The organism is Aminicella lysinilytica, assembly GCF_004362975.1.
Classification (GTDB): Bacteria; Bacillota; Clostridia; order Peptostreptococcales; family Anaerovoracaceae; genus Aminicella; species Aminicella lysinilytica.
In genome coordinates this window covers 1-51453 of sequence record NZ_SNXO01000015.1, presented here as the reverse complement: position 1 = coordinate 51453, position 51453 = coordinate 1, and the positions used below count along the sequence as shown (strand labels likewise).

The 51453-nt window shown below is 36.8% G+C and carries 45 protein-coding genes and 1 pseudogene; 1 reads left to right on the top strand and 45 read right to left on the bottom strand.

Annotation, left to right across the window (positions count from 1 at the left end; all coding sequences use genetic code 11):
- Nucleotides 1-177: 177 nt before the first annotated feature.
- The 12 genes and pseudogenes from EV211_RS10975 to xerA form a co-directional block, all read right to left on the bottom strand.
- The gene (locus tag EV211_RS10975; protein WP_279222019.1) at nt 178-312 is read right to left on the bottom strand and encodes a hypothetical protein; all 135 of its coding nucleotides are present in this window, start codon (nt 310-312) and stop codon (nt 178-180) included.
- 135 nt (nt 313-447) lie between these two features.
- On the bottom strand, nt 448-1188 hold the full coding sequence (locus EV211_RS05330; protein ID WP_133528390.1) for a DUF6994 family protein: 741 nt from the start codon (nt 1186-1188) through the stop codon (nt 448-450).
- A gap of 32 nt (nt 1189-1220) precedes the next feature.
- Complete coding sequence (locus EV211_RS05325; protein ID WP_133528389.1) at nt 1221-1430, bottom strand: DUF7675 family protein; 210 nt, start codon at nt 1428-1430, stop codon at nt 1221-1223.
- Between the two features lie 23 nt (nt 1431-1453).
- Nucleotides 1454-1816, bottom strand: coding sequence for a hypothetical protein (locus EV211_RS05320; RefSeq protein ID WP_133528388.1), 363 nt, complete (start codon nt 1814-1816; stop codon nt 1454-1456).
- 51 nt (nt 1817-1867) lie between these two features.
- A complete protein-coding gene (locus EV211_RS05315) occupies nt 1868-2176 on the bottom strand; it encodes a hypothetical protein (protein WP_133528387.1) in 309 nt (102 codons plus the stop codon).
- 3 nt (nt 2177-2179) lie between these two features.
- Nucleotides 2180-3157 carry a helix-turn-helix transcriptional regulator gene (locus EV211_RS05310; RefSeq protein ID WP_133528386.1) on the bottom strand — a complete coding sequence of 326 codons (978 nt, stop codon included), beginning with the start codon at nt 3155-3157 and terminating at the stop codon, nt 2180-2182.
- A gap of 39 nt (nt 3158-3196) precedes the next feature.
- Nucleotides 3197-4225, bottom strand: coding sequence for a 5-methylcytosine-specific restriction endonuclease system specificity protein McrC (mcrC, locus tag EV211_RS05305; RefSeq protein ID WP_133528385.1), 1029 nt, complete (start codon nt 4223-4225; stop codon nt 3197-3199).
- Nucleotides 4225-6702 carry an AAA family ATPase gene (locus EV211_RS05300; protein ID WP_133528384.1) on the bottom strand — a complete coding sequence of 826 codons (2478 nt, stop codon included), beginning with the start codon at nt 6700-6702 and terminating at the stop codon, nt 4225-4227. Before EV211_RS05300 ends, mcrC begins: the two co-directional genes overlap by 1 nt.
- Nucleotides 6703-6723: 21 nt before the next feature.
- Nucleotides 6724-9774: pseudogene (locus EV211_RS05295) on the bottom strand (type I restriction endonuclease subunit R); the annotation flags it as partial.
- 2 nt (nt 9775-9776) lie between these two features.
- Entirely contained in the window at nt 9777-10148 is a 372-nt protein-coding gene (locus tag EV211_RS05290) for a hypothetical protein (protein ID WP_133528382.1), read from the bottom strand.
- A 65-nt stretch (nt 10149-10213) separates the two neighbouring features.
- Nucleotides 10214-11401: a restriction endonuclease subunit S gene (locus EV211_RS05285; protein WP_133528381.1), complete on the bottom strand. Its 1188-nt coding sequence runs from the start codon at nt 11399-11401 to the stop codon at nt 10214-10216.
- A gap of 13 nt (nt 11402-11414) precedes the next feature.
- Nucleotides 11415-12395, bottom strand: a complete 981-nt coding sequence (gene xerA, locus EV211_RS05280) for a site-specific tyrosine recombinase/integron integrase (protein WP_133528380.1) — start codon at nt 12393-12395, stop codon at nt 11415-11417.
- Nucleotides 12396-12566: 171 nt separating this feature from the next.
- Here xerA and EV211_RS05275 point away from each other — a divergent pair, with 171 nt between their 5' ends.
- Nucleotides 12567-13214, top strand: a complete 648-nt coding sequence (locus EV211_RS05275) for a restriction endonuclease subunit S (RefSeq protein WP_243108547.1) — start codon at nt 12567-12569, stop codon at nt 13212-13214.
- Here EV211_RS05275 and EV211_RS05270 read toward each other — a convergent pair.
- The 33 genes from EV211_RS05270 to EV211_RS05115 form a co-directional block, all read right to left on the bottom strand.
- Nucleotides 13211-13786: a restriction endonuclease subunit S gene (locus EV211_RS05270; RefSeq protein WP_133528379.1), complete on the bottom strand. Its 576-nt coding sequence runs from the start codon at nt 13784-13786 to the stop codon at nt 13211-13213. The two genes, EV211_RS05275 and EV211_RS05270, sit on opposite strands and share 4 nt — an antisense overlap.
- Nucleotides 13776-15281 (bottom strand): type I restriction-modification system subunit M, encoded by a 1506-nt coding sequence (locus tag EV211_RS05265; RefSeq protein ID WP_133528378.1) that lies wholly within the window; start codon nt 15279-15281, stop codon nt 13776-13778. Before EV211_RS05265 ends, EV211_RS05270 begins: the two co-directional genes overlap by 11 nt.
- Nucleotides 15282-15300: 19 nt before the next feature.
- Nucleotides 15301-15507 (bottom strand): helix-turn-helix domain-containing protein, encoded by a 207-nt coding sequence (locus EV211_RS05260; RefSeq protein WP_133528377.1) that lies wholly within the window; start codon nt 15505-15507, stop codon nt 15301-15303.
- Nucleotides 15508-15673: 166 nt separating this feature from the next.
- A complete protein-coding gene (locus EV211_RS05255) occupies nt 15674-16177 on the bottom strand; it encodes a hypothetical protein (RefSeq protein WP_133528376.1) in 504 nt (167 codons plus the stop codon).
- A gap of 2 nt (nt 16178-16179) precedes the next feature.
- Nucleotides 16180-17904, bottom strand: a complete 1725-nt coding sequence (locus tag EV211_RS05250; RefSeq protein WP_133528375.1) for an N-6 DNA methylase — start codon at nt 17902-17904, stop codon at nt 16180-16182.
- A 181-nt stretch (nt 17905-18085) separates the two neighbouring features.
- On the bottom strand, nt 18086-19819 hold the full coding sequence (locus EV211_RS05245; RefSeq protein ID WP_133528374.1) for a lysozyme family protein: 1734 nt from the start codon (nt 19817-19819) through the stop codon (nt 18086-18088).
- 12 nt (nt 19820-19831) lie between these two features.
- Nucleotides 19832-20326, bottom strand: coding sequence for a hypothetical protein (locus EV211_RS05240; RefSeq protein ID WP_133528373.1), 495 nt, complete (start codon nt 20324-20326; stop codon nt 19832-19834).
- Nucleotides 20327-20338: 12 nt separating this feature from the next.
- Nucleotides 20339-21103 carry a class B sortase gene (gene srtB / locus EV211_RS05235; protein WP_133528372.1) on the bottom strand — a complete coding sequence of 255 codons (765 nt, stop codon included), beginning with the start codon at nt 21101-21103 and terminating at the stop codon, nt 20339-20341.
- A 30-nt stretch (nt 21104-21133) separates the two neighbouring features.
- On the bottom strand, nt 21134-23467 hold the full coding sequence (locus EV211_RS05230) for a VirB4-like conjugal transfer ATPase, CD1110 family (protein WP_133528371.1): 2334 nt from the start codon (nt 23465-23467) through the stop codon (nt 21134-21136).
- The gene (locus tag EV211_RS05225) at nt 23460-23825 is read right to left on the bottom strand and encodes a PrgI family protein (RefSeq protein WP_073110005.1); all 366 of its coding nucleotides are present in this window, start codon (nt 23823-23825) and stop codon (nt 23460-23462) included. The genes EV211_RS05230 and EV211_RS05225 overlap by 8 nt, the downstream gene beginning before the upstream one ends.
- Nucleotides 23826-23854: 29 nt before the next feature.
- Nucleotides 23855-24691, bottom strand: coding sequence for a hypothetical protein (locus EV211_RS05220; protein ID WP_133528370.1), 837 nt, complete (start codon nt 24689-24691; stop codon nt 23855-23857).
- A 74-nt stretch (nt 24692-24765) separates the two neighbouring features.
- Entirely contained in the window at nt 24766-25134 is a 369-nt protein-coding gene (locus tag EV211_RS05215; protein ID WP_073109998.1) for a glutamyl-tRNA amidotransferase, read from the bottom strand.
- A 16-nt stretch (nt 25135-25150) separates the two neighbouring features.
- The gene (locus EV211_RS05210; protein ID WP_133528369.1) at nt 25151-26944 is read right to left on the bottom strand and encodes a VirD4-like conjugal transfer protein, CD1115 family; all 1794 of its coding nucleotides are present in this window, start codon (nt 26942-26944) and stop codon (nt 25151-25153) included.
- A complete protein-coding gene (locus EV211_RS05205; protein ID WP_133528368.1) occupies nt 26931-27128 on the bottom strand; it encodes a hypothetical protein in 198 nt (65 codons plus the stop codon). The genes EV211_RS05210 and EV211_RS05205 overlap by 14 nt, the downstream gene beginning before the upstream one ends.
- 9 nt (nt 27129-27137) lie before the next feature.
- Nucleotides 27138-28019 (bottom strand): ArdC-like ssDNA-binding domain-containing protein, encoded by an 882-nt coding sequence (locus EV211_RS05200; RefSeq protein WP_133528367.1) that lies wholly within the window; start codon nt 28017-28019, stop codon nt 27138-27140.
- 5 nt (nt 28020-28024) lie between these two features.
- A complete protein-coding gene (locus tag EV211_RS05195) occupies nt 28025-28828 on the bottom strand; it encodes a PcfB family protein (protein WP_133528366.1) in 804 nt (267 codons plus the stop codon).
- The gene (locus EV211_RS05190) at nt 28812-30176 is read right to left on the bottom strand and encodes a relaxase/mobilization nuclease domain-containing protein (RefSeq protein ID WP_133528365.1); all 1365 of its coding nucleotides are present in this window, start codon (nt 30174-30176) and stop codon (nt 28812-28814) included. The genes EV211_RS05195 and EV211_RS05190 overlap by 17 nt, the downstream gene beginning before the upstream one ends.
- Nucleotides 30167-30508, bottom strand: coding sequence for a plasmid mobilization protein (locus EV211_RS05185; protein WP_133528364.1), 342 nt, complete (start codon nt 30506-30508; stop codon nt 30167-30169). The genes EV211_RS05190 and EV211_RS05185 overlap by 10 nt, the downstream gene beginning before the upstream one ends.
- Before the next feature lie 133 nt (nt 30509-30641).
- On the bottom strand, nt 30642-31247 hold the full coding sequence (locus EV211_RS05180) for a DUF3846 domain-containing protein (protein WP_133528363.1): 606 nt from the start codon (nt 31245-31247) through the stop codon (nt 30642-30644).
- A complete protein-coding gene (locus EV211_RS05175) occupies nt 31244-32209 on the bottom strand; it encodes a DUF3991 and toprim domain-containing protein (RefSeq protein WP_133528362.1) in 966 nt (321 codons plus the stop codon). The genes EV211_RS05180 and EV211_RS05175 overlap by 4 nt, the downstream gene beginning before the upstream one ends.
- Nucleotides 32210-32221: 12 nt before the next feature.
- The gene (locus EV211_RS05170; RefSeq protein WP_133528361.1) at nt 32222-33172 is read right to left on the bottom strand and encodes a DUF5688 family protein; all 951 of its coding nucleotides are present in this window, start codon (nt 33170-33172) and stop codon (nt 32222-32224) included.
- A 12-nt stretch (nt 33173-33184) separates the two neighbouring features.
- Nucleotides 33185-33331 (bottom strand): hypothetical protein, encoded by a 147-nt coding sequence (locus tag EV211_RS10690; protein ID WP_166635377.1) that lies wholly within the window; start codon nt 33329-33331, stop codon nt 33185-33187.
- On the bottom strand, nt 33312-40583 hold the full coding sequence (locus EV211_RS11195) for a helicase-related protein (protein ID WP_133528360.1): 7272 nt from the start codon (nt 40581-40583) through the stop codon (nt 33312-33314). Before EV211_RS11195 ends, EV211_RS10690 begins: the two co-directional genes overlap by 20 nt.
- A gap of 14 nt (nt 40584-40597) precedes the next feature.
- Nucleotides 40598-40828 (bottom strand): hypothetical protein, encoded by a 231-nt coding sequence (locus EV211_RS05160; RefSeq protein ID WP_133528359.1) that lies wholly within the window; start codon nt 40826-40828, stop codon nt 40598-40600.
- Nucleotides 40829-40843: 15 nt separating this feature from the next.
- Nucleotides 40844-41161, bottom strand: a complete 318-nt coding sequence (locus tag EV211_RS05155) for a hypothetical protein (protein ID WP_133528358.1) — start codon at nt 41159-41161, stop codon at nt 40844-40846.
- 145 nt (nt 41162-41306) lie between these two features.
- Entirely contained in the window at nt 41307-45548 is a 4242-nt protein-coding gene (locus EV211_RS05150; RefSeq protein WP_133528357.1) for a SpaA isopeptide-forming pilin-related protein, read from the bottom strand.
- 79 nt (nt 45549-45627) lie between these two features.
- Nucleotides 45628-46308 carry a hypothetical protein gene (locus EV211_RS05145; protein WP_133528356.1) on the bottom strand — a complete coding sequence of 227 codons (681 nt, stop codon included), beginning with the start codon at nt 46306-46308 and terminating at the stop codon, nt 45628-45630.
- A 238-nt stretch (nt 46309-46546) separates the two neighbouring features.
- Complete coding sequence (locus tag EV211_RS05140; RefSeq protein ID WP_133528355.1) at nt 46547-47494, bottom strand: ParB/RepB/Spo0J family partition protein; 948 nt, start codon at nt 47492-47494, stop codon at nt 46547-46549.
- Nucleotides 47451-48275, bottom strand: coding sequence for a ParA family protein (locus tag EV211_RS05135; RefSeq protein ID WP_133528354.1), 825 nt, complete (start codon nt 48273-48275; stop codon nt 47451-47453). Before EV211_RS05135 ends, EV211_RS05140 begins: the two co-directional genes overlap by 44 nt.
- A gap of 520 nt (nt 48276-48795) precedes the next feature.
- Nucleotides 48796-48975 (bottom strand): hypothetical protein, encoded by a 180-nt coding sequence (locus EV211_RS05130; RefSeq protein ID WP_133528353.1) that lies wholly within the window; start codon nt 48973-48975, stop codon nt 48796-48798.
- The gene (locus tag EV211_RS05125; RefSeq protein ID WP_133528352.1) at nt 48976-50388 is read right to left on the bottom strand and encodes a zinc-ribbon domain-containing protein; all 1413 of its coding nucleotides are present in this window, start codon (nt 50386-50388) and stop codon (nt 48976-48978) included.
- Between the two features lie 137 nt (nt 50389-50525).
- Nucleotides 50526-51035 (bottom strand): helix-turn-helix domain-containing protein, encoded by a 510-nt coding sequence (locus EV211_RS05120; protein WP_133528351.1) that lies wholly within the window; start codon nt 51033-51035, stop codon nt 50526-50528.
- Between the two features lie 289 nt (nt 51036-51324).
- Nucleotides 51325-51453, bottom strand: a 129-nt coding sequence (locus EV211_RS05115; RefSeq protein WP_133528350.1) for an amino acid--tRNA ligase-related protein, incomplete at its 5' end; no start/stop codon positions are given.

Here is a 51453-nt window from a genome sequence, read left to right as displayed (position 1 = left end):
GTATGAGCTTCACATTGATTTTATTGGCCATTATTGTTGGCCTCCCTTCTGTATATTTGAGTTATCACTCATGTATATTGTACAGAAGTTCTGTAGAAAAGTGGAGCTAATGTGCGTATTGATGTCAAGTAGGGCTATCAACTATACAGGTGGGGCTATAAAGAGTATCACTGGTGCTTATGACGCGAAATATTCAGCAATATCAAGTGCTTTTGCAATATTGAAAGTAGTAGGTGAATTCCCATAATCTAGATAATACTGCTCTGCATATTTTAATATTTTCTTCATCAGTTCAGGATTTTTACTTCTCATTCTGCACCTCTTTTTCTATGTGAAACGCTTTGTTTCTGATAAGTATATTATACTTGATAATTGGATAAACGCAATATAAAAATGGGCAGAAAAATAGAGGTGTCGCTATCGAGCAACACCTCATCTCATTTCAATTCATAAGATTTGCTTTCCCATTCGTTCTGTACGTTTCTTTATTGCATTCACACAGCCCTTAATGTAATCACCATAATTATTGGTGTACGCAGCAAAAAGAGCTTCATAATATGCCTTTGTATTATCCAGATTAGGATGACACGTAATAACTTCATAAGTATTATCATTAAAACTCGACAAATCAAATACCTCGTTTTTTTCAGAAACAAAGTCCTCTAACTTAAAGAATTTTATGTATCCAGAGAAGTCACCAAATTGTAAAAGCCAATCTCTATTTCCTTCTAAAACATTTTTAGAAGCTTGTACTTTGTTTTCGCCTTTATACCACGAGGCTAATTCATATAAAAAATAATCTATTCTTTCCTTGAACCTATAACTTCGTATTTCATTAATCGATTTACTTTGTTCATTTACCTTATACCTATTCGTAGGAAAAATCAAATGACCACCAATACTTCTTGTATTATACCAAAAGTCGAAGATTGTTAAATCATCAATTCCCTTTTGTTTTGCATTATAATCTGATGGACCAATATAATCCACGCTAATCTTATATACTCTTCCATTTACACATTGATGTATGGTATTGGTCTCTTTGTCATATTGAAACTTAAATTTCCAATCCTTATTTGTCAAATTTATTGTTGTAACAATATCCGTCTTTATTGCCTCTAATTCATCTATATCATTCTTCATTGCGTCAAACAATTCTTTGTTCTTTATATAGAAATAATTTTTCATTTTCATCACCTGCATTTTTAACCAATAAAATTCTATTGTCTATCCGAAAAGAAATCTCTCCAATATGGATTTTCTTCATCAAATATTTGTTTTTCTTCCGCAGAGAGTTTGTCAGGATAATCTCTGAACATATTATAGACTTTCTTCTTGTCAAAACTAAAAAGCCATTCCCCTTCTCTGTCAGGAGTATCAATCCAAAATATCTTATCTGTTTTGCTATTCTTATAAAACTTATGTACCATACCCCTTAGCTCCTTCGATAACTTTAAACAAATAACCTCTCTCTGTAAATCTTTTGCATACGCTTGTTCTGAATACCATCACAAAATCTTTTGATAATTATTTCATTTTCATCCAGTATATCATCGACATATAAAGGTTCATCATCTGCCACTTCTCTGTCAATAACATTTGCATAAATCTCCAACTGTTCTGGATATTTGCACAAAACATAAGAATAATACGATGAAAAGTCCAAATAGCTTAATATCAAGGTAATATTGGCAAAATCGGCGACTGTCATCTTATCTTTTCCGATTAGCTTTCTACGGTACTTTTCTCCACATAATCTAAAAAACTTTTGTTGCTGAGATTTTGCAATTTTTGTTAATTTACATTTTCGTCTCATTTATCTTATGCCTCGTGGAAGCCCCTCACCTCCTTGAATCAAATGGTTATCTTATATTTCAACTTTCTTAAGTCTGTTATGATTCGATACATATACCTCTGGAAAACAGCTTCTTGGATATTTTTCTTCTATAACAGTGATGATTACAGCTCCACCTGCGGTCAGTTCCTGTCTAATGATTTCATATTCTCTAGCATTGATAAAAGTATCTAAGCCATAATATGAGAAAAAACATTCTGTGGCAAATGCAAAACTATTAAATTCGTCTTCGTTCTTTGCTGCTTTTTTAAATTCTTTTTCGGTAATGAAAAGCTGTCTACCATCATTCAATTCTTGGTTTACCAGAAATTCTACATTCATATTTTATTCCTCTATACACTTACTTTCATCAAGTATCATCTGTCTATATTCTTCTTTTACTTCTGCTGGTTCTAATATCTGTACCTTGCCACCGAATCCGAAAACCCATCCATAGAATGTTTGGCTTGCCGAAATGGTAGTAATCAATCTAAATGATTCCATATCATATGCAAGGGTTGTTACATCTTCTCCGAAGCGGTCAATCATCGTTTTCATCAAGCTGTTATCACATCGCAGCGTAACTTCCACCTGCTCTCCGTCATACATAAAGAATACCTGCTTTGTATATTCTGCCACATCGAAATCTTTAGGAGCTGGAACTCCATCTTTATATAAGATTTCAGGTGTCGCTGCAATTCTGTCTACCCTAAAGGTTACAATCTTATCTTTCTTCTTTGAATGACCGACCACATAATAGTAATCGCCACACCAGACAAGACTGTATGGACTGATAATATACACTTCTCCTTTATTTCTCAAAACCTTTTTCTTAAGTCCCGAATATTCGTAATACTGGAAGGAGATTTGCTTATTGTTATTGATTGCCTCGTTAATATCGTCAACAATATAATAAATCAGTTCATTATCAGGCTTCACTCGTTCAGCAAAATAATTGTTCCTTTTTAACTTGTAAACCTGTCCCTCATTGGTCAGTGTATGTATTTTTGAAATCAGTTCCTTTGATTTCTTATGTGTTATCAGCTTGGAAGATTCTACTGCATCAATCAATATCTTTAGTTCTGCAAGTTCAAAATCTCTATCTCCTATAAAATATCTTGTTTGCGTAGAACGGACTGAAACAACATCAATTCCAAACTGCTGCAGTGCAGCTACATCTTTTGAAATAGTGGTTCTATATGTAGATATGCCATACTCATCATTCAATATCTCTATAAGCTGCTTTGTAGAAAGCTGATGTTCTTCATCAGTTCTTTCTTGCAAAATCTTCAAGAGATAAAGTATTCTTGGTTTTGTTTCCATATGCCATCCTTTCTTCGTTTTCCACAAATAATCTATTTTTTATTCCGCTGGGAAATACTTATTTACAATTTCATCAAGTTGTATTTTTATATCCTTAAAATCCTTGTCTAAATCAAGGGTAGTTGCACCAATCTTATTCCTAGCCATTGTATAACTGCTGTCAGGATATACTCTGCCATCTGTTTTAGCATAAACCAACAATCCTGATACATCGCCAGTGTTATCAACATCATAATTCTTCACATAGGTATATATCTGATACAAATTAGCCGAATGAAGTGTATGCTTGTCATAATATGTCTGCATAGAGCGGCTGTAATATTTTGCATCAATAATCAGTGTTTTTATGCCATTGGAAAGCATTGTGTCACTTTGCATTATTGGCAAAAATTCGTCGGATTCATCATCTAAGTTCCACTGTATTTGCATTGCCGATACTCTAAGCTCAGGGTGTTCTTTCTTGTAATATTCCAAGATGAACTTCTCATACAATCTACTCATTCGTTGCTCATCCAAAAAATCCATAAGTTTAACATTTCCTGATGTAGTTGTCTGCAACAATCCTTTTATTATCAAGTAGCAGATAGAAATCAACATCTGATATGTTTGATTATTCTTATTGTATTGAAGCTTCCAATTTATATTATGTACATCAAGTATATCTACTTCACCAAAATAAATTAGTAGTTTCTTCAATGCCTGCTTTTTCTTCTTGCTAAGAGAAGACCTTACCAGTAGATACATAGTAGTTTTAATGATTCTGTTTGGATAAGAATTAACAGAAAAATCATCATAACTACATATGAGTTTGCGTTGAATCGTTGTTTGCTGCTTTATCGAAGAAGAAATATCTATTTTCCCCTTTATCGCAGACATAGACTCTGTGTATGTAAGATATTCTCTATTTAATCCTCTTTTTAACTGAGAAGAAACTCCTTTTATTAGGATTTCTGCACATAACTCTCCCGCCTTATCAAATTCTTCTGTAAGAACTTTTTTATATCCATTTTCATTTAATACTTGAAACGCATACGAGAGCATATAATATATATTATGGATGCGTATCATTAAATTGTTCTCCTTAAAGTTTCAGACCAATCCTTTACTTTAGTAGGTTCGTCAAACCAGTATTCTTGAATCAATGGAATAATCTCATATTCAACAACTGATTTAAGCCATTCATCAGTAATTTCATTCTCAGTACAGAAATAGCTGTGTCCAATTCTAAATCCATCTCCAAGAGATTCATCATCGGATATGGCTTTATTCAGATTTTCAATTTGTGAAATAAGTTTCTCAAATTTCTCATTGTTCTTTTCTGCAACATAGCGTTTGAATCCTTCTGATGAAAATGCTGGTGCAAAATTAAAAAATGCAAATCTTCTTCTCAGGGCATAATCCATAAGTGCTAGACTTCTATCTGCGGTGTTCATCATACCAATGATTCTTATATTTTTAGGCACTGTAAACCATTCATTCTTATACAATAGTTTTATTTTCTCGCCACGCTTATCCTTTTCAATAAGCATCATTAGCTCACCTAATATCTTACTTAAATTTCCTCTGTTAATTTCATCAATTATAAAGAAATATGGATGTTCATCATCTTCCTCTGCTGTTTTACAGAATTCATAGAATGTGCCATTTTCTAACTTAAAGCCAGCCTTGTCTGGTCGATAACCTTGTATAAAATCCTCATATGAATAGCTTTGATGAAACTGTATCATCGAAACTCGACTTGTATTCTTTTCGCCCATAATAGAATAGGCTAACCGTTTTGCTGCAAATGTTTTTCCAACTCCTGGTGCGCCTTGCAGTATTACATTATATTTTGTCTCAATCAAGCCTACTAATGTATTGTACACCTCTTCTTCCATAAAAACTTCATCAAGAAATTCATTCTTATCATACGGTGGATATTTCACATCTTTTTCTTCTGTGATTTCTTCTGTTTCATCTATAAACAAGTTAAGAATTTCATTTACCGTATCCGCATAGGAAGTGATATTGGTTAAAGTTTTCATAGCTGCCTGATTAGGTAGTTCCCACTCACCAATCTTTTCCCAACTTACTTTTCTAATATGACGATATTCTTCTCGTTTATCATCATAAATGTACTCCGAAGACACAACACCCCTTCCAACAATTTTATGCATTCCTTTTTTGGCAAATATTATATCTCCGATTTTCATTTCGTTTGCAAATTGCCATAAACAATGTGCCGCATTTTTATATGAATAACTTGCGTCATAAGTAGCTTTCAACTTTTCTTTTATTGCATCCTTACTTTTAAACTCTGAAAGATTACTAATCTCATCCCAGCCAATACCCATTATGCCTGATTTGCTAAATTCATCCCACATACTTGCCCCGTCGCCTGGAGAATACATCCAGTAATCCGTTTCTTTTACATTAGAATCAACCGATGATGATGGTACTTCATTGCCATTTTCATCTGTTGTTGATTTCCAAGCGTAATAGGATAGTTCTGGAAAACTATGATATGGATATTCTTCGTTCTTTAAAGCGTTCCTTGCCTGCTCACACATAAAGAAATAACTTGCACCATCAGGAAGTCCTTTATTCACATTGGAAAATATGACAGTAAAATAATGTGGCATATTATCAACATCATTCAAAAATTCTCTGTTACGGGAGTCAAGGTTAATAAATGTATTTGGTCTTATCCAATATAAACCCATTGTAATATTCCAATTTACACCCTTTTGCTTCTTCACTTCATCATAATATTTTTGCATATTACTCTTATATGGTTCATTTAGTGAATCGGCATATTGGATAGCATTGTAAAACAGTTCCCAAAGGTTATCTATATCCTGTTCTTCTCTTCCGTCTTTAAAATAGTAAAATGTTGCTTTTAAATTATTCACAACAGGTATTCCATCAAAGGCAACAGGAACTTCCGCATTAACATCAAATATTTTCGCTATTGCAGTTAGAATCCTTACTCTATTGTCATTAGTAATTCCTTTATTAAACAGAGCAAAAATCGTGAAAGGGTCTATATCCACAATTTCATTATTTTCTTCCAATTTTGGCAATCTTAAATTTATGCTTGCATACACCTCTTTAATTTTTTCAATTAAAGCTGAGCGATTATCCTTAAATTTCAGTAACACATCGGCAAATTCCATATAGAAATCAACCCACTGATAATCTGCATCTCTTTCTCTTTTCTCTTTCATCTCTGTAACTCCTTGCTTAAATATATCAGATGCCAACTTATCGGTCATATCTACATTCCAACCTTCATCAGTCAATTTCCATATACCATAAGTGCTTTTATCAATATATCCACCTGCGACAAGATAATTTCGGGCAAATGCAACTTCATTTTCAAATTTATTAACGTTGTTTTTCCCTCTCGTTTCTGAAAGTTCTTCTTCTGTCAGGTGTTCATTTTTTGCAATAATGGAACGAACATCCTGTGGCTTACCTTGACCCTCTAATTCCTTTAATGCAGTCAAGATAGGTTTCATCCAATGTAAAAAGGCAGCATTTGATTTGTTGTTTTGTTTTTCCATTTATTTCTATGCCTCCATTACATTATCTGTCCATAACTCACATTGTGTCATTACAGTTTGTACTGCATCTTCCATACCCTCTGGTGGATATTTGTGCTTCTTCAAAAGTTTCTTAATAAGCATTCGCATTTTTGCTCTGGCAGATTCTCTCTTTTGCCAGTCAATAGTCTTGTTCTTGCGTAGAGCGTCTGCAAGTTCTTTTGTAATTGCAATCAATTCTTCATTCTCATAGAAGTCTTTAATAGCTCTAGGCTTTGTCAATGCATCGTAGAATGCAAGTTCATCTGCTGTTAATCCAAGCTCATCGCCTTCTTTTTGTGCTTCTGCCAGTTGTTTTGCCAGTTTCAGCATTTCTTCAATGACTTCTTCATTTGTAAGCATTCCATTCAGATAGGCATTCAATGCCTTTTGTATAAGCTCGCTGAATTTTTCTGACTTTACAACATTTGTTCTCTTATATACGGATACCTGTTCAGAAATCAGTTTTTTAAGTAGTTCAACTGCCAAGTTTTTCTCTTTCATATTGGCGATTTCTTGTAAGAATTTAGGGTCAAACAATGAAAACTCTTCCTTAATGTCAGAGAAAAGATTTATAACGCCATCACTCTTAATGCTCTCTTTCAGCAGTTCATTGATTCTTGAGTTCATTTCTGGCAGAGATATTTTACCGCCCCCACCTGCACTGGTTAATCTTAATATAAGGACACGAACTGATTCAAAGAAAGCTGCTTCAAATCTATCTTCTTCACAAACAAGAGACGAACATAAGGACAATGCCTGATGTAGCATTAACGCTTCTTTTACAAATGAATCCTTCTCCTCAATTTTCTCTCTGCTAATAATAAAGTTTACTGCTCCACTTATTGTTCTTGCCCTTTCAAGGTCTGAACCAGTTGAAAACTTACTATAATCAAATCCGTGGAACTTGTCTCGGCAAATTGAAAGTTTTTCCAAGAACTTAGGATATGCAACTTTGGCAACATCGGTATCACCATAATTCTTTTTATCACGAGTTGTATAATCATTCATTGCCTGCTTTAATGCTGTTGCAATACCAACATAATCTACTACCAGTCCACCTTCTTTATCTCCAAATACACGATTTACTCTGGCGATAGCCTGCATTAAATTATGTCCACTCATCGGCTTATAAACATACATTGTTGCAAGAGATGGCACATCAAAACCAGTGAGCCACATATCAACAACAATTGCTATCTTCATCGGACTATGATTATCTTTAAACTTTCTTGCCAGCTCGTCTTTATGTTGCTTATTCCCGATAATCTCCCGCCATTCTTCAGGGTCATTGTTTCCCGAAGTCATAACTACGCCTACTTTTTCTGTCCAAGCAGGTCTAAGTTCAAGAATCCTTTTATATATTTTCATTGCAATAGGTCTGGAATAAGCTACTATCATAGCCTTACCAGTCAAAAGGTTCTCTCTATTGTTCTCATAGTGGTCAAGAATATCATTTACAAGGGAATTTACAGTATTATCATTTCCCAGCAAAGCTTCCATTTTGCCAAGTTCTTTTTTACTTTTTTGAACAACTTCCTCATCAGCATTGGAAGCCATAATGTCATATTCCGTATCAATCAGTTTCAGTGTATCTTCATCTAAATTAAGTTTAATTACTCGGCTTTCATAATAAACTGGTCTGGTTGCTCCATCTTCAACTGCTTGTGTCATATCATATATATCTATGTAATCTCCAAAGACTTCTCTTGTACTTCTATCTTTGGATGATATAGGTGTTCCAGTAAATCCGATATATGTTGCATTTGGTAAAGAATTTCTAATGATACGAGCTGTTCCCACAACTCTTTTGGCTACATCTTCACCATCTTCATTCTTTGTTATCTTGATTTTTTCTGCTAATCCGTATTGACCTCTGTGTGCTTCATCAGCCATTACAATTATATTTTTTCTTTCGGATAGTGGTTCTGATGATTCCTCAAACTTCTGCATAGTCGTAAAGATAATTCCGTTTGCTTGTCTGCCTGCCAATAATGACTTTAGATTATCTCTGCTTTCAGCTTGAATAGGGTCTTGACGCAAGAAATCTTTACACTTAGAAAACTGTCCATACAACTGGTCATCAAGGTCATTTCTATCTGTAAGCACAACAATAGTTGGACTATCCAATGCTTCTTGTAATAAATGAGCATAAAAAACCATAGAAAGTGATTTGCCACTTCCTTGTGTATGCCAAAATACACCACCCTTACCATCGGTAACTATGGCTCTTTTTGTGGATTCAATGGCTTTGCTTACAGCAAAGTATTGATGGTATCCTGCAAGTATTTTAAAGGAGTTTATACCCTCATTAGAAAAACAGATGTAGTTCTTGATAATATCCAGCAGTCTTTCCTTTTGGAACATACCCTCAAAGAAAGTATCAAACTGAGCATACTGCGTATTTTCATAACTTCCGTCTTTGGTTTTCCATTCCATAAATCGGTCTTCACCAGAGGTTATTGTACCTGCCTTTGATGTAAGTTGGTCACTCATTACGCATATTGCGTTATAAATGAACATTGACGGAATCTCCTGCATATAGTTTCTTAATTGTCTATACGCCGCTGACGCATCAGTTTCTTCTCTTGAAGGAGATTTGAGTTCCACAAGTACAACTGGAAGCCCATTAAGAAATAGGATAATGTCTGGTCGTTTATTACTGTTTTCAATAAATGTCCATTGATTTGCAACGATAAAGGAGTTATTATCCGTCTCTTTGTAATCAACCAAATATACAATAGAAGAACGTTCCTCTCCCTTATCTACATATCTCACTGGAATACCGTTCTGTAAGTAATCCATAAAGATTGCATTCTTCTGAACAAGCTCACCATTTTCAAAGTTCTTCAATTTAAATAGTGCGTCTTGTATCGCATCATCAGGCAGACTTCTATTCAAACGATACATATACTCCAGTAATATCTCCTCGTGAAAAGGAACATTGAAATCTCTTTCAATATCTGGTCCATATGCATATTCATATCCCATATCATTTGTGAAAAGCTCAATTACTGAGTTTTCATAATCTGCTTCCGTATATAAACTTGGCATAATCATTTCTCCTTTGCGATTTTATTATCTAAAAATTTAACAAGTCCATTCCAAGACTCATCAGATATTTCACACAAGTCAAATTCATCAAGATATTCCCACAATACAGGAATAACTGCATCTAATCCTTCTTTATCTCTATATGGTAGTTCAGATAGCTCATACTCAAGTGCCTTTATATTTATTTTATCTAAATCAATATTTGAATAATCAAAATCAATGTCAAAATATGAACAGCGTTTTATTACTAATAGTGTTTTCGCCATATCTGCTGTAAGATAACCTATGTACTGGGTATATAATCCAAAAAAGGATTTCCATTTATCAGGAAGTCCTGACAAAATATTAAATATAATTTTTTCTTCATTTTCCATCGGATTATCTCCTTAACTTTATGGTTTCCCACAAATCTTGATGCAATAAACAATAATTTAGCGGCTTAAAGGTCGATTTCGGAGACATCAAGCTCTCCGGACATCAGTTTTGGAAGAAGACTATCGCGCATAATCCTCAAATCACGATTCTCAAAATAGGATGATTGGATTTGACGCAACATTGGCTGAGTTAAATCGTTAAAGTCCAATGCAACTTTTGGTGTTGGAATAACGATTTCCATATCACCAAGACCACCTTCCCAAATAGCATAAGGCATGGTAGAACCTTTAGACGTTGCTTGTGCATAATCAATGCTACTGTCTCGGTCGCAACAAAGGAGCGCATATGATAAAAATGATGAATCATACGGAGTTAGCGTAAAGCAAGTAGTTCTAGTTATGCCCTTGCATGGTGCGAGTATTACTCTATGGAAATACACCCTCATTGCTCCAATCACGATGTCATCTTTATCAAAAGTAATAAGGCTACTTTGCGCTTCATCGTTTGATTTGAAATAACTAACCGCAAACGTGTTCATCGGGATGACATCAATGGGCAAGTATGGCATAGTAGGATTGTCTCCAGCCTTTATTGATTCTCGTCTTAGACGTAAAATATCTTTTAGTTTGCCAGTTTTCCAATCATTTGGCATTAAACCGCCAAACGGTGTGAAATCACAGAACCATTCTTGGTAAAGTGCTCGTGCTTGCTGCTCTAAATTATTGTTTACTTTTTCATTTTCTTCTATCTTGTTGTCAATTGCATCTAAAACAGAGGCAATCTTTTTTTGTTCCTCATATTCACAAGGAATATTAACTTTAATTGATTTCATAGTGTTTCCTGAAACCTCTTTAAAGGTTGTTCCGCTTCCCATATTTTCAATTTTACTTTTATTGTATTTCAAGAGATAAAAAAGGAACAATGGGTCTGTATCGGAGTTTGGAATTACACTTTTGAATCCTTGATTTGTACACACTTCATTTTCCGCAATAGCAACATATCCGATGGGCGCTCTTGAGGAAAACAATACCGTATCTTTAGGTAATAACTGTGTAGAACAACTTTTTAAGCCCATTTCAGTAATATTTCTATCCCCATTACTTATGTATCTCCCCTTAAAAGTTGATAAATCTTTTGGAGTTATCCAAGCGATTGTTCCACCTTCATAATTTTCAACTATCTTTGTTGATGGAGTCGCTCCTCCCACAACTGTTCCTATTTCTGAAATAGTACACTCTTTCCATTCAGCCATAATTAAGTCCTTTCTATCCAATGTATTTTCTATGAGCAATCTTAACATTACTCTGCTTAACCATTGCATATTGCAATGTCGTATCTATTCGTTGGTGTCCAAGCAACCTTTGTAATTGTTCAATCGGCATACCTTTGTCAATTGCCATTGTTGCAAGTGTTCTCCTAAATTTATGTGGGTGCATTTTGTTAATACCAAGCTGCTTACCAATATTACGGATTCTTACTTCCACACCACCTATTTGTAATCTTTTATGTGGGGCTTTAAGAGAAACAAACAGAGCTGAATTATCGTCTGTTCTATTGTTTAAATAGTTTTGCAAATGTATTTTAGTTCTTGCATCGAAGTAAACAACTCGTTCTTTGCTTCCTTTACCAAATACCACACATTCTCGCTCTTCAAAATTGATGTCCTCACGATTTAAAAGCACCAATTCACCGACACGCATTCCAGTTGAAGCCAGCATATCTATTAAGGCTAAATCCCTTATTTCTAAGCAATTATCACGCATTATTTCCAGATTCTCATCCGTATATGTTTCTTTGATATTACTTACCGTCTTGACCTTATGTATTCTTCTTACTGGACTTTTTAAAATGTAGTCCTCATCTTCTAGCCAAGAGAAGAATGATGAAAGGATACGCCTAATATTATCAATCGTTACCCGACTTGATTTCTTTGTAGTCTGATATTCTGTCAAATACCCTCTAATATCATCAGTCACAATCTCTTTTACCCCTTTATCGAGATTATTTAGCATTGCGTTGATTGTTGCTTCATAATAATTCAATGACTTTTCTGAACAGCCCTCTATTCTTTTTGCAGATAAAAATAATTCAACAAAATCTTGCTCATTTTCTTTATCCACATCGACCTTAGCGATTTCATATTTCCATAAAGTATGCAATAAAACCTCTTGTAATTTTTCAGCTTGTCCATTATTTAGGACTGGTAACATTTCTTCAACAATTTCTTTAATTATTCTCTGTTTCATAGTTCTTTCTCCTTAATTTAAGAGAACAACTACGGGGCGGTAGTTCCCGATATTAACTCTTGCCACCCACAAGAGTTATGGGATAGTTAGCTTATAAACAATAATTTAGAGCAACAAGCCAAAATCCTTTTTAAATCGTGGTTCGTTGATTTCGAACCATTCAATGGAACTATGCCTTCTGACTGGGAAATTGTTCCTCTCGAAAAAATTGCTGATTTTCAAAATGGCTATGCGTTTAAGAGTAAGGAGCTTTTAAATGAACCGTCACCAGACTGTTATCAAGTATTCAAACAAGGGCATATTGCTCGTGGCGGTGGTTTTATTCCTGATGGAACAAAAAGCTGGTATCCAAAAAGTCTTGCATCAAAATTAAAGAAATTCGTTCTCAAAAAAGGCGATATACTTATGGCAATGACAGATATGAAAGACAATGTGGCAATATTAGGTAACACAGCCATTATGCCACTTGATAATGAGTACATTGTCAATCAACGAGTTGGACACCTCAGAGCAAATGGATACAAAGGAGTGACTTATCCTTTTATTTATTTACTTACTAATAGCACGGATTTTCTTGTTGACCTGCGTAGCAGAGCAAATAGCGGGGTGCAAGTAAACCTATCATCTTCTGAGATTAAAACTTCGCAAACTGTTTTGCCATCTGAAAAAGTAAATACGGCTTTTTCTGAGATAACACTTCCGATGTTTGAAACCATTATAAGTAATCAGCTTGAAAATCAGCGATTGGTTCAACTCCGAGATACCCTTTTACCCAAATTGATGTCCGGCGAGCTTGATGTTTCCGACATCGACCTTTAAGCCACTAAATTATTGTTTATCTCATTATTTAACTCTATTTTGTCATCAATCGGTTTGATATATGACACAATTTCTCTCTGTAAATCTAAAGATGGTATAACAATACTAATTTTCTTTATATCTGCTATAGTTACGTGACCTAAACCAGTTGTCTGTTTATTGATAGCAATTTGTGTAAAGTATGGTTTAAGATTTTTCATTAAAAAATAGAAAAAATCTCTATCAACTATTTCCTCATATGGTGTTATCTTAAAAATATGCTGGTTAAGCCAGCCTTCTTCTAATTTAAATCTAAAAATATCTATTGAAGTTTGCGGATTCCCAGACCAAGAAAAAAGCAAATCTCCTCTTTTTAAATGAACATCTTCTGAAAAAATCTGTTGAGTGTATGCCGTTGTTCCGCCGATACCATTATTTAACTCGGCAATCTTAATAACTGGAACTCCCGTATCGGAAAAATTGATTTTTTTAAACGCAATTCCATTTTTCCAATTTGCAAGTTCATACAAAGAACGTCTTTCTCCTAAAACTGAAGATTGAATATTATATAGGCTGCTCTCATTAAATTTCATATCCAATCGCCCCCAACTTCTTACGAATTTCTTCTTCCAATTCGTGTGATTTAGCAAACATATCAGATAATTCAGAGGTCAATCTTCCCATCTTTTCTTCAAATGGTTCTCCATCATCTTCTTGCTCCTCAATACCTACATATCTACCAGGAGTAAGAATAAAGTCTTGTTTTTCGATGGTCTGCAAATCAGCAACAGAGCAAAAGCCTTTTACATCTTCAAGTGTTCCGTTCTGGAATTCTTCAAAAGTATCCGCAAGTTTCTTAATATCATCATCAGTGAAGTCTCTATGTTTACGGTCTACCATATATCCCATTTTTCTGGCATCAATAAAGAGAGTTTTTCCTTTTTGCTTTTTATTCTTACTAATAAACCACAATGTAACTGGAATAGTAACACTGTAAAATAACTGTGTTGGTAATGCAACAATCCCCTCTACAAGGTCAGCTTGAATAATCTTTTTACGAATATCTCCTTCACCACTACTCTGTGATGACAATGCACCATTCGCAAGTACAAGACCTATCTTTCCGTTTGGTGCAAGATGGTGAATCATATGCTGTATCCAAGCATAGTTGGCATTTCCAGCAGGAGGTGTTCCATATTTCCAACGAACATCTTCTTTCAACTTATCTTGTCCCCAATTAGAAAGATTAAAGGGAGGATTTGCCATAATAAAATCTGCTTTAAGTGTCTTATGTAAGTCATTGAAAAAAGTGTCTGCTTGGAATGAGCCAAAATCTGCGTCAATACCACGTATCGCCATATTCATCTTAGCCATTTTCCAAGTATCAGCATTTGATTCTTGACCATATACAGCTATTTCTTCACGCTTTCCATTATGAGCTTGGATAAATTTTGCACTCTGTACAAACATACCACCTGAACCACAGCAAGGGTCATATACACGACAATTAGCAAATGGCTTTAGGATTTCTACGATTGTTTTAACGATACTTTGTGGCGTGTAAAATTCTCCGCCCTTTGTGCCTTCGTATGCTGCAAATTCTTTAATACAATACTCATATGTACGACCTAATAAATCTTTGCTTTCTTCAGTGTCACCCATATCCATATTTGTAAACAAGTCAACAACATCACCTAATACTCTCTTATCCAAATCCGGACTTGCATAATTCTTAGGTAAAACATTTTTTAGACTTGCGTTTTCTTTTTCAATAGCTCTCATTGCGTCATCAATAACTGTTCCAATTTCAGGCGTATGTGCAGAAGAAGATATTTTATTCCAACGAGCTTCTTCTGGTACAAAGAATATATTATCTTCTATGTATGCATCTCTATCATCTTCAAAGCCATCGCCATCAGCAACAAGCTCATCATATTTTTTCTCAAATGCACTTGAAATATAGCGTAAGAATATTAACCCTACAATTACCTTCCTGTATTCTGCCGCAGGAATATGTCCCCATAAAACACAAGCTGCATCCCAAATTTGCTTTTCAAATCCTATATTTGCATTGTTCTTTTCTGCCATTATTAGCAACCTCCATATTTTAATCTTCTAGTATAACTTCGCATATATCTCCAATATCACAATGAAAAACCTTGCATATCCTCATAAGATTCTCAAGCGATACTGGTTCGTTTTTGTTTATTTTTGTCATTGCATAAGCAGTTATTTCAGCAGCTCTTATCAAATCAGTACCCTTCATCTGATTTTCAACCATCAGTTTTTGTAGCTTTAAATAACTTAATTTCATTCTTTTTCTCCTCATACAAAACCATAAATAAGTGGCTATAATTACTTATAATACATTATAACACTAAAATCCCGATTTTCAATGATTCGGCTTATATTTTCATCTATGTCGAGAGTAGATGTTATATTTTTTCAACACCTACTCTCGTTTGTATAAAAACCTTATCTTATATGTAATTCTCGCTTATCAATTCTTCTAACTTATTTTTAAAGTTAGTCTTTGTAATTTTGAGTGCGTGATTGCTACTTAATACTTCAACTCTTGGATACCCTTCGTGAGATTTCATTTCCGCAATTACGCTTCCACTATCCTTTTTCCCTGTGCTACTGTGAGGTACTGGACCGAATATAACAGCTCTATAATTCGTGTTATATTGCAGCTTACTGTACTGATATGTTTTGGGTTTATCATATCCCAAACAAAATTCAAACCTATTTTTATCGAGTCCCAAACTTTTTATTATTCCATCCAGATTGTTCTCTTTAACTTCTGAATCTCCAATCACTAAAATAATGCCATCTTTTTTAGTTTCATAAACAGGCTCACTTCTTATCAAATCGAGTAATTCCCATTTTTCTAATAAAGTTTCTAACTCTCCCATACGATTTGCCAATGTGATTTTAGATGTAACTGTATCTATTATTTCCTCTAATTCTTCATATTCAAGCACTGTTACACCTCCTCATCGAAAATGTGAACCATCTTTGCGGTTATCTTTTCAATCTTTTTTCTGAGTAAAATCAATTCATCCATTGAAGCTGCATACTTGTTCGCAATAACCTCCTGTTCTTTTAAACTAGGTAATGGAACAATCATTTTCTTTAATTTATCCAGCGAAATTGTTGAAATATTAGAGCCAGAGCTTATACTTTTCATCGTTATAACACCTATTTCACTAGCAAAGAATGCTTGTATATAAAATGGTTTGACTTTACTTTCATCTAGCTCAATAACAAAAATGTTCCCATTTGCAAGTAATTTTTTCCCTTTGGCAACAGATACCACCGCTGACTTAAATGTTGGTGTTCCAGTTTTAGATAGAACTATTGAATTGTTAGGTACACAATATTTATCCATTTTAGATGGAATTTCTTTAAGGAACTGCTTATTCTCTAGTTCTAATATGCCTTCGCTTATATTTGAAAGCATAAGATACTGATAATCGGTTTCTTCTTCTGATTTTAATGATTCAATATCTGCCGCCTTCAGTTGAGAACCTCTAGTAATATTCTTAATAATCGTATCAAACTCTACACCATTTTTAATTTCAGGCACTTCTTCAAAATATCTTACAGGATTTAAAATATATTCATTATCCGCAAAATCCTCTACCCCTTTTTTAACAGATATTTTTGAATCCTGAGATAATAAGCTTATAATCTCTGCAATATCTTTATCTTTCAAAACGTTATTTCTTCTTTCAGAAGTACACACTTCACGAGCATCTACTAATCTGATTGTTTTGTTGTTGTTGCTAAAAACAATCATTGTAGTACCAATCATTGTTGATGAAAAAAGTTTCGTTGGTAATGCAATTACCGCTTCGATGTAACCATTTTCGATAAAGTATTTCCTGATTTTTTCATCATTTCTATTCCAACTACTTCCATTAGTCATAATGGCAACAGCCTTACCATCGTCTTTCATCTGTTCTATTAAAGTTGCATTAAATAGCCAATCAGAAGATGCCCTTTGAGTAATATCTTCACTTATTTTAAGCATATTTTGTATATTTTCCTTTTGACCATTCATTGATAACAGTTTTAGATTAAATGGATAGTTTGCAAAAAGTTTATCCGCTTTTCTTGTAACTCTATATTCAAAAGCATCACTTAAAACAAATGAATAGTTCTCACCTAAGATTGAGGCTTTTATGTCTGCAATATATTTAGCAATAAAGTTCAATTCAATCCCAAGATATGAATTACACTCTCCTCTTCCATATTGTTCAACAGCAAAGCCACCAAGTCCTGAACATAATTCAAGCACATTATCCGTTGTTTCCACATCTAGTATTTCATTTGCCAGACGAGATAATCCTACAGGTGTAGTACATTCACTTCTCTTTCCATCCTCCATAGAATTATCAAATAGAATATAAGCCAGCAATTGTTCTAATGTAAATTTTCCCCTATAGTTCTCAATAATATCGAAAGAATCCATAACAAAATCTTTTAATATTTTTAGTGTATCTTCTGGCAACTCTATTTTTTCTATTACTTGTGCGATGTCAACAACGCCTTCTGTTTTTATCAATTCTCTTAACACCATTGCTATGGAAATTGATTTTGCGTGAATTGAATCCATTGGTTCAATTGTTCTCAATGTATTAGCTAATTTAAATGCAACTTCATCTGTCTTTATTGTTTTTAATAATTCAAAATATTTTCTATCCAAAATGTTTTCCTCCTTTTTTTAGGTTTTTTATAACCTTGTTTTATCTTGTAAGGTAATCATAATCCTTTCCCCTCAAAAAGTCAAGAAATATTTTTAGGTTTTTCATAACCTATTTTTTAATGTAGTAGATGACTTCCTCTAAAGGCAGTCACCTAATGTTTTCTTCTTTGACCAAAACTTCCTAATATGCAGGTATTCCATAACCATAAATTACGCTACTTCCTACTGCGTATTCTCTTTGCCTACACATATCTCCTGAGTTACCCTCGACAGTATAAACCTTACCATTCTCGCATTTTTCTACAAGTCCTGTATGGTCAATTGTTCCATCGTTCCCCCAGTCGAAGAAAATAATTGCTCCCGTAGGCGGGGTTGCATTTCTATCTTCCCATTGCTTATTTTTCTTAAACCAGTTTACTCCATCACTACACAAGGAATACTTAGGGATAATGCCTTGTTCAATATATCCACTTTGGTCTGCACACCAAGATACAAAGCAGGCACACCATTCCACACGAGAATCAAATCCATACCACGACCAATAAGGTTGTCCTCCCTTGTTCCCAAGTTGAGATAACGCAACTTCGATAATCGCTTGATTACCACCACTGGTAAAAGCTCGACCATAAGGATAATATCTTAAAACGTGAGATACATATAGCGTATCCCCGTAACTGTCCCAGCCTAATTTTTTAGCTTGGTTTGTGGAAAATTCCACTGCATTTGCATAAGAGTATCCACCATAATTCTTCTTCGCCCAAGTAATATATCCATTTCCGAAGTTGTAGCCTTGTAATGCCAGTTTGATATTTTCCATATCAATTGGATTTTTTACACCTGCGGAATTAAGAGCAGCTTTTAGTTCCTGAATTCCACATTGGATGGAGTAATCAGGGTCTTGAATACCATTTGGTTGCTTAGGGTATCTCGTGTTAAATGCTCCCTCTGCCGCCTGCATTGGGTCATTCCCTCTGCCACCGCTTTCTTGCATCATAACTGCCTTAATCAGTTCTACATACTCAGGTATGCCATACTGCTTCGCATACTTGGTAATTGTCGGTGTATAGGCTTCCACCTCTTGACTTACAGGAGTATATCCCGAATTTTCAGTCCCTCCTCCAAATAGAGAGACCGCCGCACCCAGTAGCACACAAATAACAACAATTACAACTGCTACCCAACCTCCTGCAATAATTGCAGTAATAAGAGCTTTGGTACTTGCGATAATTGCCTTCACTGCTTGAATTGTGGCTTTGGTTGCAGCTTTCACACCTCTCGCTGTTGTTTCTGCTGCTTTCTTTGTTGCACGAGCTGCCCTTTGAGTAGCCTTCACGCTTGTCTTAGCAGTGTTCTTTACCACTTTTGCACTCTGCTCTGTGGTTTTGATTGCTGTCTTTGAAGTCTTTTCCGCTGTCTTTAAGTATCTCCTTGTAGTTTTAGCAGGTGCTTTTATTCCACGTTTAATGGTTTTATTTCCCGTTGACCTTACAGACCGCTTTATATTCTTATCAACTTCTTTTGCTGTTCTGATAGATTGATTTGGTGCTTTTCCAGATTGTCTTTTCAGTGATTGTTCAGCTCTCTTATACTTAAACTTCTCTATGTTTTGCTTTGTTTTTGCTACTTTCTCTTTTGTGAATTCGGCTGTTTTCTTCACATTGTCAATCGTAGTTTTGGTGCTTTCTCTGCCGACTTTATCAAAAGTCTGTATTCCTCTGCGTGTCCCAGCAGATAGTCCTGCTGAAGCTTTATTAGAAGCATACTCTCCACCAGAGCTTTCATCTGTCCGTACCACTTGTTCTGCTTTATCTTTTGTTGTTACATAAGCGTGTTTTACTCTATCCGTCGCAATGGCAGCTCGGTCTAAAGTTTTGATTGTGCCTTTTATCACATCTTTTGTTTTTATATCTGCCATAGAGCCTCCTTTCTAGCTCTGCTGGATTACTCTTTTGAATTTCACAGAACTCTTATTTATGAATTGGTTGATTAACCTGCTCTCGGCTTTTGTTTCTGCATAAACGGTAATTGTGATGGTCTTGTCATTCCAATTCAATGTGTAACTGTCTGTTGCAACATTTGTGATATGATGGTGTGCTAGAAAATCCCGTAATTTCTTCATCTCATCCTGATTATCTGACATAATCACATTCACATAAGTTTTATCCTTTGACAGTTTTTCATTAACAAAACAAGCCAAAGAACATCCAACTCCACCTGCAACTGCTACTACAAGCATTGCAATTGAGTTGTCAGCAGACACAACCCGCTTCGTTATCCAGAAATAAATAAAGTCGGAAAGTATTACAGCAAATCCTGCAATTACCCACCGACTTCTTTGAATCATTATTGTTTTTGTTGTCCCTAGTGCATTATCTACAACTTTTGCTATAAACAATGCCATTAAGTAAATAATGCTACTCATACACATCTCCTTCTATGTTGTTTTTAATTTTGCTACTACAACGAATCTGCCATTATTATGGGAATATTCACAGGTAGATAAGGTAATAAGTTTATCTCCGTATTGGGCAGAAACTCCTGTTTCATATAAGGCTAATTTCTTGCATTTTTCGATATAATTATCGTAGTCCTCACTATTTTCAGCGTCTACAAAACGATAATATTGGAATCCGTCACTGGAATAAGCAACGGTTTTAAACACTGCAACAATCTCGTACTCTCTGTGTTGTGCTACACTGTCAAAAGTGATTGTCTTATGATTTTCATAAAATCCTTTACTCTCATATTCCGTAAGTTCGGCAAACATCGAGCCATCATTCATATGATGGCCATAGATGATGAGATTGTCGCTAGGTTTGTCTACATCACAATTCTCCTGCACATAAGGACACCCATATTCTGAATATGATTTATCAAACTTATGCTTTAAGTAGAAGTCTGGTGCATATTTTGACTGAACCACAGGATAATTGATTTTTGTATCTTCTACTTTTATCCACCCAACCATATCATTGTTCTGAAGATATAGTTCCTGATAATCTAGTAGAAACTCTGTATCTCCGTCATAAATCATTGGCTTTTCCTCTTTCTCTGGTTCTGTTTCCACAACTTCTGCAAGGTCATTATATAATTCCTGCTGCTTTTGAGAATCCAAGTAGTTCTTTACCACTGCTCCCATACTTACAAGAAACACGATACCTAATATGGCAATTATGATTCGATATGTTTTTATCTTCATTTTCCTGTCCTTTCAAGAACCAAGCGAGAGCTAAATGCCCTCGCCTGGTTTGGTTGTCATCAGTTTATAGAGCTTCGTATTCTTAGGGAATTTATTTGCAAAAGGCACTAATGCACTGCCTACCTTAATCAATCCATGCCCTGCGTCTACATTGGTAATATAGGAAAGCTGAAGGTCTGAAATGTTAAGGAGTTTTGCAAGTTCAATTCTATCTGTGGATGCCTGATTCAGCATAATAATAAATTCGCTATTAGCAAGCATTGTTCTTGCTGTATGGCTCTGCAAAAGGTCGTCAACATTCTGCGTAATACCACTTGCGTATGCACCATATTTTCTTACTCGCTTCCAAAGTGTAAAGAGGAAATTCGCTGAATATTCGTGCTGGAACAACAGATATATCTCATCAATAAAAATAAAGGTATGCTTCCCTTTTGCTCTGTTTTGCGTAATTCTGTTCAGAATACTATCCAGAACGACAAGCATACCAATAGGCATAAGCTGTTTTCCTAAATCCAAGATGTCATAGCAGATAAGGCGGTTATCCGTATCTACATTTGTTGGTTTGGCGAAGGTATTTAATGAACCGTGGGTGAATAATTCGATGGCAAGTGCAATCTCTCTTGCCTCTGGTTCAGGCTGACTTAATAACTCTGCTCGAAAATCCTGTAAGGTTGGAACTGTACCCGTATAATCATTTTGCTGATAGGTATGATAAACACTTGCAGTACATCTATCAATGATTGATTTCTGCTTCGCTCCAAGATTTTTCCCACCAATAAGCTGTTCACAAAGAGACATAATAAACTCAGATTTAAGAATGACTGGATTTGCTCCATCACCATAATCTTTATTCATATCCATCGCATTGATATGGTTTGGTGAGGTTGCTGAAATATTGATAATCTCACCTCCCATTGCTTTAACAAGCTGGGAATATTCACGCTCTGGGTCGATAACAATAATATCTGCATCGCTGGATAACATCTGGTTAATAATTTCCCCTTTTGCCGCAAAGGACTTACCACCACCCGATACACCTAGAATAAACTCATTACCATTTAAGAGCTGTTTTCTGTCTCCAATAATCATATTTTTACTGATAACATTCTGACCATAATAGATACCATTTTCGTGATAAATATCCTGCACTCTAAAGGGCATAAATACTGCCAAGCTTTCTGTTGTAAGTGTTCTGAACGTATCAATTTTTCTTACACCAAATGGCATAGCAGTTTTCAGCCCATCCATCTGCTGAAATTTCAGAACTGCGAACTGACACAAATGCTTTCTTGCTGTTGTAAGAAGTGCTTCTGTATCATTGTCTAACTGCTCTTTTGTATCTGCTGTGTGAACCATAGTAAGCACTGCAAACATCATTCTCTGGTCACGAGTAGTAAGGTCATCAAGGAACTCTTTCATCTCTCTTTTCTGCTGCTCCATATCATATGGCACTGTCGCAGAAAAGTTATTGTTCTGATTCTGTTTTCTCTGCCAGTTCGTAATATTTGTTTCTACTCCAAGAAGTCTGCTCTCAGCTTCATTTACTGCTTCGTCTGTTGGCACTGGCACAATATCAATAGACATCATCAGGTTTCTGTTCATATCCGTAAGTTCCGCTACCATACTGTCTTTGATATAAGAGGCGTACTCTCTTAAAAAGATTACTCTGCCATATCTCTTTCCCATTTTGAAATAGTCATTTTCAAATTCCATAGAGTCTGGACAAATATAATCTTTGAAACTATGCCCCTTCTTACGATTATCTTTTGGGTCAAAATGAAACGTGGATTCTTCTCCCACTCGAAAGAAATCGTGAATAATACGAAGTCTTTCATCTGTTTCAAGTTCTACGCATTTACTACCTAACCTGCTAAAATGCGAAATCAAGTCTGCACCTACCCTTGAGAAATAGTTTCTTGCATCTTCAACAGATTTTTTATTGATAGAAATGGTAACATATTTATCCTGCACAGTGGCATTTGCCCCAGTTGCTTTATCAAGGAGCATTTTATTATATTCCTCACGATATTCATCAAGTTCATCTTCTTTTCTTGGGATAAGAATTGTCTTTTCAAAGTCCAGTCGATTCAATCTTCTGTTGTTAATAGTGAGTTTAGTCGTTGCACCACTATCAAGAAAATTCAGCAGCTCTGAGTATTCAAGAAACATCGCTTCTTTATCCTCTCTGCTTGCTACTGCATAGTTAATATCTGTAAACTTAAAACTCTTAGAATACTTGTCCTTTCCGCTTCTAAAGATTCCATCATCATAAATCACATTCACTGGCAGAATGTCCTGCACCCCTTTCGGTACAACAAATTTCTCTTTATCCTGTTTAAATAATGTTGTTAGTGTTTTAATCATTTTGTTTCTTTGCCTCCTTAATCTTCTGTTCAATATTTGATTTCATTAACTCGTAATAGGTATTGGTGGACTTAAACACCAATTTCTTTGGCATAAGAAATTCTGATTTAATCCACGCCCAAATTGCTTTTTCAGCAGTCATTCCGTTATATTTGAAAAATCCAAGTGCAGCGAAGGGAAATGCTCCAACCACGCACACCCAAGATGTCGTTTCCATTCCAAGATAGGGTTTGCCTAAAAAATAAATTCCTACGGCTACCCCACAAGCAAGGACAGAAAAAATGAACTGTCTAAGTGACAGTCCAAAAAACATTGATTCTGTGAAGTTTCTTATTTCTCGATTGATTTTTACTTCCATAAAGTCTTCCTTTCTTTCCTTCTATATTTTTATAGTCCCATCATTTCTCGAATAATCCTATCTGCCATTTTTACTGTTCCCACAAGAATCAGCATATTAAATACCAACTCTCCAATATATGCCCATACCTGCGTTACTGCTGCTGCGTCTGGATTCACCACTGGTGGGGAAGACGCAAACACAGAGAAAATAATGCAAGCAAGAGCTATAACTGCCCCTTCAAGCAATACTGCACAATAGCTTTTCACAAAACTCTTTCCGATGTTTTGTGATGGCTCTCCCGCAAACGTAGAAAGTGGAATGGGTGCTAGTGCTGTGTACATATACATTTTGAAAAATCTTCCGTACACACTCATTATCAAGATAAACGATAAGACAGTTACAATCAGACCTCCAATAAGCGTTACTGCCCAAAGTGGGATACTCTCAAAGAATCCACAATCTTCTATGGTTTTAATCATTTCTGCTGGAAGTGTTGTTTTATTTGGAACTCCAAATCCCGCCGCTTTCATTATGGTAGACATCGTTCCTTGAGCAATGCTAAAAAGTGCAAGCATTAGTTCCATACCGTGGGTGATTACACCTTTTGCAATTGCAAATCTAACGAATAGTTTTAATGCGTGTTCAGGCTTCTTCACATCCGTAAAAGAACCGCAGGTTTTAACCACACCTACAACAAAGAAAAGCACCAGTAATGCAATACCGATTGCCTGAACTGCTCCATTGATGTCTACGATTACTTTCCATATTCCTCCGCCTTTGAAATTCTGAGGTGTGGTAGTAAGCAATGTCCATATTTCGCTCATCTTGTCAGTCCAAGTCTTCAAGGCATTTTCGAGGTTTTGGACTACCCAGTTATCACTCATTTATTCGTACCTCCTTCTTAAAATAGGGTGTACCAGGTTCCTCGGTACACCCCTCGTTGATAACGAACCCCGTCTTACGCTCCAGTGATAAGAGTAAGAATTTCTTTTGCAAATGTGATGATAATACCACCTGCAAGTGTAAGAAATCCATTAGCTCTCTGTGATGGGTCGTGAGATTTCAGTGACAAGCCTACCTGCACGATACCAAATCCTAAAAGGATAAGACCAATCGCACGAATCAGACTAAAGATAAATGTGGATAGATTATTGATAACGGTAAGAGGGTCGCCTCCTTCAGCAGCAAATGCCACTGTACCCGTTCCAATAATCAAAGCACCCATAATCATCATCGTGCAGTATGCTTTAAAACCTTTCTTCACCTTTCCTGTCATTGGAAGTTTCTTAGTTACCTTTGTTTCGTTATTTTTCTTAAAAAATGTCATATTCATTTCCTCCAAATTATAAGTTGTTGTTTCCTTCAAAATCCTCATCGGATAGAAGTTCATAGTTTGTTTCTCCATAGTTCTCACTTGGAAGCATTGTAATGTCCATCGCAATCATAGAGATAGTTGTGTGTTCAATTGTTACCTCACCGTGTGCATACGGTTTTTCTTTTCCATCTGTTGTCATAGCGACATTTGGATGTTTTAAAATGTCATACTTCAAGTCCATCACTGGGCGTTCTCCTCGAATGAAAAGAATGGCATATTGATTATCCAGAAGTCTTACTTCATCTGGGGTAAGTAATTCTCTGCCACTTATTTGATAGTTCGTGGAGTAGTTACCACTTCTGCCTGTACTTTTTCCGAAGGTATTCGTATCAATGGTTTCCTTACCTAGAAGTTCTGACACATATTTATGGGTTGACTGTTCGTTTCCACCAAGATAGAGGAACTCATCACAGTTACCCACAATGCTTTCCCACTGTTTTTCAAAAAGTGCTTTTAACTGTGCTAAATTTTGCAAAATAATACTGACCGATACACTACGGGAACGCATTACCGACAAAATCTTGTCGAAGTCATCCGGCAATGAAACATTTGCAAATTCGTCCATTAGAAAATGGACTGGCATTGGCAAACTTCCACCGTAGATATGGTCAGCAGTATAGAAAAGCTGTTGAAATAATTGTGTATATAAAATCGAGACCAGAAAGTTAAAACTGGAGTCATTATCTGGTATCAATGCGAACAGTGCCACCTTCTTCTCTCCCATAGATGGCAGGTCTAGTTCATCTGTTGTCGTAAGTGCAGCTAAACTTTCCAAGTTGAATTTTTCTAATCGTGCTGCAAGTGTAATCTGAATTGATTTTAATGTTTTGGCAGAACCTGAATGGTAAGAACGATAATATTTCAAGGCAATATGCTCAGGATTTATCATCTCTAAATCTTGGAACAATTCATCAAGGGGAGACGGTCTTGTGTCTTCTTCATCTTCTATGGATGCCGCCCTTAACATCTCCATTACCATTGCAAAATTCTGTTCTTCTTCGGGTGCTTCATAATGCAAATAAAAGACAAGTGCAAGAAGAAGCATTGAAGCAGAAGTATCCCAAAATGGGTCATTACTCTGCGAACCTTTTGGCGTTGTACTTTTAAAAAGATTGGTGACCAACTTTTGCACATCATTGTCATTTTTTAAATATACAAATGGATTATAACAATGGCTCTTTTCCATTGAGATTAAATCAAGAACCCTTACCTCATATCCTCTATTCTCAAGGAGTTTACCCGTATCTCGAAGCATTTCTCCCTTCGGGTCAAGTATTACAAACGAGGTATTACATTGCATTAGATTCGGTTTACAATAAAATCTTGTCTTTCCTGCACCTGAACCACCACATACTAAGGTATTAAGGTTTCGCCTGTGTTTCTTAGCGTTTAACCCAATACTCACCGATTGAGTCATTAACTTGTTCTCTGATTGCGGACTTTGCCTATATTTCTTATTTACGGTTCTGGCATTGCCCCACTTAGCCGAACCATGCTCTTCCCGTCTGCGATAGTTCCTATTCGATGAGAGATAGATACCAATCCCCATTCCATAGCACAAGAGCAAAATGAGGACCGTTTTTAGGCTGTCTTCACAAAATTCTATATGGAATGGTTTTTCAAATATCAACATCAAGCTTTGGAATATTTCTGGCAGACCACCTTTGGCTGATGGTGCAATTTTTAATCCAAGCCATATCATAGGAATAATGCCAATCAGAGATAAAATAATTGACGACTGTTTTTCTCTATCTCGATTCATTATCTTTTTCTATTACTTTGAATTTCTTCTTTGGGGCTGTTCCGACTTTCACAATAAGGTCATTCACATCACTTGTAAACTTTCCTTCTTTTTGAAGTTCCGTTTTCGTGTCATTGAGAGAGCGGACAATAATTCCATGCTCATAGTCATCCAAAGCAATATAATATTTTTCTTCTTTTACCATATGCTCACCTTATCTTTCATAATCTTTGAAACGTTCCTGCTTTTTCTTATACAGCTCATCAGAAACTCTGGAATGGATTTCCGCCATTGCATTTCTCATTTTGGAAAGTTCTCCTCTGATTTCCTGCGGCTCTGCATTTTTCATATTGTCAGGAATTCGATTGATAGCAAAATTCTGTGTGTCCACTCCATACTTTTTACAAAGCATATAGCCAATGCACACTGCGGGAAATCCCATCTCCAAGCGGCTGTATTTGTCACTATTGATGGAAAGCTGGGCGTGTCCAAGTTCCTGTGCTACGCATTGAGCAACAGCGACACTATCTCCCACATCTCTTTTCACATAGAGTACCTGCTTCTCATTATTATAAAATGCTGCCATATTCGGATATGGAAGTTCATTCGTTCCTTCTACATCAACGGGTGATGAATCAAGCATTGTAGTAATCAATTCTTTCGGGTCACGATTTACGCTTGGTGCAGGCGGTCTCTTTGCATTTGTCTGTGAAACATCAAATACCTTTTTCACATTATAAGATACTCCTGTATTCCCATCTTTTCGGGTATATTCTACTGGCTCTAAGATAGAAATACTTCTCACACCCTTTTTCACTCTCACATTTTCTTTGCTCCAGTCTTCAAAGTTTTTTAACTGTGTCGCTTCTGGAAACTGATTGTAAATAAGAAGTGTATTCACTGCTGAATATCTATCCATCTGGCTTTGCGTATTTAGATATTCCATAAACTTCTCAGGGTCATTTACAATTTCTTTTCCAGTTTCATCTGCCATTATATAAATGCCTTCTTTTTCTGCTTTCTTTTTCTCTGCAAACTCTTCTTTTGAAAGTCTTGGTCTTTCATTCGCTTTTCTTGGTTCAAAATCATTTGTCATTTTGGCTACCTCTCTTTTGATTTTTTCACTTTAGGTTTTGGCTGCGTATGCACTGTCTGTGCATTTTTTGTTGTGGATTTTGGCTTATCAATCTCAGGTGTTTTGCGTTCTGATTCCTTTTGCTGGTTTGCTTTTGCCTTATATCTGTCAAGTTTCTCCTTAACAGATGGTTTTGTATCCTTGCCAGCAACACCCTTGTCAGAGAGCATATCTACCTGCTCTGAGCTTTGCCTTGACGGAGGGTTTTTGTCCGTCTTGGCAACAGAGGGGTTTGACTGAGACTGTCCCTCCTTTTGCATTGGCTTTCTGACTGCCTCCTCCATAATAATTTCATTTTTGGACTTCGTAGGCATTTCCTTTGCCACGCTCTGTCTATCGGCTTGCTCCTTTTGTGCTTCCGCAATAACAGAAGCTTTCTCAACCGTATTAAAGTCAAATCTTTCTACAATACGCTGAATTTTAGAAGCGTCTTCTGCACGAGCAATAATATCTACAGGAGCATTGTCTCCCTTCGTATTTTTTTCTCGAAGCACGCAGTACAAAACTCCATACCTCTTTGCCTGTTCCGTAAATATTTTCAGGTCTTTATTTGAAATGGAAAACACTTTTAATTCTTTACCTGATTTAATCATATTGGTAAGTCTTGCTTTTCCTCTTGTCTTGTTCGCCTGACTTGCTTCCTGCTTTAATACGGAAGCCAAAAGAATGGCAATATTCTTTGCGGCTGAACCACTTAATTTAGCAGCTACTTCTACCCCTTCAAGGGATAATCTAACAATTTGTTCCGCTGCGTCACCACCGTTGTTCATAGGTTTCTTTCTCCTTCCTTTTGTTCTTCTGCTCTGGCTTTCTGTCTTGTGATAAGTTATATTCCATCACCTTTGACCTTTCGGCAATACTTTCACAAGTTTTTACTTCCTTACGGAGCAGTCGTATTTTGTCGGTTATTGTCGAAACTTCATCTTTGACTTTTGATAGCTCATCGTCACTTATTTTTCTTCTCATCATTTTTCGCAGGTGCGTTCTATCATCAGTCAGTTTTGAAATCTCTCCCATAACGGATTCTTTATATGAGAAAAGCTGCTTATCTGTCGAGATATTCTCACGACCAAGCAGCCTTGCCTCCTCTGAAATTTTATCCAGCTTCAATAAATCTTCTCTCAAAAGATAGTGAAGCTTATTTGTATCTGGTTTCTTATATTTGGGTAAATATCCTAACTTGTAGCAATAGTAAAGATACAAGCGATACATACCACTCTTTTTTTTGATTTTATCTCCTCTGGTTGGAAGATTATATTGCTTTCCACTTCCACTTGAAAATGGAAGTATCTGAAGCCTTTGATTCTCGATAAGCCTTCGTTTTATCGCTTCCTCACTGTATTGTTCTCCAAGATTTTTAAGTCTTATTGGCCTACTGTATCCTTTTGGAATGACTGTCCAGTATTTTCTGCTCTCGCTTAGACAGTGTGTGTATCCCATCTGCGTGAGATTGTACTCAAATGTTTTGAGATTGGTGCTGTGAGCAATCGCTTCATCAATGGCACTTCTAACCATAGAATATCTGGTTGGCATTCCTGCCTGCTCCTGCTTATAGTAATAGGAATTTTGTTTGCTCCTATTGGGATTCGGATTAAAGTACAATCCATATTTTTCACAAATTCTATCCGCTACAAGTCTGAATTTAAACCACGCTTTTTCTTCACCCCATAATCTCTTTCCATCAAGAAACGATACCGAGTTTATTACAAAGTGGCAGTGTAGATGTTTGGTATTCAGATGAGTGGTAACCACAACCTGAAATTTCTTTCCCCACACCTCTTTTGCAAATTCCATTCCTATTCTTTGTGCCATCTCTGGCGTAATATTCTGTTCTTTAAAACTAAGGTATGCGTGGTATGCTTGAATCCCTTCCGTTTTACCGAACAGCTCCTTTGTAGTTACAAATTGGTCACGAGCTGTGATTGGATTACAGTTTATCCCTTCAACATAAAACTCCTGCTCTGTTTTCTCCTCATCTTTTGCATAGGATAAAACATCAGCAAGAGCTTGATATTGTTCTTCACTATATACTTTTGCTGATGTCTTTTCTGGATTCGCTGCATATTCAATCACACGCTCCAAATTAGTAGAAACAGACCAGAGTTTACTTACTGCCATTTCATATTACTTTTATCAGGGCGAAGAAATACTTGTTCCACATCAGCTTGGAACTTATGCCAACGCTCTGCTTCCTTCTTCAGCATTACTGCATCTACAAATTCAAGTGCATTGGCTTTAATTGCAAGCTGGTTAATGTTATTTCCAATAGCCGATAACTCTCTCATTGTATCGAAGAATCTTTCATCTGGTTTTTCTTTCGGCTCGTAACCTTTAATCAGAAGCCTAATCAGACCTGCTTCGCTCATACACGTTTTCTTGGATTTCCTCTGTAAATCCTGTGCTTCACTGCGATTAAATCTTACAATCTTTTGAATATTTCTCTTTCTCATATTATCAAGTTCCTTTCTTGGGGTATTAGGGGCAACCCCTAACGAGTATTTACCGTTTGGAAACTGTGGTTATCCAAATGGTCTGCTCGCTAAGAATATACAGACTTTCTTGGTTGCCCCCAATTTCTGAATTTTATCGTTCCATTTCCTTGTTTATAGGCTTATAAGGAACTACCTTAATCTCATCATTTTGCTTGAAAAATCTCTCTGGAAACCTGAACTTTTCTCTGTATTTATTCTCCATATCCTTTGGCAGACTCTGAAATGTTTCGCTTTCAATCGGCGCATAGCACAAAAAGAATTTGCCTGCCACAATGTCCATCAACTCACCATCTTTATCGTATACAGCCCGATTAAGCTCAGCTCCATTCATCTTTCCTTTTTCATTACAAACAATCGCTACATCATCATCAAATGGCATATATTCTTCAATATAACCACCGACAACTTCCTGCATTGCTTCTAAGGAATCTTCAATATCAATCTTCTTTGGATACTTTCCAGGCTCTACTAATATTACTGAAATCATCTTTTTCTCCTCCATTGTAAAGAATTTATCTTCCTCAATATTTAACGCAAGAGAGCTTCCATTTTCCCAATTCATATGAATCTGTCCTACATCATCAACAAATTTTACTGTCCCACGAAGTCCATCAGGCATTGTTTTTTCACCTTTCATTTCTTCAAGAACAATGGTCATTCCCTCAGTATAAGTTTCCTTTATTTGTTCTACATTCATCTGTACTCCTTCCTTTCCTCTTTGAATTTGTTTTGATTTATATTCATTCGGATACAAAGAAAGTCGTTGAAGTCCTTTCCCTTTAAAGGTGGTTTATCAACGACTTTATACTCACTTTGCAACACTGCTTTTAATCCCTGCGTTGCCTTTCTTCCTGCAATATCGTTATCAAAATGAAGAACGATACTGCGAGTACCCTTATGTTCTTCTAAGAACTTTTCTACTGTGACTGGCACTTTGCTTTCCTCTATATTTTTCTTTGGCGAATACACGCCTGACAAAGAAACGAGGTTCATATCACGCCAGTTTTTGCCACCTAACTTACACAAGGTCGCATATGATAGTAGGTCAATAGCACACTCAAATAGATGGAGAACATTGTCGTTCCCGCCTATTAAGCGGAAAGAGTATTCCTTTTTACTTCCCGAACAATCACCCATAATACGTTTACCATTGGTCGCCCGATATGCACCATATTTTGCTTCTTTGTTCTCATCGTATCCAACGAAAACTACATTGTGATAGGGTAGCGACTCCATAATCAAATCTCTGTCCAAACAGTAATTGATGATTTCATAATCAATTCCACGCTTAAACAAATATTCTGTAGCAACGCCATTGGTAGGACTTTTCTCTGGTAAAAGTAAAGGTCTATCTTCATAATCCTTCTGAAGAATTTCATAAGTAGGACTGCACACAGACACATTGCCCATAATGGTTTCCACTGCCTCTATAAAATTGAGTCCTCTTACTTTAATAAGGAAATCGAGGGCAGATTTGCCCCCAATTCCTCTGCTCCACCACATCCATTTACCGTTAGAGATTTTTAAACTATCGTGTTCTTTGGTGGAATAATTATTCCCAGACAGCTTTACAATTTCACTTGGCTCATAGTTTTTAAGATAGGTAAGCAGGTCCATTCTCTTGGCTTCCGTAATAACTTCTGGTGGGATATATGGCATATGCTCACCTTCCTATCTTTCCAAATCTTTTGTCTTTTCTTTGGATTCTTTCACAGTTTCAAGAGATTTTTTATCCTTATCAAATTCATAGATATGGTCAGATAAGCGTTCCTCTCTGCTAACTTCCTGAGCATTCACATCACGCACCATTTCTCCAAGTTCCTTTGGTGTCATACCCATTTCTCTTGCCACTTCCTTTGGTATCACTATAACCTCGTGGACAGATGAGGGTAAGATATAGAAGCTATCATTGATAACCTCTGACACTTTTCCAAGTGTATCTGGATTGGCAAGTACCGCTGCTCCTCCCATTTTATTCTCATTTGTCAAAATCATCATTGCACACTGTTCATAAGGCTTGCCTTCTTCTAGGAAGTTTTCCTCAGTGCCAAATATTACGGATTCCATTGCAATGAGCCTCGATGGATTTAATCTTTCTGTATTATCCACCGCAGTTTTGTGAATATCATTTACTGTAACACCCCAGCTTCTCATAATTTCATTTGTTATCGGTGTTGTACATTTGCCAATTTGTGTAATGCCAACTTCCACTTGATACACTACTGCCAAATCATCTAATTTTGTAGATGGTCTGTCACGAAGCAGGCTCTTATTGTTTTTTGCACAAACTACCTTTGTTGTGATATTATTCTTTGCCTTTTCAAAATCCATAATGGATTCTGCACTAAAAGTCTTATCGTCAATGGTATGTTTTACATACTCATTTGCAATGCGGGAGCATACATCTTCCATTGAAATTCCATTCTCATATGACTGAAAAAAGTCCTCCAAATATAGCTTCGGTGTAATGACTGCTCCATCCTTATGAATAGATAGTCCCTGCTTCATAACGCTGTTATTCTTCATTACTCCATCTACTCTAACTTCGGCAGTGCCATACTCTGGCGGCATAAAATCTAAGATATTTTCCCTGATTTCATTTATAAATTCTCTGTAATCCATAGTCTTTTCCCTCTACTTTCTTAAGTCTTTTTTGTTCTTCATTTTCTGAGCATACAGACGATAACGTCTTAAATCTTTTTTGCTGTCTCTTTCCTGACACTCATAAGTGATTTTGTCTTTTTTCATAATTACCTGCTTTCTAGCGACTATCTCGCTCATTTGTTTTTTCTTTCCTAAGGGTGTTAGAATCGCCCTCATCAGGCTCTCCTCCAACAATTTCATTTTCTGTTTTATCCATATTCAGAAGAATGTTGAGTTCATCTAATCTTGCAAGTTTTCCTTTTAAATCTTCCTCGTGGACAAATGGTTTTTCTACTTCCTGCTTAGCAGTTTCAAACTGATTTTGGGTGTTTTCAAGCTCATATTCACAAGCCGAAAGTGTTTCAGCGAACTTATCTATCCCATTATCCAGTCTTATGATATTTCCAAGCGGGTCTTCTCCAAGCGACACATTTCGACTTGTTTCTCCCTTTAGCTTCACTTCATAATTTCGCTCTACGGTATTGAATAGCAGCTCCGTCTTGTATCCTCTATACTCTCCTAACGGAATGGGGTCAGGACTTGTCATTGATTTACAAGCTTCAATGATTGCTTTTCCTGCTTCTGCTTTTTCTGCATAAAAAATACCCGAAACCTTCATACCGACAAAACGGTCATCTACTGGCTTCGGGTTTTCCTTTGCTGTTATAACATCTTTTTTTAATCCTTCAATTCGTGTTTCCAAAGTAGTAATTCTCTGAGGATAAAACTTAATTATTTTGTCCTCTAATCTATACTTCTCGGAAAGGAAATTAGATTTTAGTAGCTTCAATTTCTGTACCTGAATATCTAAATCCATCTTTTCTTTGATATAGGGATTACCAGTTGCAAGCATTTTTATTTCTGCATAAGATAATGCAGTTTCATCAATATCCTCTGCACAGCGTACTGGAGATTTGCTTGTCATAATCTGGCTTGCGAATTTCTGTTTCCCTTCTACAAGCTGATAAAGGTATGCATCAAAGGTCTGCTCTGTTACATAACGATAGATATTTACCTCTGGATTTTCATTACCCTGCCTTATGATACGACCACTTCTTTGTTCCAAATCTGAAGGTCTCCAGGGACAATCTACATCGTGCAGTGCAACTAATTTATCCTGCACATTTGTTCCTGCTCCCATCTTCTGCGTTGAGCCAAGAAGGACTCTAACTTCTCCTTTTCGTGTTTTTTGAAATAGTTCCTTTTTCTTCATATCTGTATCGGCTTCGTGAATAAATCGTACTTCTTTTTCAGGTATTCCTCTTTCAATCAGCTTCTTTCTAATGTCATTATAAACAGAGAAACTACCGTCATTTTTCGGTGTTGAAAGGTCGCAAAATACCAACTGTGCTGATTTCTTTTCTGAGGTTTCATTCCAGATTCGATAGATATTTTCAACGCAGGCGTTAATCTTACTATCTTCAAAGTCTGGTAACATCTCATTCAGCATTCTTTGGTCGAGGGCAAGTTTACGACCATCTTTTGTGATTTTCAGCATATTATCAACGCTGGAATCCACACCACCGCCTCGAACCTTCTCGGCTCTTTCTGCCAGTGATTCTACCATTTCTTTTTGCATTTCAGATGGCTTAACTGCTATATTATGATACTTCGCTTCTGGTACTGGAAGATTAAGCATATCTGCTGTTTTTATATCAGCAACCTCTTTGAACATTGCCATAAGCTCTGGCAGGTTATAAAATTTTGCGAACCTTGTTTTTGCTCTATATCCAGTTCCTTCAGGTGTTAATTCAACCGCAGTAACTGTTTCTCCAAAGGTACTTGCCCAAGCATCAAAGTGTTGCAAATTGTTTTTTACAAGTGTTCCATACTGCAAATATCTTTGTATGGTATATAGTTCCACCATCGAATTTGATATAGGCGTTCCAGTAGCAAATACCGTTCCTCGCCCTCCCGTTATCTCATCAAGATAACGACACTTCATAAATAAGTCAGAGGATTTCTGTGCTTCCGTTTGTGCAATCCCTCCTACATTTCTCATCTTTGTATAGAGGAATAAATTTTTATAGTAATGACTCTCATCAATAAAGAGCCTATCTACTCCTAATTCTTCAAAAGTCACAACATCGTCTTTTCTGCTTTGGTCATTCAGTTTTTCCAGTTTCTGATTTATGGATTTCTTTGATTTTTCAAGCTGTTTTATCGTAAATTTTTCTCCACGATTACGCTTTAGTTCTATGATTCCATCTGTCAGTTCATCAACTTGCTGCTGTAAAATTGCCTTTTGCCTTTCAATAGACATCGGTATTTTTTCAAATTGACTATGCCCGATAATAACTGCGTCATAATCTCCAGTTGCAATTCTCCCACAGAATTTCTTGCGATTCTTTGTCTCAAAATCTTTCTTTGTTGCAACCAAAATATTAGCTGCCGGGTAAAGCTGCAAATACTCTGCCGCCCATTGCTCCGTCAGGTGATTTGGTACTACGAAAAGGGATTTATTGCAAAGTCCCAGCCTTTTTGATTCCTGAGAAGCTGCAACCATTTCAAAGGTTTTTCCAGCTCCTACTGCGTGAGCTAATAAAGTATTTCCTCCATAAAGGATATGAGCCACTGCATTTCTTTGATGTTCTCTTAAATCAATTTCTGGATTCATACCATTGAAAATTATATGACTTCCATCATATTCTCTAGGTCTGATTGAATTGAATTTTTCATTATATAACTTAGTAAGCCGTTCCCTTCGGGTAGGCTCTGACCAAATCCAATCTACGAATCCTTGTTTGATAAGCTCCTGCTTTGCTTGTGCAATTGCAGTTTCTTTCTTATTTAGAACAGCCTTTTTCTTTCCTTCCTCATCTTCAATATAATCAAAAATACGCACATCTTTTAGGTTCAGAGTTTCCTCCATTATCTTATATGCGTTTATTCGGCTTGTACCGTAAGTACTGTTAGCTTTTACATTTCCTCTGTCATAAGACTTACCCTCAATATTCCATTCACTTGTAAATTCGGAGAAGTGAACTTTTATATTCCACTGAGAGTATCTTGGTGTTTCCAAAAACTCGAAAATATATTGCTGTACGATTTCTGGTGGCAACCAAGTAGCACCCAGACGAACTGATATTTCACTTGCAGTCAAATCCTTTGGCTGTACTTTCTCTAAAGCTTCAACATTTATCGCATAATCTTCTGGATAAAGCTGTGCTGTTCTATGGGCAATATCTAACTTTTCTCTAACATTTCCAGATAAATATTCATCTGCCATAACATACTTTCGTTCACTTGAATCAGAATATCCATACATAGGATTTAGGAAAATCGTTCCTTTCAGGTCGTTATATATTTCTTCTTCTGACTTGCCTAGTAGTCCTTGCATATACTCCATATCAATGCAGGCTTTTTCACCCATTGACACAGCTAATGCTTCACTTGCAGTATCTACTTCGGTTACTGGTGTATGAGGTTTAATCGTGCGTTTATAGAACATATCAGCCTTGCGTTCAAGCTCCCCATTCTCGTTAATAATTTCAAGTGCTGATAATAAAGAATAAGAACTGTCATCACCAAATGCAGAAGTATTTGCTCTGCTATTGATAAGTCCATACTTTTTGGTGTATGAATCATAACGATTGTTAAGCGTAGCCTGAGCAATCTTTATTTCTGCCTCAGGATAATCTTCCGTTTGCATTTCAATAAGTGTTCTTACTGCCTCACGAATACCTATCATACCCTTTCTTCTGTTCTGTGCTGTTGCTGATACTTCTACTGGATTCATTCTTGAATTCTCTCTAAAATAGATTTCATCATCAAGAATAGTATAAGAGAAATTACGAACAGTCGGGTCTGCTGGAATAGAATTATCTTCCTCTAAATCATCTTCTATTTCATAGTCCAAAATCTCTGCGTGTATATTCTCTACTGCTTCGTAAAGCTGTATTTCTAAATCAGCATTCTCATATGGCTCACAAGTTGCTTCCATTCCAAATCTTCCTGACACCATTTTCATCTCACCAAGTATCATCTCTGGATGAGTGACGAAGTAAGAATTCATTTTAATTCCTTCTTCAGTGGTATCAAGTTGTACCCATTCAGGTTCAATATCAATGATTCTATCTCGCTTCTGTAAGAACAAAATATCTGATACCACTTCTGTTCCTGCATTACCTTTAAAAGTATTATTAGGTAGTCTAACAGCTCCAAGAAGTTCTGCCCTTTGTGCGATATACTTACGAACTTTGCTGTTTTCTTTATCCATTGTTCCTTTGCTGGTAACGAGAGCCATAACCCCACCTGGTCGAAGTTTGTCGAGAGATTTCGCAAAGAAATAATCGTGAATAAGGAAATTATGCTTATCATATCTTTTATCTAAGACCTTGAAATCTCCAAAAGGAACATTGCCAACTACACCATCAAAGAAGCTATCTGGTACATTCACATCTTCAAATCCTTGTGCTGCTATTGATGATTTCTGATAAAGTTGCTGTGCAATCATTGCTGAAATTTTATCTAATTCAACTCCATAAATCTTTGTATCTTCCATTGATTTAGGCAACATACCAATAAAATTTCCAATACCACACGATGGCTCTAATAGATTTCCCTCCTTAAATCCCATCTGTTCCATTGCTTTATAAATAGCACTTGTTACAGCAGGAGGAGTATAAAAAGCTGTTAGAGTACTTTCTCTTGCAGCAGCATATTCTTCTGGTGAAAGAACTGTTTTCAGTTCAAGATATTCTGTACCCCAGCCTGAGTTTCTATCATCAAAAGCTTCAGACAGTCCGCCCCATCCGACATATTTCGACAAAACTTCTTGTTCCTCTGGAGTGGCAAATCTATTTTCATCTTCACATTTTTTCACAAGCTGAATTGCCATAATATTTCTTCGGAAGCGTTCTTTTTTAGTCACTTCCTCTACAGGATGGTTTCTCAAATCAAAAGTGTTTCTCTTACTCATTGCAATATCTGGATGCAAGTCAAAACTCTGCACTCTAGTACGCTTCTTTTGTTCCCAAGCAGGAGTAATTGGTGTTGGTGCTGTCTCAACCTCCGTTTCAACTGCTATAGGTTCAGCTTGTACTTCATCTGATTGTTCATATGGAGCTAAGTCTGATAGTAGCTTTTCGATTGTTGCCCTCTCTGGGCTTTCTCTTTTTAACTCATCAAGTTCTCCTGATAAGAACTCTTTGATACCAGATATATAATTACCGTCATTCAGATTGTTTCTGACATTTTCTATAACATCATCATCTGTATCGCCAATCTCTAAGTTGTCTTGATATTCATAATGGTCATAGTCCTTCAAAAATCTAACCAAACGCTGTGCAATGTCTGGCTCATCATCTAGCTCATTTTCTGTAACTATCAAGAAGTCATTCAACGGATTCTCTCTGACCTTGTTATCAAAATCCTCCCTTGTAAACTCCTTATTAAACAGAGGCATTTCATAGTCGTAAAGCATTACCCTTTCATCGTCAAAGGATAATATTTCGTACTTTTCACTGCCAATATACACTGCGTCTCCAAGATGATATTCATACTCAGAAGTTATATCAGGTTTCATTTCCACCTTATCATAAGCAGTAGGAACTTCTAAGAACTGGCGAACAAACTCAATCTTCTCTACTCGATTGATGGGATACCCCACCGTAGGACACATAGATACATCACCACTATCTTCAGAGTACCTCTCAATTACAAAGGTCGTTCCCTCAATAGTAACTTCCTTGCCGATAATATCTTCATTCATTGATGGAGCTGTATTCAGGATTTCACGATTCCTTTTTTGCTCTAATATCTCGGCTCGTTTTGTTTCTTGTTCATAAAGCCAATCAGGATATTGTTCCTTTTCTTTATCATTAAGGTATCTGTCGTTAGCAATTAGCACTTCAATTCGTTTTGCCACCTGTGTCCAGTTAAGCAAAATATGAGGTCGATTCTCGCTATACCCTTTGTGAATATCAATTCCTTTGGCATTGTGGTCTTGCCCATATCCACTATTACCTCCTGCGTGAGAAGAACCACCAACACCATATTCATTCTTTAAAAAATCCGCATTTTCCTTTGTTGATAAGCTCTTTTGGAACTGCTCATAGATTCGCATTTTTCCATTTTCAAAACCTGAACCACTGATTAAAGTAGCGTCTATTACTTCCTGCGGAATAGAAAAAACAGAGGCTTTATTTTCCTCTGCTTTCTCAAATAATTCTAATTGTTCATTTACGGATGGTAACGCTTTTTCATCTAAGCGTATATTACTTGTTCCTTCACGATTTCCTGAGCTGACTGACGGAGATTGTTCATCATCTGTACCCATTTTATCATATCCGTTGCTTTCATTTCCTCTGTAAGTCCCATTTCTATGGACATCTTCTTCACTAGGGATTCTTCCAGTTCCATCGCTCTTTGCTGTATCTGTGCCAGATGTTCTGTCATTTTCCCCTTCGTTAAAAGATTGTAATATAGAATCTTGTGGTGATTCTTCAGATATTCTTTTCTCATCTGCGACCATTTCCCCAGCATTACTTCTGGTTGCTCTGGAAGTGCTAGATTCGGCAGGTTGTAATCGCCCACCATTGTGTATTCTATCTGTTTCATTGACAATGCTCCTTTCCGTATTTTGATTGTCTTTATTGTAATCAGATTGATGATTTCTTTCAATTATGCGATTTTCTCTATTACAAGCATTGATTGTTCTGCTGACTGGCATAAGTCCCATCTCTGCTATATCACTTGTAGCAAATCCGATAGCATTAAGTGTATCTTGAGAATTAAAATTCTTAATAGCACTAAAATCTTCTTTGGAGTAATACTTATCTGCATCAATATCAAGCCTACTCATCATCATATATGCAACACTGTTTTTTACGAGAGTGACATACATCGCTTTTCTTTCGTCATCGGAGAAATATTCCATATCACTGCCTAATATAACACTATCAAAATCAGATAAGTAATCGTCAATATTATCATCTACTGCATTATTTACACTTTCCATAATTACCTTTGCAAAGTCAGTCGTGTCATTCACTCCGCCGAAGGTATTTTCCAGTGTTTCGATTACTTCTTTCTCATATTGCGTATTCATTGTCCACAGAGGAACGGGTCTAGCGTACCTGCTGGCGTGGGTATCAGATATATCAAAATAATGAGTTAGTCGTTGGCGTTTTCGTGTAAAATCCTCAAAAACAGCAATTCCTGTTGCTCCTCTATTGACCCATCTTCCAAATGTTTTATTCCACTTTTCAATTTCAAGAACTGCTGTTGCGTCAGGTCGTTGAGCAAATATCAAAAGCTGCTCATCAAATCGAAGTCTGAAATTTTTCCCAGCAGTTTTAAGAAAGCTCTCCCAATTCAATGGATTTTCTGTTATTGAAAAGCAAGTTCTTTCATAAAGCTCTGAAATTAGGTCGTATTTTCTTGCCATTTATTTCTCACCTCCTAGCTTTTTTCAATGTCATCACTTCCACTACATAAATAAGAATAAAGCTTTCCGCTTTTTGATGTTTCTTGCAGCTTCATAATGACATTCATATCGGGAATGCTGATTCCTTTGATTTTAAGAATACTCGGCATATCTAGTTTTGCTAATTTCTTTTCGGTATCACAGCCCGAATCAGTAAGTTTACTAATCACTTTTATTTTTTGCTGCATTGTAACCTCATTTGCCATATCTTTTTTTCCCTCCTAAATCTTCGCATATGTTCTATACATTCCTTCTAATTGTCGTCTTCCCTTTCTGCAAGCAGGGTCTCCTGCCAGTTCAGGGTGTTTCGCTTGTATCTTTGCTCTTGACCTGCGAACACTCTCAAAATGTGGTAAATTCAATTCCTTGTAAATATTCATAATCACTGCAAATGGGATACTTCCAATATTATTACTCCCCACAAAAGGATTTACTTTATCACACACCAAAAGATAAAGCTTCATATCATCATTACGAGCGTCAGTGCTTGTTTCCAAAACGGAAATAACCACTTCTTCGATGGTACTTGGATTATTCATATTGACCTCCTTCAATTTAAAAAGGGCGAAGTGTTTCGCTCCGCCCCAAAGTGTTTCTATTTGTTCTTATCTTTTATTTTTAAAAATATAAAGCCACCCACTAAAAAGGCGACTAAAACCAGTGCAATAATTGATTTTACATACATTAGTTTTCTCTCCCTTCTCTTTTCTTTCTGCGGTAAAGTCCCGTAGCAATTCCAAGTCCTAAAGCTGAAATGCCTGCTAAAGCAATCCATAGTCCTGCTTTGCTATCATCTCCTGTTTTCGGTGTTTCCCTAATCGTGTTGTGCATTGTAACCTCCGCTGTTTTGTCGTATTCAATCGTCACATTTTTATCCTCTGGCAGGATATATCCAACCGAAACATCATCTTTCACTTCTGAAATTTTATATGCTCCGATTCTTAAATCTTTAACAACAATGTTTCCATTTTTGTCAGTCGTAAAGGTTCTATCGTATCCATCCACACCTGTAACTCTAAAAGTAAAGCCTTCTACTTTTCCGTCTGTAGATGTCTTATGAATTTTCAAAGTACCTTTCATCGCTTCATTGATAAATCCAACACCTGCTTTGTTTTCAATCTCATAAGTTTTTTCATCTTCTTCAATAAATACGCTGTACTCTTTTGTATCAAGGACAAATCCATCTGGTGCTTTTACCTCTTTCACAAGATATTTTCCATATGGAAGTACCTTTTTCTCATAGATTCCAACGCTTGTTTCTCCAAGTTCACCAACAAGCTCATCATTTTTATCAAGTGTTCCATTTCCGTCTATATCCTTGTATAATTCAAAAATTGCTCCCGCCAATTTGTTATCTGGATAATCAGCATCTACCTTTGTAAGTTTGATATTCCCAAAAACATATTCATTGACAATTTTCACCTTTATAACCTGCTCATTTTCTGTAATATTCGCTTCATAGCAAGTATCATCAAGGACAAATCCTTCTGGCTGCTTAATTTCTCTTACAATCCAGTTTCCAAAAGGAATTTTTTCAAAAGAAAAACTACCGTCTTTTTCAGAGGTAGTTACCTTAATTGCATTTTCTTTCGTAAATTTCGTTTCATCTGACTTAAAGATACCTATTAAAGCACCTCCAAGTTCCTTTCCATTTTCATCAACCTTCATACCAGAGACACTTCCATAAAGCAGCTTATTTTCAATAGGTTTTCCATCATTGACAGCAAGTTTCACACAAGCAGTGTCCTGATCTGCATACTCAAACTCTACGGGGAACTTTTCATCACTTAGGATATAATGCTCATCTGTTGCAATCTCTTTTACATAGTAACTTCCAAGTGGAAGGTCTGTACTTATCTTTGCTTTTCCATCTTCAGACAGAGTAATTACTTCAATCAATCCATCTGCCGGGATTGCAGTACCACTTGATGAAACTAATTCTTTATTCGCATATAATCCAAAGCTGATATTCTTAATTTCACCATTCATTCCAACGTGGTATTCCTCATTTTGCTCCAAGATTTTTTCAAGGCTGATTTCTACTTTTTGACGCTCATTATAGAAGCTTGTTCCTGTTTCTGTTACAGCTACTTCCTGACCTGCATAAGTAAGTTCTACATTATGGGTTTCTCCACTTAATGTCATTCCAAAAGGAGCTTTTACTTCTGTTACAGAATATTTTCCAAGATATAGTTTCTTACTTTTAACATCTCCGTCTTTGGTAGTTGTAATGGTATCAACCAACTGCCCTTTTTCGTATCTTAATGTTCCATCTGGAGTGATAATGTCTTCAAGTGCTTTAATTTCATATACCGCACCTTCCATTCCTTCAACCTTATAGACAGGCTGGTACATTACTTCACTATTCTCATCTCCAGACACATTTACACCGAAGAATACTTCTCCATTCTTCTCTACAGAAATTGTGCCTTTCTGTGGAGTATTTGCTTTCTCAACTTTAACCACCTTAATTCCACCCTCCTCAGATGAATTATCTTCTGTCACATCAAACGCTACAGGAGTTTTATCTAATACATATCCATAAGGTGCTTGTACTTCTACAAGAGAATAACCTTTTCCGTATTCTAATTTCTGCGGTGTCACAAGAGTACCTTCTGCATCTGTGTAGAATGTGTCGATTGTTGTCGGAGTTGGATAAGTAAAGGTCATTGATACTTTATTTCCCTGAGGGTCATAAATCTCAAATCCTGCTCCTGCATATGGAATGTTTTTCCCACTTTCAGCGTCTACTTTTACAACTTTAATAAAGCTTTCAAAATTTCTATTGTTAATGATATAGCGAAAGGTCTGAGAATCCTGAGCAATAAAGACATCAAAATCTTTCATCATTTCACGACCTTCCCAGCCTTTCGTCTGATGAACAGTATATACACCATATGGCATATCTTTTGTTTGAGCAAATCCATTTTCATCACATTCGATTGTGTCCCTTTCATCAGCGTTTGCTTTATCATAACCTCCTGATGACTTCAGATAGATTTCAAAAGCTGCGCCTTTCTCTGGAGTTTCAATTTGCGTTTCTCCATTGTCTGTATGCTTGATAATCGCAATATTGCCTTTGATTACTTGCTCCACTACATCATTGGATACAAGATTGTGTTCAATTTCAAAAAGCTTGGCTTCCGCTCCTACTTTATGAATAGTCTTATCCAGTAAATATCCTTCTGATGGAGTTATTTCTCTAATTGTCCAATCAGAATCACATACATATTCTTTTGTCGTAAATTGTCCATCTTTGTCGGTTGTATAAGTATCTACAAGGGTTTCTCCCTTATAAATGCCATATTCTGCCCCTGCAAGTGTTGCATTGCCTTGTGGCAATCCTTTTTCTTTATCGCTCTTAGTTACTGTAACAGCAAATTTCTTAAGGATATTGCTAAAGTCACGAGTTGTAACCTCTTTCCACTTAATCGGTGCTGTCTGATTCTTTGGAACAACATAGCGAATTGCTGTATCCACTTCTTCCACAGTGTATGGGGTTGTCCCGCTTATAAGTACATTCTCGAATGTTGCAACTCCATCTTTATTGGTAACCGCAAACATACTCACATCTGCACCAGATAGGGACTTTCCAGATAGCTTAAATTTAACGCCTTCTACAAGATTGTCCTCGGATGATTTTACAACTTTTAAATTGCCTCTTTTCAACTTATTATTAAAGTTTACTTTCGACACCTGACCTGCTACAACCGTTACTCTTTGCGTGTTCTGTGGCTCATATTTATCAATGCTCTGCTCTGTGACTGTATAAATGCCGGGAAGCAGGTTATCTAATTGGAACTTACCGCCATTGGCTGTGGTTACTGTTTTGTTCACACCTTCTCCAACAATGGTAAACTGAATGCCATCAACAATCCCATCTTCACTTGTTTTCTCAATAGCACAAGAACCATAACTTACTTTCGCTTTTACATAACCGCTTACGGGGTCACTGACCTCCTGCGAATAACTGACAACATCTTGAATCCCACTTCCTTTCTGTCCATCAGACCACACAACTACACCTCTACGCTTTGCGTTTTTCTTGGTAGCTGTAATGGTAAATTCCTTACTTGGTGCTTTTGTCATTGAAATTGCCAATTTATTTCCACTGGTAGAAAATGATACGCCATCTACGCTTGCTGTAAAATTGTAATTAGCAAGAACTCCATTGCTATCAGTAAGTGTTGTTACATACTTACTGCCATTCCACTCCAGTTCGTTGACCTTTGCATTACTTGATGATTTCGTACAAAAGCTGGGAACTTTGGTATGGTTCTGAACACTTGTAACAATACTGTTGTAATAGCTGAAAATCTTACTTCTAAGAGGATGGGCTGAATTAACAACTTCCTTTACAGCATTATGATTTCCCGGCGAGACGTGACCAAATGAAGCATTTCGCTCTCCGACGATTGTCTCCCAAATCAATATCTGAGTTGCATATGCCTCCGCAATCTTATTGGCGTCATCATTATTTTGTGACTTCCAATCAAGACTAATGCTGCCACGATACCCATAAGTCAGAATACGACCAATCAAAAGCCGAATATCATCACCTGATACAGTGTTGTTACTATCAAGATTATTGAAGTAACTTTCATTTTTCTCTGTCATTGTATCTCCCTGATGGAGAGAGACGCCTGGTTCAATACAATAAGCAATTGTTCCCGAATAAGAACCTAATGCTTTTAAACCAGTGGCAACTGCTGTGCCACTTTGCCATCCATTCATATATGTCATACTACTGTGTCCCCATTTTCCATTGTTATTGGGATCTCCAGACCGAGGGTAATCGACCATATAGATACTTGCTTTTTCTCCCGTTGCTGCAAATGCTGTTGTCCCTCCACTTGCAAAGGTTGAAAAGCCTATGAGCGTTGCCATAGCAAACGACACAATTTTCTTAAACTTTCCTTTTGTCATTCTTTGTTGACCTCCTTAAAATAAAAAGAAACGCACCATCTTTTTCATAGTGCGTTCCAATCATACAAATATTTAATTTTTAGTAATAGCCAATATAGATTAAATAATCTGATTCAGATTCTTTCGTAGTCCATACCCATACTCCAGTACAACCTTCAACATTCTTATATCTGTTCATTCTGCTTTGAATATCAGCTTTAATGTTCTTCTTTCCTGCATTTGCCGATATTGGATTGTCCCAACAATCAGTAGCCATAGTTCCCGTATCTAAGCCAATGCTTTGTGCATAGGAAATCGCATAATTCACATAGGGACTAACATCAAAACTTGCAGTCTGTTCCTCTACTGGTTCAGCTTGTGCAGGTGCTTCTTCTTGCACTGGTTCTTGCTTCGGTGGTTCTGGATTTGGCTGGTCCGTCTTTTTTTGTGCAGAATCATTAACCTTTGGCTGTTCTTCTTTTTTGGCAGGAGAAGTAACCTTCGCTGTTGTTTGCTTTTCTGTCTGTTTTGTCGTTGATGGTGGCTCGTTGCTCATTACTGTCTCTGAGCCTTTAGATTCCTCTCTAGCCTTTGTTTTTGGCAGTTTCTTAGTCTGTGTAGGCTTATTGCTTTCTGTCGTCTTATCTGTCTCACCAGCCGAAGAAGAAGTAATCACTTTGGAATCATCTTTTGGACTTTCTTTGGCTGCCTGACTGTTACAACCAACAAGAAAAACAGCCATACAAACAATTACGCTCCCCACCAACAAATACTTTCTCATCGCATTCACGCTCCTTATGGTTTTTGGTTTATCATATCGACATACCTGCCCATAAGCAACTTTGCGATGGGGAATCTTTCATCGTACCAGACAAAATCATTTGTACCAATCCTGCCTTTTATTAGACAGTTATATTCAAGAGATAGATATATATAAGTGAGATAGTATATATTATTTCGGCTGGTATATATCTTACTGCTGGTATAGGGGTTAGAGTGTGAGAAAGGGGAATAAGCAACTATCTGGAATCCCTATCGGCTCTATTACGCAAAAACTTGTTGTAATGCTCAAGAGCTTTGCACACAAAGTCCTCTGTCTGGCTTACTGGAACATTTTTCGGGATTAGATTTCTTACCCTATCGCCCCTAAGCACGATTTTTTCTTTCTGGTTCGGTTTCTCCTCACCCATAATCGCTTGGATAACCTCTGTAGTCAGTTTTCCTTCACTGGCAAACTGCCTCATACGGATAGCTTGTGCGTGTGATGGGGTAGCCTCACTCATATCAATTTCTTCCACAATATCCCTTTGACATTCTTCGTCAAGATACGACAATTCAACAGCAGGTCGCATTTTTATTTTCCCATCATCTACAAATTCCAGAAGTTCTGGCACAAGGTAGGTAAGACGAATATACCTTTTAATTTGTGATGTGCTGTCGCCAGTTTCATCAGATAATTCTTCATTAGACCTCTTTCCTAATAAATTCGGTCCCACTGGGTCCGAATTATTTTTACTAGGTCTACCCGCTTGTCTTTTCATTGCATCCAATCGCATTTTATATGCGAATGCTTTTTCTGACGGGAGAATCTGCGACCTTTGATAATTACTTTCAACCATCAATATGGTAGCTTCATCTCGATTTAACTCTACAACCTCACATCGAAGTGTTTCTGTTCCTGCGATTTCGCAGGCTCTTTTTCTACGATGTCCTGATACAAGTTCAAATCTTCCGTCTTCTTTTTCCCTGACAGTAGCAGGAGTAATAACGCCCCTTTCCTTAATACTCTCCACAAGGTTGAGCATATCTTCATCATCACGAACCTTAAACGGGTGGTCTGGAAATTCATCAATTTCAGTCAATGGAATGTCTCTTATCTTTGCGTCCTTTTCTTCATCTCGCATTTCTTGTGTCGTAAAAAAATCATCGAGCGTCGGAAGCGTGAAGTCGCTCTTTCTTCCTGCCATCAGCTAACACCTCCTTTGTAAAATCAGTGTAGGCTTTTGCCACCGTACTCTTTGGTTCATAAGCATAAATGCTTTTCCCCTTTGATGATGTTTCTGCTGCTTTCACTGCGATTGGTATTTGGGAACGATATATTTTCGCCTGATTCCCAAAACTGTTTCTTGATGCTTCTACGGTACTTCTTGCAAGGTTTGTACGGTTATCCACAAGAGTCAGCAGTATTCCATCAATCTTTATATTGGGATTGATATACTTCTTAACTTTTGAGATTGTGCTTACCAACTGCGTCATACCCTTTGCAGGTAAGTATTGAGCCTGAACGGGAATAATCACTCCGTCTGAAGCAGACAATGCATTAAGCGTTATCATACCAAGCGAAGGCATACAATCAATTAACACATAATCGTATTTATCCTTTACTGCTGATAAATAATTCTTCAAGGTTGTTTCTCTGCTCATCGCATTCATAAGATTGAAGTCCATCGCAGACAGTTCCAGATTTGCTGGTAGCAGGTCAACCCCTTCTTCGTGGTGCAGAATACCTGAAATCGGGTCATTCATCGTTTCATTCATTACATCTGATAATTTCGTTGCAAGCGTGATACCCAAGCTATCTGTATCCTGCCAGCCAAGACAAGTCGTTAAGTCGCCCTGCGGGTCTGCATCTACCAGCAATACTTTCTTTCCCTGCATAGCAAGTCCTACTCCAAGATTAACCGTTGACGTTATTTTGGTCACTCCGCCTTTTTGGTTACATATTGAAATCGTTTTGCAATTTGACATTTTGTCCTTCCTCCTCTCTTTGGATTTAATAGCCACAAATATTGTGACTATGTAGACAGCCGACAGAATCGGCTGCAATTATTATCAGTATTTGTTCTCAACACCCCCTGATAAGGAAGTCACTAAGCAGCAGACTGCTAATCTGCCTCATAGGAATCTCACCTCTGCCGAGTTCTTCGCCAGCTCCGTAGAGAAGTATCATTATCATTCTGACTGTCATCGCCATATTAGGGGCAACCTAATACTCATATATGATTTTCTCGCTCTCTCCCTTTACAGGAGGTCTCGGCGTACCTTATATCATAGCTAAAATCATCAGAAATAAAGTCTTAGTGAATGTGTATTCAATTGTCAAATATCAAGTGAAGAAGCTCTGCAAACTGTCTTTGCAAATGAACCCCTTCACTTGTTTGGAATTGAACTACCATATGACAACCTATTTCCGAATAATTTTTTTGAAAATATTTTTTCGCATAAAAAAACTGCCTGCTCTTTTATATAGAACAGACAGCCTTTAGACTTACACATATTTAATTTTTATCTTCTTTTTCTTTGCGTTTATCAGCTTACATAGAACTTCATCAGCAAGGTCAGTATACTTTCCTTGTGTGATAAGATTATTCCTTAAATTAACTAGCGACTCCATCACTTGCCTATATTCCTTTTCATCAAGATAAATATGATACTTGGTTTTTCTCATTCAAATCGCCTCCTTATGCACTGCTTTTCTCCATTCAAAGAATCTTTCTCGAATGAATTGTACATCTTTTTCCTCATCGGAAGAAATGAAGATATACATACTGCGAAATGCTTTCTTTATCTTAGAAGCATAGCTTACTTCATCCATTCCGATTTTATATGGCACTTTTATCAATTTAATATCTTGTTTGGAGCATAAGTGCTGCTTTAATATCTCCATTTTTTCAGTTCCCACACTTGTTTCAATGGCTATCTTTTCTTCCCTTATGTACATCTCCAGTGGAATACCGATTATCTTGTCATAATCGCTATAAACTCTTAGATTTTTCCTCTTAGCGTAAAACATAACCAGCAATCTGGGAAGGACACTTAAATATTCTTCTTCACAGACCTTACACCCCTTTTTCTCAATAGTCCTGTCAATGATTTTACCTCTCCACAAATGTCCTAGAGAACATTTCCACCAGACTATTTTCATTGAATTTCTCGAAACCTCTGTGGGCAGAACCTTCGTATTCTTTTCAAAATCCCACTCAGAAAGCAAATGAGCGTCTGTAGTTGCTAGGTCATTATATCCACTTAAAACCTCTCTATCCGCACATACGGGGCATATAGAACCATTCACCCTAGAATGTATCACTGCTTTCCACTCATTGCCACACTTCTTGCATTTCCACCATACATTCTTTCTTGATTTTGCATTTACCATATCAGCTTCTAAAGGAAGATTCCTCTCTGACCACTCAGACGCAATCTGAGGGTATGTTGTACTCAAATCGTTAAATCCTTTCAGAAGAATTAGACCGCTGCAATATGGACACTTACTGCCTCCTGAACGAGTGGATATTAGGGTGTTCCATTCATTGCCGCACTCCTTACACTTCCACCATACTTTTCTATTTGCAAATACCGTAACCATATCAGGCATTAGTGGATAATTCTTCTTCGACCATTCTTCTGCAAGGTCTGGCTTTTGGGAAGCAAGGTCATTAAACCCTTCCAAGATAGAATTATGAGAACAATAAGGGCAACCCGTTTTACTAATTGCTCTGCTTTTCACAGTGGCTATCCATTCGTGTCCGCATTTCCCTTTCCATATGACTTTTTTACTTGAACCTATTGTTACCATCGTCGGCTGTAGGTCTTTATTCTTCTTCGACCACTCTTTCGCAAGTTCTGGTCTTAATGTAGTTAAATCGTTAATTCCTTCTACTGCTCTAGCTCCTGAACAGATGGGACAGCCTTCCCCATTGGAACGAGCCTTTATGCTTGTCTGCCACTCGTGTCCGCAAGAACCTTTCCACCACATTATCTTATTTGAACCAAAGGTCACTTTGTCTGGAGTAAGTGGCAGATTCTTATCCGACCATTCCGCAATAAGCTCTGGATGTACTTCTGACAAAAGATTACTCATACCAAATCCTCTCCTTCCTATGGCTTCATTATAGGAAGAAAAGGACTTTCTATGAAATCTGCGAATTCACAATAAAATAAAAAAGCCCTTTGAAAAAGGATTGTCCTCTCTCAAAGGGTAATTTGATAAATTTGAAGCTATCTCTTCTTATAAGTGATTACGATTCCAATAACAGAAGCAATGAAAGCAAGTGGTGCTAATCTCACAAAGATAAATTCAAATCCATGTAATATTGTTCCTGCAACTGCAAACTCTGGATTATTATAATCCCACCTTAGATAAGAACTTTGTATAGCCGCAAGTACAATAAATACAAGCACTATAAACGCACATAACGAGGTAAATATCCAACGGATGGTTTTTACTTTGACCCTGCTTCTCTTTGCCAACTGTAAATTAATCACCTCTAACTTTTCGGAGATTGACTTTAGGTCATCTGTCATCGGTTCCATTACAGTTTCTCCCAGCAATATGCTTACAGAAGTATCCAATTCATCTGCCAATGCAATTAGCATACCCGAATCTGGAACTGATAAGCCATTCTCCCATTTTGATACAGTTTGTCTTACCACATTTAATTTAATGGCAAGTTCTTCTTGTGATAGTCCTTTGGATTTTCGAAGTTTTTTAATATTTTCATTGAGCATAATATATACCTCCTAGTTGTTTTGATAGCTCCATTATAAGAACAAATGAGCCATTGCCACAAGCAACGCATATTAACATAACTGCTTTTAGCTCTAGAACCAACGATTTATATTTCTCTTCCTTCTGAAAATGGGCAATCCCATTCAGGACTGCCCATTCATTCTGCAAAATTATGCGATTTTTTGACCTCTGCACATTTACTTACATCATTTGATGTAAATTTGATGTAAATAGGTATTTTTCGCCTTGTATCCGAGTCCTCAACCCCGCATAAACACTGGGTTTTCTCTACTTATCGCTTGGCAGCGACTTCATCGTCGGGAAGAGCATTACGTCTCTTATAGATGGTGCATCTACAATGAGCATGATGCATCTGTCGATTCCTACTCCCAGTCCGCCTGTTGGTGGAAGTCCCAC

Coding starts and splice junctions, on each gene's coding strand:
- EV211_RS10975 (WP_279222019.1), bottom strand. CDS start 312: ATGAGAAGTAAAAATCCTGAACTGATGAAGAAAATATTAAAATATGCA.
- EV211_RS05330 (WP_133528390.1), bottom strand. CDS start 1,188: ATGAAAAATTATTTCTATATAAAGAACAAAGAATTGTTTGACGCAATG.
- EV211_RS05325 (WP_133528389.1), bottom strand. CDS start 1,430: ATGGTACATAAGTTTTATAAGAATAGCAAAACAGATAAGATATTTTGG.
- EV211_RS05320 (WP_133528388.1), bottom strand. CDS start 1,816: ATGAGACGAAAATGTAAATTAACAAAAATTGCAAAATCTCAGCAACAA.
- EV211_RS05315 (WP_133528387.1), bottom strand. CDS start 2,176: ATGAATGTAGAATTTCTGGTAAACCAAGAATTGAATGATGGTAGACAG.
- EV211_RS05310 (WP_133528386.1), bottom strand. CDS start 3,157: ATGGAAACAAAACCAAGAATACTTTATCTCTTGAAGATTTTGCAAGAA.
- mcrC (WP_133528385.1), bottom strand. CDS start 4,225: ATGATACGCATCCATAATATATATTATATGCTCTCGTATGCGTTTCAA.
- EV211_RS05300 (WP_133528384.1), bottom strand. CDS start 6,702: ATGGAAAAACAAAACAACAAATCAAATGCTGCCTTTTTACATTGGATG.
- EV211_RS05290 (WP_133528382.1), bottom strand. CDS start 10,148: ATGGAAAATGAAGAAAAAATTATATTTAATATTTTGTCAGGACTTCCT.
- EV211_RS05285 (WP_133528381.1), bottom strand. CDS start 11,401: ATGGCTGAATGGAAAGAGTGTACTATTTCAGAAATAGGAACAGTTGTG.
- xerA (WP_133528380.1), bottom strand. CDS start 12,395: ATGAAACAGAGAATAATTAAAGAAATTGTTGAAGAAATGTTACCAGTC.
- EV211_RS05275 (WP_243108547.1), top strand. CDS start 12,567: ATGCCTTCTGACTGGGAAATTGTTCCTCTCGAAAAAATTGCTGATTTT.
- EV211_RS05270 (WP_133528379.1), bottom strand. CDS start 13,786: ATGAAATTTAATGAGAGCAGCCTATATAATATTCAATCTTCAGTTTTA.
- EV211_RS05265 (WP_133528378.1), bottom strand. CDS start 15,281: ATGGCAGAAAAGAACAATGCAAATATAGGATTTGAAAAGCAAATTTGG.
- EV211_RS05260 (WP_133528377.1), bottom strand. CDS start 15,507: ATGAAATTAAGTTATTTAAAGCTACAAAAACTGATGGTTGAAAATCAG.
- EV211_RS05245 (WP_133528374.1), bottom strand. CDS start 19,819: ATGGCAGATATAAAAACAAAAGATGTGATAAAAGGCACAATCAAAACT.
- EV211_RS05240 (WP_133528373.1), bottom strand. CDS start 20,326: ATGAGTAGCATTATTTACTTAATGGCATTGTTTATAGCAAAAGTTGTA.
- srtB (WP_133528372.1), bottom strand. CDS start 21,103: ATGAAGATAAAAACATATCGAATCATAATTGCCATATTAGGTATCGTG.
- EV211_RS05230 (WP_133528371.1), bottom strand. CDS start 23,467: ATGATTAAAACACTAACAACATTATTTAAACAGGATAAAGAGAAATTT.
- EV211_RS05225 (WP_073110005.1), bottom strand. CDS start 23,825: ATGGAAGTAAAAATCAATCGAGAAATAAGAAACTTCACAGAATCAATG.
- EV211_RS05220 (WP_133528370.1), bottom strand. CDS start 24,691: ATGAGTGATAACTGGGTAGTCCAAAACCTCGAAAATGCCTTGAAGACT.
- EV211_RS05215 (WP_073109998.1), bottom strand. CDS start 25,134: ATGACATTTTTTAAGAAAAATAACGAAACAAAGGTAACTAAGAAACTT.
- EV211_RS05210 (WP_133528369.1), bottom strand. CDS start 26,944: ATGAATCGAGATAGAGAAAAACAGTCGTCAATTATTTTATCTCTGATT.
- EV211_RS05205 (WP_133528368.1), bottom strand. CDS start 27,128: ATGGTAAAAGAAGAAAAATATTATATTGCTTTGGATGACTATGAGCAT.
- EV211_RS05200 (WP_133528367.1), bottom strand. CDS start 28,019: ATGACAAATGATTTTGAACCAAGAAAAGCGAATGAAAGACCAAGACTT.
- EV211_RS05195 (WP_133528366.1), bottom strand. CDS start 28,828: ATGAACAACGGTGGTGACGCAGCGGAACAAATTGTTAGATTATCCCTT.
- EV211_RS05190 (WP_133528365.1), bottom strand. CDS start 30,176: ATGGCAGTAAGTAAACTCTGGTCTGTTTCTACTAATTTGGAGCGTGTG.
- EV211_RS05185 (WP_133528364.1), bottom strand. CDS start 30,508: ATGAGAAAGAGAAATATTCAAAAGATTGTAAGATTTAATCGCAGTGAA.
- EV211_RS05180 (WP_133528363.1), bottom strand. CDS start 31,247: ATGAATGTAGAACAAATAAAGGAAACTTATACTGAGGGAATGACCATT.
- EV211_RS05175 (WP_133528362.1), bottom strand. CDS start 32,209: ATGCCATATATCCCACCAGAAGTTATTACGGAAGCCAAGAGAATGGAC.
- EV211_RS05170 (WP_133528361.1), bottom strand. CDS start 33,172: ATGGATTACAGAGAATTTATAAATGAAATCAGGGAAAATATCTTAGAT.
- EV211_RS10690 (WP_166635377.1), bottom strand. CDS start 33,331: ATGAGCGAGATAGTCGCTAGAAAGCAGGTAATTATGAAAAAAGACAAA.
- EV211_RS11195 (WP_133528360.1), bottom strand. CDS start 40,583: ATGGCAAGAAAATACGACCTAATTTCAGAGCTTTATGAAAGAACTTGC.
- EV211_RS05160 (WP_133528359.1), bottom strand. CDS start 40,828: ATGGCAAATGAGGTTACAATGCAGCAAAAAATAAAAGTGATTAGTAAA.
- EV211_RS05155 (WP_133528358.1), bottom strand. CDS start 41,161: ATGAATAATCCAAGTACCATCGAAGAAGTGGTTATTTCCGTTTTGGAA.
- EV211_RS05150 (WP_133528357.1), bottom strand. CDS start 45,548: ATGACAAAAGGAAAGTTTAAGAAAATTGTGTCGTTTGCTATGGCAACG.
- EV211_RS05145 (WP_133528356.1), bottom strand. CDS start 46,308: ATGAGAAAGTATTTGTTGGTGGGGAGCGTAATTGTTTGTATGGCTGTT.
- EV211_RS05140 (WP_133528355.1), bottom strand. CDS start 47,494: ATGGCAGGAAGAAAGAGCGACTTCACGCTTCCGACGCTCGATGATTTT.
- EV211_RS05135 (WP_133528354.1), bottom strand. CDS start 48,275: ATGTCAAATTGCAAAACGATTTCAATATGTAACCAAAAAGGCGGAGTG.
- EV211_RS05130 (WP_133528353.1), bottom strand. CDS start 48,975: ATGAGAAAAACCAAGTATCATATTTATCTTGATGAAAAGGAATATAGG.
- EV211_RS05125 (WP_133528352.1), bottom strand. CDS start 50,388: ATGAGTAATCTTTTGTCAGAAGTACATCCAGAGCTTATTGCGGAATGG.
- EV211_RS05120 (WP_133528351.1), bottom strand. CDS start 51,035: ATGCTCAATGAAAATATTAAAAAACTTCGAAAATCCAAAGGACTATCA.